The organism is Bradyrhizobium sp. 23 (assembly GCF_023073295.1).
Classification (GTDB): Bacteria; Pseudomonadota; Alphaproteobacteria; order Rhizobiales; family Xanthobacteraceae; genus Bradyrhizobium; species Bradyrhizobium canariense_D.
The window spans coordinates 42,450-83,521 of the sequence record NZ_JADPJF010000096.1 but is presented as its reverse complement, the minus strand read 5'-3'; the positions used below and the strand labels follow the sequence as shown (position 1 = coordinate 83,521).

The window sequence follows — 41,072 nt, the reverse complement described above, 5'->3', positions numbered from 1 at the left end:
CCAGCCCGGCACGAGCGTCGCCGCGTCGCCGATGAAGACACGACCGCCGAGCGCTTCGAAGTGGCGGGCGTAGGCTTGCACGAGTGCCTCGGGGTCGCTGACCGAGGCTGCTGACGTGTAGCGTAGCCCCCCGACCAGGGTTGCGTTCAGCCCGGGCTCAAGTGCGTATAGGCGCTCGGCATCGAGCGACTCGTACTCGACGCCGAATTCGCGAGAGCATCGTTCGGCGTCACGCAGTTCATGGTCCTGCTTGACACGGGTATGAAACACCTGGATCCAGCCGTTTTGTCGCAATAGGCCGGACACACCCGCGGCTGCAGCAAGAACGCGGTGCTCAGCCACGCAATGCTGGATTAGCGTCGCGTTGGCGCGCGCGATCTGGGCATGCCGGGCGGGCTCCGAATGCCACCAGTAACTCAACAGAAACGGTGAGATCCTTGGCATCGCGCTAGGGTGGTAGCGCGCATCGGGCGCGCGGTTGAGGGCGTAGATCAGCAATTCATTGATGGATCGCGGGAACGCGTATGGATAGACACCCTCGCGCTGGATAAGTCCTGCGTTGCCAAGAGAAGTCTCGCTTCCTGGGACTTTGCGATCCACGAGCGCGACCGCGCGGCCCCGCTGCTGCAGATGGACCGCGACTGAAACACCAACAATGCCGCCGCCAAGCACGACCGCGTCAAATTTCATCATCGTTTCTCGTCTTCATTTCGTGTCACAGAAGCGTACCCACGGCTGGTCGGAGTGGTCGCGACGACCGAGGTTGTCTTTCATCACTCATGATCCCGCACAGGGCCGTCAAACACGCGTCTTGACTGAAGATAGAGACCTAGCAGTCTAGCCGGGCCCGCGCGAGCAACTGGTAGGGCGAAGGCGCAGACCGCTTTTGATCTCACACAAGAGCGAGGGCTCTATCGAGAGATTGCAAGTTTAGCCGATCCTGCTCGAACGCTCGGCCGGCGGTGGCTCCAAGCCCTGGCTTGCTCTAGATCACGGGCAAGGCGGACCAACGTGGCCTCATTTCCAAATCGACCAACGAATTGAAGGCCGATTGGCAGCCCGTCTTCACTCTGCGAGAGTGGCAACGATACAGATGGATGCCCGGTTACGTTAAATACTCCAAGATAGGCGTATAGCGCTTCATTCGCTTCCATGAACTCCGTTGCGGAGAGCGTTGGGTTGGTCGTGGAATAGACGCCGCCATGCGGCATCGGCAAAGTCGGCATCGTGGGAGTAAGCAGGACGTCATACGGGTCGATCGCCTGACCGACTTGGTATCGCAGGCTCCGCAATGCCTCCATGACGTCGCCTAAGGAAGGCGGCCGTGTCGCTTGGCAATATTCATAAAGCTTGAGATTGATCGGCTCCAGGGTGTCCGCGTTAATTTCCTTCCCCGTGGCACGGGCATCATCTTGGAGAGAGCTTACCTCGACTTGGAATCTGCTGTGCAAGATTGTCATTCGCAGCCGCTTACGCTCGGCGGGATCACACGGCGGCTTAATTTCCGTCACAACATGTCCCATTTGCTCAAGCAGCGCCGCCGTCGAATCGACAGCACTTAGAACCTGCGGCTCGATATCAACATCGCCCCACCTGGTCCTGGCAACGCCCACCCTCAGGGCTCCGGTGCGCTCTGAAAGCTCCTCGACGTAGGGACGACTCGGCTGGACAATTATGAAGGGATCGCCTGGGTGAGGGCCGGAAAAGACGTCGAGCGCGGTAGCCATGTCGCGCACCGTCCGACATACAACAGATATATAGCCGAGGCCAAAGAATGGATCTTGGTTGTTCGGCCCACCGGAAATGCGTCCGCGGGACGGCTTCATCCCAACAAGACCGCACCAAGACGCCGGGTGGCGAGTCGATCCACCACCATCACTTGCGTGCGCGATCGGAGTAATGCCGGCTGCGACGGCCGCCGCGGCCCCACCGGAGGACCCTCCCGCAGACCGCTCCAAGTTCCATGGATTGCGCGTGACTCCGTTGAGAATGGATTCAGTGAACCCGGCCGTGCCAAGCTCGGGCGTGGTGGTCCTGCCTATAGTCCGAAGGCCAGCCTCACGAGCGCGACGAAAATAGAAGCTATCCGAGCTCGGACGATAACCCTTGTATAGACGACATCCACTCTCTTGGAGGCGCCCGGCTTCGGCGACCCCAACATCCTTCCGGAGAAAGGGCACACCTTGAAAGAGCCCGTCGTCCGCGCCCGCGACAGTCTCAGCATCTTCATAGAATTCGATGACGGCATTGATGTGAGGGTTGACCTCTTCGAAAGCCTGACGAGCTAGCTGAGTCAACTCCAGGGGAGTTACCTCGCCGGCCTTCACAAGGGAGGCCAAACCGGTGGCGTCTTGATCGACGTACTCGCGTAGTTTCATCAGTGCCCCCAAGTAGACAGATGAACATCTTAGGGATGTTTGTGCTGTTGTACCGTGCAAGTTTTTGAGCGATCACGCAGCATTCCCGCGCTATTTCGGAACAGGCGCGGGAAAGCGGCTGCAGTTCGCGATGACGAGCAATGAGCTTTCGCGGTGTCTTCCGAAAGGCGCACTTTCCAAGGGGAAATATTTTCAGCGACTGGCGATCGAAGTTGATTTAGGCAAGCGCGAACGCTCGGCGTCGAGAGACGTGCCGTTAACTGGCTGCGGGTTGCTCACTCGCGCGCAGCTGACGGGCCCTCTACGTTCCGAGTTCAACCGATGCCAGAATGCACGACCTCTGTCCCCACTTGGCCATTGAACGCCCTCGAAGGGCCCGCTCCGTGGTCCGAATGCGAACCACGGAACACCTGTTTGCAGCGAGTATTCGGTCAGACCGGACTGAGCCGCCCGACAGCTAATTCAGCCCGCGGGCCCCTCGGATCGAGACAGAACGGCCAGGTGGTTTATCGGGCCCGCCAAGCTAGCCAACGTTCCTGGATGTATTCGCTATTGGTTTTGCCATCCGGGCGCTTCGCCTCAAGCCAGGCAGAGTCAGTCATGACGCACTTTGGTGCGTTCTCGGGACTTATGTTAATGAGTGGCAGCATCTCAGGGGGCAGGTACTTCACCTGATTCGCATTCGGCCCGGGATACCCGGTGCCCTGTGTCCATCCCGCGGCAATCGGCGCTCGATTCAGGAAGGCGATAAGCTTTTGCGCGTTCTGTGTATTTGGTCCGCCCTTGAGTATTGCCGCGTTTACATAGCCTAACGCTGCCCCATCCCAGGCGAGCTTGATCGGCGCGCCCTGGCGGATCGCAGACAAGACGCGGCCGTCGTACACGGAGCTGATAGCGTATTCCCGGTTGGTCAAGAGTTGAGGCGCCTCGCCCCCGGCGGTCCACCACTTCGTTATGTGCGGCTTGATCTCACTCAGCTTTGCCAGCCCGCGATCAATCTTGTCATCGGTGAGCGGCCAAATATCTTTGTTCGCGACACCATCCGCGAGGAGCGCGAAAACAATGTTACGAGGAGCATTAGGCGCAAAGAGCCCACGCGGTCCGGGAAAGTTTTTCACGTCCCAAAAGTCTGCCCAGTTCTGCGGTCCGCCCTTGGGAAAAGCTCGATGATCGTAGGCCAGCAGCATCGCGACCCCGAATATCGCGACGGCATCATTAAGACGGGCCTGCATGGGCGTTCCCTCCAGCGATTCCTGCTCCCAAAGGCTGTAGTCGATTGGCACGAACATCCCGGCATCATGCAGTTGCTGATAGTTGTCGATATATGCGATGTCCCAATCGATTCGGCCGGCCTGATTCATCGCCTTGACCTGGGATTCGGCGAAATCGCCGACGACATCTATCACCTTGATACCGGTAGCCTTTGTGAACGGCTCATAAACATGCTTTCGAACGCCTTCGGTAAAGGTGCCGCCGTAGCTGAAAACTACGACCTCGCCACTACCGGCGAGCTTATCCTGTGCAAGCGCGCTTGTCGAAATGAATGGCGCGGTGAGTAAAGTTGCTGCTGTCGACTGGAGCAACGAGCGCCGGCTCAGGCGAGAGCGTGAATAGTTGCTGGAATCCCATTTCATCATTGCGTTTTCCCCCTTATGTTGTGCAGCTTGAATTCGTTCTGCGCATGAATGCACAAGATCGTAGTGCTTGCCTGAGCCAGAAAGCCGCAAAAACGAACGCAAGACTGGAGAAATTCTGCAAAATCAGCGACTATTCGCGCTGTTTGGACGCCAATAGATTGCGTACTTTTGTATGGTTCACCGCATCATCAACTCGGAGGCTAACATGCGGCAGTATGCAAGAGCCTCTGCGGCTGTCGGCAGCGTTCGTGTTGGCGCTGCGCGGCGCCCAATCACCCAGACTGATCGCACGGATCGCCACACGGGAGATGAGGAGGATCTTCGCCCCAGTCGGCTTATTTCGGAGCGTCGGAATCCAAACAGGCTCCCGATGGGCATACCGGGAGCCTTCTTTGGAGGTTTGAGTTAGATCGTCAAGAGCAGTCAGTATCTCCTTCCGTCAGTTTATCGAATAGTTAGAAATTGCGCTGAGCGCGCAGTAGCAGCACGAGGCTATTCTGGTCCTTCAGCTCATAAACAGCCGGCGGCTTGGCGATACCCGCCTGCAGCGGGAGGGTGACCGTACTCCCCCCCGCGTACTTCTGGTCGAGCATCATGTACGCGAGCTCGCCCGTAAAGGTCAGGCCCTTGACAGGCGTCCAGGAGGTCGACGTACCAACGACCGCGTAGTTGAAGTTAGGATTGCAGCCCGCCGCCCCGCTCGAGAGCGTGAGGGTCGCAACAAAGGCTCCGCAGATGTAATCCTTGGCTGTGTTGTTGTACCGGACGGCAGCCCACGCGCCGAAAATGGTCGAATTCCAGTAAGGATCCCAGTTGTGGGTATAGCCACCGTTGAAGCCATACGTCGTGGTTAGCTCTTGACCAGCACCGGCCACGAACACGGAGTCCGAAACACCAGCAAGCCCGAGACTTTGGTAGGACCCAGCCACGCTTGCACCACCGTACATCGCGAAAGAGTAGCCGAGATAGTCATGGAAGTTGTAGCTGCTCGCACCGTTAGTATACACACCCGTCAAGTTGATCGTGTCACCCGCGCCGGTCGGGAGGTTCTTGATCGACAGCGCCAACTGTCCAGCCCAGCCCCACTTGTCGCCCGGATGGCCAGTTACTTCGGACGCGCCATAGTAAGCCGCGTGGTTGTCGTGAGCCGCGAACGACGCCTGGAACAGGCCCCAAGCCTGGTCAACACGAACTCTTGCGACGAGGTCTGGAGCTCGGGAGCCCCCGATATTGTTGGCACCGTAAAAGCCCGCTGCAAGACCGGTTGCCGTCGCGCCACTCACGTTCCAGACGTTGGTCGTGTAATTTTGAACCTGGTCCTGAGCGGAGAACGAAGCCGAAATACCTTGGCCAAGATCGGCAGTATACGAGATTTGGTTCACAGGATCCCATCCTGCAGAGCCTGGCAACTCGATGACGTTTGCCGGATATTCGGCCCACGGGGTCCTGAACTGCGACTCCGCCTTACCGAACGTGAAGCCGGCGAACTGGATGAATGCATAATAGACGCCGAGCGAACCACCAGCGATTTGAGAGCCGGCAGAACTCGTATAGGATGTGGCGCCATTCACGCCAGTTGAGCCAGCGCCGCTATACGTACCGGTAGTCCAAGTGAACACCAGCTCGGCGAAGGTCCGCACGACACCGTACTCCGTGGCAGTACGCGTATCAATTCTCAGATCTTGCCGGGTCCGCGTCGTGTAGTAGTTGCTGAGGCGGTTCTGCGCGCCAGCGACACTGCGGTTGGCCGCATCGAGATCATAACTACTCGCGAATATCGCATCGGCACGCAGGTACCCTCCAAGCTTGATGCACGTGTCGGTCCCCGGGATGTAATAGAACCCCGCTCCGTAGAGCGAGCAGACCTTCACGTACTCGATAGCCTTGGCCTTCACCGGAAGATCGGCGGCTTGCGCGCCGCCCCCGACGAGCATCGCCGCAGAACCGAGAATAAGACTCTTCATCACTTTCATGGATGAACCTCCAAGTTGGAAAACGTCGTTTCCGCCCTTCAAAGATCCGCCTCTCTTAGCCCCACCGACCTGCGGCGCTTGACGGAACGACTTCGAGGCGCCCCCTCGCTGTCCATAGCCGTATAATTGGACAAATCCATTGTTGCAATCCATTGTTTACTACTGGCGATGTCTGGGGTGCCACTGTTGTATTTTGACAACTACTTTGGGGAAAGCGTTTCAAAACAATCTCATAGTTTAGCCCATGAGCCAAAAAGCGCCGCGAAGGGCATGCCGCGGCAGCTCAATCTTGGAGGTTGATACGAACTTTGGTAAGAATTCTGTAACTAAACAGTGTATATAAACCCGCAACAATTGAAATAGTCAATTGTTTTTACCTGCTATGCGAGTCGATAGCCTGTTTATGAGCACCAGAGACGGTTAGTTACAGTTGCACGCGTAAGGCGATCGGGCTGCATCCTACCGGCGGCACGGAAACATCTGGCGGAAGAACCACCATGGCTGAAAACGAACATCTGAATAGGGCTGCTACTGACTTCATCTGGAACATCGTTGAGATCCACTCCCAGCTTGAGGGGATTCACAAGAGCTGGGCGCTGAGGCTCGGAATTAGCGAACCACAATGGCTGATCCTAATGGCGATCGACGAGCTGGATAAAGGTCGCGGGATCTCGGGAGTTGAGGTTGCGAATAAGCTGCGGATCGATCCCGCCTTTGTAACGAATCAGACAAAGAAGCTTGAACAGATGGAGTTCTTGACACGCACCACGTCGCCCGACGACGCAAGATATCTGCAAATCTCGCTGACCCAAAGGGCGCGCGCGGAAATTACCACTCTTTCGGCGACGCGAGACGCGCTCAACTCGACGATGTTTGGCGGGCTGGACCAGGAGTCCCTGGACTACCTCAACAAGCGGCTATCCTCGATAGCTAAGAACAGCCGCCTAGCATCCCAAAAATTGAGCATAGGCTTATTGTAGGCGTGAGCTGACCCTGCCGAGCCCTCGCTGTGTCTAAGGCTAACGCGACGCCTTCATTGTGCGCGGGCTTGGCTTTCAGGGTTGTGAGCAAGCTTCTGCTTCAACCATCCAAAAATGCAATCGTCGGAGATCACGAAGTTCTCAATGTCCCCGAGTGAAGTTTGTGTTACCCGAGGCATGGCGACATCCAAATCAATTTGGGTCGCTACGCAGTCCGCTTTCAATTGGAACGCTTCCGTCACGCTGACCATGCCGCGTCCACCAGCGACGACGAGAACCGGGCGTCGCAGTTGCCCCGCGAATCGTGAACGATGCGTTGATATCATGTTCTCGTCCGTTGGAGCTGCACTCCTCGTGATCCAGCCGATCGCGGCCTCGTTACGAGCCCAATTCCAGAGGCCACCATCACAGACGGCCGCAGCGACTCGATCATCAGATGCAGCAAAATCGCTAGCTAAGACGGCCGATAATCCTTCTCCGTAAACGCCAATCCGACCCTGATCGACATCAGGACGAAGCGACAGGTGATCCAGGCAGCACGACAACAATAGTTCTGCTTGGCCACGCCACTGGCTCGATATGTCGTCGTGAGAAAGGACCATGACTGATAGGCCGCGCCCGACCACCACGGGCAAGAGCCTTCCGAGCAGCACAGCCCCCGGTTCTTCTTCCATGCTCAAGCAAATCACTGCTGGCGCTCGCACATCGCCATTGCCCGCTCGAAGGTAGCAGGCGGTAATGCGGTGATCGCAACATGAAATTTGTACCTTTTCGACGCTCTGCTCGTAAGCCGACGCAAATCGTTCAACAACATCCGAGATCTTTACGGAGATGTGGCCTATTGTACCGTCTTGCTCCAGCAGTCGGCGAGCAACTTCGAAGGAGGTCAAAGCGCATAGCCAAGCCTCGATCGCTTCAGCAGAAGCACCTTTTTTGAGGTTCTGGTCGCCTAGTAGGTATTGTGCATGCCCGATGCTTGTCCACCTTGCGCCCCAGTCCTGTCGGCTCGTCGTCCCGTGGATGCTATCGAGATTGTCTAAAAACACCGCAGCACCCTGCCGCGTGGAACAAAGATCACTCCTCATGTGCGGCCAAGCCGTGTACTCCATCCGTGTCCCCTCGCGTATGGTGATCTCCCTTAGAACGGCCAGACAATCCATCCGCTCCCAGGACGGAAATCACCTACTAGCCGGCTCACCAGGTGCCTCTTTTTTGAGCCTGATGGTACGCGGGTTCCAAATAGAAAATCGTCTATTTTGGACCGGTTACTTCGGGAATTCTGCGTCGGATCGTCCGACTGCGCAGCTTTTTACCAACCGGTTTAGCTTGGAGAACCGGCATTTGGACTGTCGCGTTACACGATGAGTGGGCAAACAGAGTACATAGCAGGATTGCCCTGCCATCGCGGCAGAACCGAGCGCGGGAGTGGTACCAACCTGGAGAACGCATTCCTGTGTTATTGAACCGCCCCGGGTTTGCCGGAGGCCATTTGATTTAAGTATGCCGCCATGGCGGGTTGTTCCAGCATGGCGTAGTAGCGTTGCTCGGCTTCGGCCGGCGGTATGTTGCCGATGGGCTCCAGGAGCCTTCGGTTGTTTAACAAGTCGACCCATTCCAGCGTCGCGAACTCGACGGCCTCGAAGCCGCGCCATGGTCCGCGCCGATGGATCACCTCGGCCTTGTAGAGACCGTTGATGGTTTCGGCGAGAGCATTGTCATAGGAATCTCTGACGCTGCCGACAGAGGGCTCCACGCCGGCTTCGGCCAGGCGCTCGGTGCATTTAATGGATACGTATTGGGCGGCCCCTGTCGCTGTGGTGCACGAGTCCGCCGCGATGGACCGGTCGTCGATCATGCAGTGCCTGCTCCAGCGCATCGAGCACGAAGCCTGCATGCGCCGTGCGCGAGGCTCGCCAGCCCACGATCCTGCGGGCATAGGCGTCGATCACAAAGGCGACGTAGACAAAGCCGGTCCAGGTCGCGACATAGGTGAAGTCGGAGAGCCAGAGAACATTCGGCCTTGGCGCCTGAACTGGCGGTTGACGTGATCCAGCGGGCATGGCGCAGCCTTGTCGCTGATCGTGCTCTTGACGGGTTTGCCGCCATGACCCCTTGCAAACCCATGTCCCTCATCAGTCGCGACACCGTGCAACGGGCAACATCGAAGCCTTCGCGCTTGAGCTGGCGCCAGACCTTGCGCACGCCGCAGACGCGGAAGTTCTGATCGAAGACGCGCCGGACCTCGATCTTCAGCGCAGCATCCTGCCTGGCGCGCGCCGACAACCTGGCGGGATCCCGCCGCTTGGCGACATGGGCGTGATAGGTCGAGGGGGTGATCGGCAACACCTTGCAGATCGGCTCGACCCCATGCGCCCCACGATGATCGTCGATGAAGGCGATCATGGCTTGGATCGGCGGTCGAGCTCCGCCATCGCACAATAGGCGCGTGCCTTGCGCAGGATCTCGTTGGCCTGCCGAAGCTCACGGTTCTCCCGTTCCAGGGCCTTCAGCTTCTTGGCCGTCTCAGTCGGAACGCCGGTCCGCTGTCCGCTGTCGATCTCGGCCTTCTTGACCCAGTCATGAAGCGTTTGCGGTGTGCAGCCGATCTTGGCAGCAATCGATGTCACCGCCGCCCAGCGGGACGGATGCTCGCTGGCGTGATCCAGAACCATCCGAACCGCTCGGGTCCGGACCTCGGGTGAAAACTTGTTCGTCGTCTTGCTTGTCATGGCTCCATCCTCTCAGGAGTTGGAGCCTCCGGCCAACCCGGGGCGGTTCATATTCAAAGAACAGTCGTGTGACATCGCAGTGGCTGCGACCGTCTCGCGCCCAAGATAGCGCGGCGGCGCAACAAACGTGAAGGGGCAATTTCGGACGAGGTTTGCTCGAACATGCATTGTCTGACTTGCCCTCATCAAGTACCGATGGTCTTCTTGAACAGATCAGTGGCGGGATTGGCTCATCGGTGCGCCCTGATGCTGATTCCGTCTCTAATGCGCCCGGAAAAGGCGTGCAAAGTTGATGCGAAGTCATCAGACGTCCGATGGATATTGGAAAATTCCTCGTCTTAGATGCGATCTTAGGTGGCGAGCCTTCGGGCAAATGTAGGGGATGCCGACAGATTGGCCTCCCATCGGACATGGAATAGAAGTCGACGGCTTTCTTGAATTGGCCATATAGCAACCTTTCTGGATCCCGGTTGATATCCACGACCCATCCAATGTGTGTCGCCTCTATCTCGTTCACGTCCAATCCAGGTAAAAAATCGTAGAGGTGTGGAGATGCCAGTCGGTGTCCCTGAGCCATGCTCGATGAATGACCACGGAACGTCGTTGCCGCTGCGCTGCAAGCTGGCAATGATAGAAATCGAGCGCCCTTAGTGAACGGTGTCCGACACAGATTCTCATCGAATCCCCTCGCGTCGGCGATCTTATCGGTCATGAGTACGGCGCGTTCTGGAGGCTCGAGCAAACATCACCATCCGCCCCGCTATCTGGGCGAACGACGCCCCTCGCGCATCTCCCGTCACTTTCACAGGGCAAGTGTGGCTGGCGAGGCTTAGCTTGTGAGACAGCCGGCTTTCGCAGGGTCTCTAAGCTCGGGCCTTCGAACACGGTCGGAAAGCCGTACTATGTCGACCGGCCATCAATAGAGATGCATTCGTGACGGCATCATAGACCGCAAGGCCGGACTTCTCGCGCACGTGTTGAGCCACGGCGGGAAATCCTGCGCATTCGAATAGAAGGACGTTGATATCTTCGTTGCGCTTCCGCAAGTCTTCGACTGCAGCGAGCACGTCCCTCGTCAAGCCTTGATCAACGCCATTTTTGTTAGACGCTTCCGATCCCGTGCACTGGCCATCTGAGTCCGACATAATCGCGGCCCAAGTCTCGGAGTTCTCGATTCCAGCAACTGCTACACGGTCTTGGGACTCTAGGCCGGCTAGCTTCAATAGATCGGACGTTAGCGGCCTGGAATCGAAACTCACGATGCCAACGCGTCCATCGATCATGGTAAGGAGAGACGGAAGCAGAAGCAGGGAAGACATGGATACGGGAACTGGTAGGGCCCGTATCATTGCCTTTTGATACTTGATTGAAAACCCGCAATTGCTTGTGATGGCGGACGCACCATCGCGCACCAAGTCTTTCGCCGCGCTTATGAACGCAGCTTCCATCTTCTCGTCCTCGCCTCCGAAAACAACATTTTTGACCCACGCGCCTGGAACACGACGACAGATCGTTGGAAATGGAAAAGTCGCTGGATGGAAGAGTGATCCGCTTCGCGCCTGTGCGGGATCCTCTAGCATCAATATGCCGAGCGCACGGCGACCCTGTGTCATGTTATCTCTGCCAGTTTCATCTCAGAACTACCAAGCCTTGATCTCGATCTTTACCGACTGAGCGATCTCGCATGATTTGCGCCAACAGAATTAGCCGTGGGCCTCGACCTAGCTGCGGCCGGAGAGCCGAAAGACTTCTTGGATTACCGACGGAGCCTGGAAACGCTTCCGCACGCCGAATCAGAAGTACTCGGGTTCCGTTTGGCCATTACCAGCTGTGCCTTGAACTGCCCCAGCAGACTAGGCAAACATCTCTACTTGACGAATAGCTTGCGCGGGGTCGACGTTAGCGGCTCGTGCCCGTTCTCGGTAACGGCGAACGACTGGGTGATGGTGATCCCCACGGTGTCGAGCCACAGGCCAGGCATCATATGGAAGGTCATGCCAGGCTGCAGGACAGTTTCATCTCCCTTGCGCAGGCTGGCGGTGCGCTCGCCGACCGCGGGCGGGAATCCCACTCCGATCGAATAGCCGAGCCTTGCTTCCTTCTCAAAACCATGGCGGGCAAGCGCCTTTCGAAAGACCTCCTCTAGCTCGGAGCACGTCCGTCCGGGGCGGACACTCTCGAGGCTCGCATTCAAGGCCTCGACAACGACTTCCGACAGCAGCTGGTATTTTGGGGAAGGATTTCCGACCACGATCGAACGACTGAGATTGACTTGGTAGCGATGCCGGTTTCCAAAAAGTTCGAGATTGATCGACGTCGATGCGGGCAGTGCTTCGTCGGTCCAGGCGGCGTGTGGCGCAATCGCGCGCTCGCCGATGCAAAGATAGGGAGGCGAGCAGGCATAAGATCCCCCACAATCCGGCGTGCCCGCCATCATCTGGTAGTAGACCGCAGCCGCGATGTCGCATTCACGCACACCGGGCTTAATGATATCAATGGCCCGCTGCATCATCGCGTCGGCAATCCTGCCGGCTTGGCGCATGATTGCGATCTCGGCCGGGCTCTTTACGATGCGGATCCAGTTGACGAGCACGTCCGCATCCACAAACCGGGCGAGCGGTAGTGCGCGAATCAGGTCGGCATGTGCACGCGCAGAATAGTAGTACCCCCCCATCTCCACGCCAATCGTCGCCCGCTCGCCGCCCATCTCTTTTGCAACGTCAGCCATGAAGTCGTACGGCGACAAGTTCGATTGCACATAGCGATCGGGGTAGGCCCTGATGCTCTCGTCGGAGAGATACGTGGTCATAACCGCCGAAATACGATCCATGAACCGCCCAATCCAGATCGGCTCGTCATGATTGAGCGCAACGATCACCGTTTGCGGCGTATAGAAAGAGTATGCATTATAGCCGGTCAGATAATTCTGGTTGGCCGGTTCCGAGAGGATCAGGATATCGATTCCCCTGCTAGCCATCGCCTGCTTGACGGCCGTAACTCGCGCTGCGAATTCGGCGCGATCGAAATGCAGTTGCTTCTTCATCAACACTTATCCCGGGTAGGTCGACCAATTGTGGTCAGTAGCTGCGGCTTCTTCCAATTTGTTGCAGTTGAGCGAGGCGGCGAGCTCAGGCCATTGATGCCATAGTCATCTGGCAGAGGCAGGCAATATCGTAAACAGGCAACTTCGAAGTACGACGAATCGCGGGCGCCACGACCGGGAATGCCGCGCATTCAAACAGTATAACCTCGATCTCCGGATGCGATGTGCGGAGACGATCGATGCAGCCAGCAACATCCATCTCGATGGCGGCGACATCGGTCGGGGGGGCCGGTTTCTTCAGCTCATCATGCCAAAACTTGCCACCCTCGATACCGCCGATCACGACCCGCTTCCTGTGGTCCGGGTCATCTATCCCCAGCAGGTCTTGACCACAATGTTTTGAGTCATAGGTAAGGACGGCAATCTTGCCTCGCGGTGAGAGTTGGCGGAGCAATGCCGGTAACAAAAGCAAGCTGGACATGACCACCGGCACGTTCACCGAGGCGGCCACCGCTTGCTGATGACGGACAGAGAAGCCGCAGGTCGAACTGATTGCGACAGCCCCCCTGGCAATCAGCCGCTGCGCGGCCGCAATAAAGGCGGCCTCGAGCGCCGGGTCGCCGCGGACGACGTTCTCAACCCAAGCGCCTGCGACCGTTTCCAAGATCGTCGGGAAGTCAAACGTGGCCGAATTCAGCATCGAGCCGGGAGGCGGCACGGCAGGCTTGGCGCCCGGCGGCAGCCCTCGTTCGAGGTGAAGGATTCCGAGAGAGCGAGGAGCTTGGGATGTCATGCACAAAAGCATAGCCCGCTTTGCGGTCGAATTCCGCTGATATGCGATCCGTTCTGTCGAAATTCTGCGCTGTGCGGCTAGGGGCACGAGTTTTGCCGCGGACAGCCGCCGTTTTTCGCAACTTCACGGAGGATCGCGATAGCCGATCGCCAGCGGGACCTTGAGCAACGCGGCCCGGCAAATTGCAAGCCGCGACTTCCTCATTCTTCGCGTTTTCCCGCTACGTGGTCGGATCCTGGAGCTGGCGGAGGGAAGCTCATGTCGTTTCACGGTGTGTCAAGAAGTCGAAATCGCAACCGTCCGGTGCCTGGAGCACGCTCTTCCGATACAGCGACTTGTAACCCCGGTCGGGCCCAGCCAGCGGCCGATGCTCGGCCAAGCGTCGCTTGATCTCGGACTGTTCAACAAGAAGATCAATGCTCTTGTTAGCTATCGAAAGCCGGATGCGATCGCCATCGCGAACGGCCGCAAGGGGACCTCCAACGACCGCCTCGGGCGAGATGTGCAAAACGATCGAGCCAAAGGCCGTCCCTGACATGCGAGCATCAGAAATGCGTATCATGTCCTTTACGCCTGCTTGGGCAAGTTTCTTCGGGATTGGCAAGTAGCCAGCTTCCGGCATGCCGGCAGCAACAGGGCCGGCGTTCTGCAACACCAGAACGTCGTCGGGCCTAACGTCCAGGTCCGGATCATCGATCCGCCTGCCCAAGTCATCCAACCCGGTAAATACAACGGCCCGTCCTTCTGACTCGAACAACGAAGGTGTCGCCGCAGCCCTCTTGAAGAGAGCGCCGTCCGGCGCCAAGTTGCCGGTCAGCGCGACCAATCCTCCCGTCCTGGAAATCGGTTCGTCGAACGAGCGAATAACGGCGCGATCTACCCAATCAATGGCCTCGGCCAGGCGGTCCTCCAGGCGGCGGCCCCCAAGATCGATTGTGTCCAGGTGAAGAAGTGGGCGCAATTCTCGTAACAGCGCTCCCATGCCACCCGCTGCATGGAAATCTTCCATGTAGCCTTGGCCAACCGGCTTTAGATCCACCAGCACCGGCGTCTCGTCCGAAAGCTCGTTGAACCGTGACAACGGAATCTTGATCCCCAGGCGGCCCGCGATCGCAGCCAAGTGTACAACAGCGTTGGTCGAGCCTCCCACTGCCAGCAAGACTCGCAAAGCGTTCTCGATAGATTTGCGCGTGATGATGTCTCGAGGGGTGAGCCTGCTGGTGATCAGCCCGACCGCAGCCTTACCGGTTTCTTCAGCCGCCACCAGGCGATCGGCATGAACGGCGGGAATGGCTGCAGTGCCGGGCAGCGACATGCCCAAGGTTTCGGCGATACAAGCCATCGTTGACGCAGTGCCCATAACGGCGCAGGTCCCGGCTGTCACCGACAGGCGTCCCTCCACGGTCCGAATCTCGTCGGCGTCGACAGTACCGGCTCGATAGTTTCCCCAGAACCCGCGACAGTCAGTGCATGCGCCGAGCCGTTGACCTTTGTGCCGTCCCGTCGACATCGGTCCCGTGACGAGCTGTATCGCTGGCAGGTTTGCCGAAGCTGCTCCCATTAACTGCGCCGGCACTGTCTTGTCACATCCTCCAATCAGCACCACGGCGTCCATGGGTTGACCACCGATCATCTCTTCGGTGTCTATGGCCATAAGGTTGCGATACATCATGCTGGTCGGGTTGAGAAAGACTTCGCCAAGCGAGATGGTTGGAAACGGCCGAGGCAACGCCCCTGCCGCGAGGACGCCGCGCGAGACCGCCTCGACCAATTCCGGCATGTAGCGATGGCAGTTATTGAATCCTGATGGTGTCATCGCAATGCCGACGATTGGCTTTTCGAGCATCTCACGCGAGACCCCCATCGACCGGGCAAATGATCGGCGCAGAAAGCGGGCGAACTCCTTGTCGCCATAGTTGGTTAGTCCGTGATCTAGGCCGAGGAGCTTTTCAGTCATCGTTGCGCTCCGCGCCCGCCGGAAGATCGATAGTCGCTAGGCCGATGGTTTTCTAGGTCTAAAGCAGCAACCATGCGCACACCTTCCTGTCTTTAGCGATGCCACCTGCAAGTGAGCGTTCGATATGGACGCACGCAGCAGCGCTTTAGCCCGACCGCTCACGGGCGTTGCTCGACACCGAGAGGTCACCCTCGGCGAAGCATTCAATTTAGCGGTCACGAGCCGCAACAGCCTGCAAGATACAATCCACGGCTGTAACGGCCCCGGACTTGAGCCCGCACGTTGGCCCGAACCGATCGGGGCCCCCGGCCTGCTAGACAGCCAGCGCTCGGGTTCAATAGCCGCGCTTGAGGTCCACGACGTTTTTGAGCGGCTGGCCTTTCAGAAATCGATCAATGTTATCTCCGACGACGGAGAATGCTCGCTCTGTATAGTTGTTCGGGCTTCCCGCCACGTGCGGTGTCACAATCACGTTCGAGAGGTCCCATAGAGGGTTGTCCTGCGGCAGCGGCTCTTGTTCAAACACGTCGAGCATTGCACCGGCGATCGTGCCTCCTTGGAGTGCCTCGACCAGCTCGGCTTCAACGACGGCGTTCCCGCGCGCGATGTTGATTAGAAAGGCATCGCGTCGCATGCACGCGATCTCGGCTGCGCCGATGAGCCCCACTGTCTCCGCCGTTGCAGGCACAGCCAGCACCACGAAATCGCAGAGCGGCAGCAGGTCCCGAAGCGCGGTGGATGTAAATAGCCTGTCAACGCCGTCGACAGGAGCTGATATATCTCGCTTCGAGCCGACGACGGTCATTCCAGCGCTCTTGGCGCGCCGTGCGATGGTTGCCCCGATCGAGCCCAGCCCGACCACGCCGAGCGTCTTTTCGGCTAACGGCGTTACGTAGCTCGGATTCCACTTTCGGTCCGCCTGCTCGCGCAAGAGCCTGCGGAAATTCCAGTGTAGCATGGTAGCGCCGGCCATGACGTAATCGGCGATAATGTCGCCGTGGATACCGCGGGCATTGGTTACCGTGATGTGGCCTGCCCTATCGCGGATTGAGGTCATGGAATCGACACCTGCACCGGTGCACTGGAACCAGCGCAGCTTCTTTGCCTTATCAAACACCTCAACAGGGAACCGAAACGCGAGTAGCGCGTCTGCCTCCCCAATGTGCTGTTCGAGCCGAGCAGGATCCGGCGCTATGATCGTACGAACTCGCGGGAAGCGGTCCCCTATGAGACTAGCATAAGATTCCGCAGCAGGGTGGTTGAGGAGAATTGTAACGTCAGGGCTCTTGGTCATGTTTGTCTCTATTTCTTTACGTTTAGCGGCGCTGCGCATCAGAGGACGACAGCCGTAACACCGATTGTTGGCCAAGCTGCCAACCTATTCTGTGAGGATCGTTGCATCGCAAGCGGCCCACGAGGCGGTACAGTTGTCGCCGACGCCCGGCATTGTGTCAGCCGACATGTTCAACACCTTGGAGGTTAGCTGCAAGCCGGACTTGCTCCGGAATTCGAGGATCGTCGCGTCGCCCACAAACGTCATGCCAATGACCTGCCCGTGAATACCAGGTCCTGCTGCCTCACCCGTGCTGAAGCGCATATGTTCGGGACGCACACATAGTGTTGCATCCCTGTCCCCATCCGACCACGCTGGTGCAGCCAACGTCTCGTCTTCAGGACCATGAGTGACGCCCGACTTGAGCCTTGCGGGTATGAGGTTGACCTCACCCACGAAGCTCGCCACGAACAAATCTTTCGGCTTGCGATAGAGGTCCTGCGGTGTGGAGACCTGCCGAATGCGCCCCTCGTGCATCACCGCAACCCGATCTGACATGGCGAGCGCTTCTTCCTGATCGTGCGTGACGTAGATCATCGTCTTGCCGACGTTCCTGTGCAGCGTCTTGATCTCGTTCCGCAGGTGCTGGCGGAGCTTCTTGTCTAGGGCGCCCAGTGGCTCATCGAGGAGAAGAACGGGGGGATCGAATACCAAAGCGCGTGCGATTGCGACTCTCTGCTGCTGACCGCCGGACAATTGGTGCGGGCGACGCGACGCGAAAGCACCCAGATGTACCTGGTCGAGTACTCGATTGACGCGAGCTTCGAGCTCTGTCTTCGGGACACGCCGCATTCGAAGAGGATACCCCACATTCTCCGCAACCGTCATATGTGGGAAAAGAGCATAGTTCTGGAAAATCACGCCGAGTTCGCGACGGTGCGGCGGCAGGCGCGTGATGTCCTTGTCGTCTAGCAGTACTCGACCGCTGTCCGGCATCTCGAAGCCAGCGATCATCATCAAGGTTGTGGTTTTCCCCGATCCGCTGGGACCGAGCAAGGAGATGAATTCTCCTGGCGAGACGGAAAAGCTGACCTGGTCAACCGCCGTTGCTCCACCATAACGCTTTTTTAGGTCCTGCAGCGCTATGCCACCGGTTTTCAAATCAGTGCTGCTAGGCATGGCCCTCATCAACATTTTAGCTCCCTAGAATAATGACGTTTGTTTCTTGCACGAACCGCGCGCTAGCTTCGAGTATTTCGGCGCCCCAGCAGCGTATTGATGACGATCACGATCGTGGCGAGTACCATCTGCAGAGTGGCCACGGCCGCAATGGTCGGATTTATGTCTTGGGTGATCCCTTCCCACATGCGCATCGGAAGGGTGGTGATCCTTCCAATCCCCAGGAACAGCACATACACGACGTCATCGAACGAGATGAGGAATGCAAAGAAGGCAGCAACGATGAGGGCCGGCATAACCAGTGGTGCGATGATCGTGCGGAACGTAGCTACAGGCCCAGCGCCAAGGCTGCGCGCCGCTCGTTCGTAGGTTGGATTGAGGTCCCGTAGATTGGCGACTACTATCACCACAACATATGGGATGGCGTGCACAGCATGACCAAGTGCCAAGCCAAACTCTGTACCCTGCAGCCCCACCCGAGCCAGCACGAAATAGGTCGCGACCGCGACCACGACACTTGGCATGATAATTGGCGAGAGCACGAGTGCGATCATTGCTCCACGGCCGCGGATACGACCGCGCGACAGACCAAAGGCGAGCATGGCGCCAAGCATGGTTGCCATGGCCGTGGCCATCAGCGCAATACGGACACTAGTCACGGTAGCGCGCAGCCACAAAGGGTCGGAAAAATAGCGTTCGTAATTTTGCAGCGAGTAGCCTGGTACGGGGAAAACAAAATAGGACGAAGCACCGAACGAAAGGTAGGCAACGATCAATACCGGGAGAAGGAGAAGTACCGCCAAGAAGCTCGCAAAGATGGGGACACCCCGACCGCCCATGGAAGGGAGCCACCGATCGAGCGTGTTCGCGGCGGAACCGACTCGCATAAGCCAGCGCGTTCCCATTTGACGCCGGGCAGCGGTATTCGAGCCGACTTTATCATCGGAGAACCCCAATAATTGTTCAATCGGGAAGAACCGAGACCCTAGCCACAGCACGGACATAACAGCTACCAATAGGACGGTAGACAGGGCCGAGCCAAAGTTCCAATTGAGCTGGCCCACGACTTGCGCGCTGATTTCCATGGTGATGGTGACGTCCGATACGCCACCGAGCAAGGCCGGAGTGATGTAGAAGCCAAGACAATTTATGAAGACGAGCAAAATGCCTGCGATTAGGCCAGGGAGGCTGAGCGGCAGAAACACAGTAAGAAAGGCTGCGAGTGGGCTCGCTCCGTTAGCTCTCGCGGCACGCAGCAGCCTCTGGTCGATTCCGGACATTACCGTGAACATCGGCAGGATCATCAGGGGCATGACGACGTGAGTCATGCCGACGATCACGCCGGTTCGGTTGTAGAGCATGGCGACCGGTTGGGACACCCAGCCAAGCTGGAGCAGGATCTCGTTGATGACGCCATTTCGTCCGAGAAGAACTACCCAGGCGAAGGTCCGCGCCAGAACGCTCGTAAAAAAGGGCAGCACGACCGCGATGAGTAGGAAAGTGCGCAGCTTTGGTCCACCTGTCGTAAGCGCGTAGGCGATTGGGTAGGATAGGACGAACGTGAGCGCAGTCACCACGCAACTAATCTGCAACGTCGTGCGCATCACGCCGATATACGCGGGATTCTGCGCGATACGCACGAAATGCGCGACCGTCCAGTCAGGGATCCCGAAGGACAGCAACAAGAGCCACCCGAGCGGCGCAACGAAGAGTACCGCGAGGAAGATAATTCCGGGCAGCATCAGCCAGGCCCATGGGGTGGGCCGGGCCGACTGTAAGGCCCGCGTGGTTTCCCCGATTTTAAGAGAGCTCATCGTGCGCGCCATGCCAGCCAACGTTCCTGGAGATAATCTACATTCGTCGTACCGTCCGGCCGCTTTGCCGCGAGCCACGCGGTATCCTCGATGACGCACTTCGCCATGTTTTCGGGGTTGATGTTGAGCAACGGGATCAGCTCCGTCGAAAGGTAATCGAGTTGATTGGTGTTCGGTCCGGGATAGCCGGTACCCTGTGTCCAGCCAGCTGCTATCTGAGCGCGATTTAAGAACGCGATTAGCCTTTGCGCATTCGTTGTATTGGGACCCCCCTTTAGAATGGTCGCGTAGTTGTATCTCAAGTAGCCCCCGTTCCAGGTGAGCTTGATCGGCGCGCCTTGGCGGATTGCGGCCAGCGCGCGGCCGTCGTACACGTTGCTCATCGCGTATTCACGGCTGATTAGGAGCTGGATAGGCTCGCCGCCAGCGGCCCACCATTTCGTAATGTGTGGCTTAATCACGTCAAGCTTGGCAAATGCCCGATCCAGCTTGTCATCGCTGAGCGGCCAAATGTCCTTCGTCGAGGCTCCGCCTGCAAGCAGCGCAGAGACGATATTGCGCGTAGCTTCGGAAGCGAACAGGCCCCGCGGTCCCGGGAAGCCCTTGACGTCCCAAAAGTCTGGCCAGCTTTGCGGGCCGCCCTGCGGAAAGGCGCGCTGATCGTAAGCAAGCACCATGCCCACTGCGTATATGGCAACCGCATCACCTAGGCGCGTCTGCGATTGGGTTCCTGCAAGCGACTCTTCGTCCCACAGACTGTAGTCGATCGGCACAAACATTCCGGCCTCGTGCATGGCCGGATAGTTCTGCGCCACGACATAAGCGATATCCCAGTCGATCCGCCCTGCCTGGAACATCGCCTTGACCTGGGGCTCGGCGAGGTCGGCGACGACATCGATTACTTTAATTCCCGTGGCCTTCGTAAACGGTTCATACACGCGTCGCCGAACTCCCTCGGTGAAAGATCCGCCATAGCTGTACACCACGACCTCGCCGCTGCCAGCGAGCTTTTCCTGCGCAAAGGCCGCCGTCGACCCCGCAACTACAGGAACGGTCATTGCGGCGGCAGCGGCTCGCAGGAACCTTCGGCGGCTACAGCCGGATTGTTGAAGCCTGGCGTCAATTGAATGTTTCATGGCGACCCTCGTGAGTTCGCAATCGATCCCGTGATAGAGAGTAACCCCGCTTCGGACTGATATCACCCGATCCGGGCGGACCAGTTACTCGATTAGACGATCTGCTTTGATCAGACTGCTGCTGCTGGACGTTGTCCTTGGGCAGTCGTGCGATGCATCAGGCGAACGGACTCGGGATCGAACTGATCGCGACGATGAAGAAGGCAGCGATTATCCCAGATGATCATATCACCCGGCATCCACTTTTGGTACCAGAGGTGTTCGGGACTGGTGGCATGTTGCCACAGTTGCTCCAGCAGCTCGCGCGCCTCATCCTGCTTCATGCCGACGATCGCGCTCCGCTCCCGACTAGCACCGAGGTACAGGCAGAGCCGGCGAGAAGCCGGGTGGCGCACAACTATGGGGTGATCGACGCCCGGCCAGGTCGCGAAGTCTGGAGAGGAGGGAAGTTCTTTACCTCGACGTGTAGCACCCGAAATGTCGAGCACGTCCTGATGATGAATGTACAGCCCGGACAATCGCTTCTTCATCGGTTGCGGGAGCGTCGCATATGCACTGTACATATTGGCCCAGTAGGTGTTGCCGCCCGTTGCAGGCACTTCCAAGGCACGAAGTAGAGCAGCGGAAGGCGGCTCGTCGATCCACCAGTGGTCGGTGTGCCATTGCACCTCGCCATCGCCCAGATCGCCCGCAGGGCTTCCATCCGGATTCTTCTTATTCGCAATCACAAAGATCTCCGGAGAGTACTCCCGCTTGCCATGTTGAACATTAGTGGTCAGAAAGACCGGTCCCAAGATCTTGGTAATGGCGATCTGCTCAGCATCACCAATCGGGACATTGCGGAAGCGAAGCACTGGATATTCCGTCCACGCCTTGCGCAATTCCTCGCCCACCTGCTCATCGATAGCATGAACCGGGAACTCGCTAATTTCCCCAACGAAGTCTGGAACGATTTCCTTAACCGCCAAGCGCTTCATCCCTGATCTCCTCATTATCTATCTGAATTCTGAGCGCTGCCTGGAGGGCAGCGCCCGTTTTCCTAACCGTAGACTCGCTTTTAGGGCGATAAACCGCAATATTCCGGAACTTCCCGCATAAATCCAACGCTCGGTACAGGATTTGTGCTGAATTCGTTCGCGAGGCCACGGCGCCCCTACCGCGTTAGGCGCCTCGAACATGATGGAATGTCCCTCCGCCTGTCGCGGGCATGGATAGCCGTCCGAGGAAACCCGCCCATCTGTCCTCGAAGCCGCTCCAAGCGCATGGCGGCGGTCGGCCGAACTGGTTGAATCGTCGGCTTGCTTGATACTTCGATACTTCGGAGGCGCGACCCTGAGATAGTCGAGTGGCTAAGCCGCGCAACGTCCAGCGCTCGCGTTGCCGACTAGGTGTGGTCTCTGAGGAGCTTGTCCATCTGGTCTGAACGGAGGAGCTAAGGTTGCGAAGCTTCAGTCTTCAAAGGAGAGACCAGATCGAACGTCCAAAACAATGAGCCTTTCACGCCCAAAGATTGAGAGGCGATGGTCCGAAGCGTGGTGGAAGGTGGGCTGAGCCAGCGCCGAGGGTGGCCTAGCATTTCAAAGCGGCGCCGAAGACGGTCGCCAAATGGGATTTGGAGGGATTGCCTGATCGCTCCTCCAGGCCCCATTCATCGCTGAGCCCGCGGAGGCAAGGTGCACAAAACGCGCTTCAGAAAAGAAGAAGCACGAGTGCAAGGGCCAAGCTCCAGCGTGGCGCCGGATGCCATGCAGCCGTCCGGGTGCCGAACGACATCTCCGACCAGCGCCCATGGGTGCGAGCGGTACTCCACGGCTTCAGGCCGTTGCTGATTCATTTGCCAATTCGTCCATCACCTGTTTTGTCGCTCGATACGCGAGATCGACAATCTCATCAATCTCGGCTTCGGAGACGACCAAGGGCGGTGCAAAGCCCAGGATATCGCCGTGCGGCATTGCTCGAGCAATGAGTCCTCGGTCACGCGCTGCCTTCGAAATACGCGCGCCGACCTTCAACTGCGGATCGAACCGCCGCTTTGCATGGCGATCCGCAACGAACTCGACCGCGCCAAGCAACCCAACGCCGCGTACTTCTCCTACAATCTCCAACTGCGCAAAGCGCTCCTTGAGCCGCTTCTGGAAATGCAAGCCGACAATCCTGGCGCGGTCGGCTAGTCGCTCTTTTTCTACAATATCGAGGACGGCATTGGCTGCAGCGGCAGCGATTGGATGTCCGGAATAAGTATAGCCATGCGAGAAAGCCCCGACGCGCTCGGCTGCCTCCTCCATGACGGCATATACCTTGTCCCCTACGATTGCTGCCGAAAGTGGGACATAGCCAGAGGTCAGGCCCTTGGCGACCGTCACTAAGTCTGGCTCGATCCCATAGAGGGTACTGCCGAAGTCAGCGCCGGTCCTGCCGAATCCACAAATCACCTCGTCGGCGATCAAGAGAACGTCGTAGCGGCGGAGCACAGCCTGGATCTCTCGCCAATAGCCGACGGGCGGGGGCGTGATACCGCCTGTCCCTAGTACCGGTTCAGCAATGAGAGCACCGACTGTTTCCGGTCCTTCCCGCAAGATTAACTGCTCAAGTTCTGCCGCGCGCCGCTTAGAGAAAGCCTCTTCCGTCTCACCCGGCTCGGCACCCCAATAGTAGTGCGGTGCGCCCGTGTGCAAAATACCTGGGAAAGGAAGGTCCATGTGATCGTGGTAGAATGACATTCCAGTCATCGAGCCCGAGATGACCGAGCAGCCATGGTAACCGCGTTCGCGCGATATGATCTTCTTCTTCTTGGGCTGTCCGCGAAGATTGTTGTAATACCAAACGAGCTTAGCCTGCGTCTCGTTGGCGTCCGACCCGGAGAGCCCGTAGAAAACTTTGCTTGGCTTGCCAGGCGCCATTCGCACGAGTCGATCAGACAAGATCGCGAGCTCTTCCGTCGTGTGCGCAGCATACGTGTGATAATAGGCTAGCTTATAGGCTTGCCGCGCGATTGCCTCGGCTACCTCCGTTCGACCGTACCCAATGTTGACGCAGTATAAGCCAGCAAAGCCATCAATATAGCTATGCCCCTGCGCGTCCTCGATGCGAATGCCTTTGCCCCCGACCACGATCGTCGGATCACCGATTTTGCCGGTCGCGAATTCTTTGAGCTGGGTAAAAGGGTGCAGGACGCTTGAGCGATCCATTTCAGCTATGGTCTTGATTGTGTTCATATTCTTTTCTCCCTAAGCTGCTAGGTCGCCAAAACAGACGTATTTCAGTTCCATGTATTCCGCTAATCCGTGGCGCGATCCTTCCCGGCCAAGCCCAGATTGCTTCCATCCGCCAAAGGGGATAGGTGGCCCTGTGAATGACGCGGTATTGATGCCAAGCATTCCGCACTCGATTTGCTCGGAAAGGCGGAGCGCTCGACGAAGGTCGTCGGTATAGACGTAGCCAGCTAGCCCCATTTCGTTTGAATTTGCTCGCGCGACAACTTCTTCCTCAGTGGCGAATGGCAGCACTGCGGCCACCGGGCCAAAGGTTTCTTCCTGGGCTACGAGCATCTGCTCGGTAACGTCGCTCAGCAGCGTCGGAGCAACAAAGTTCGCGCCCAGGTCTCCGTAGGGTTTCGTGGAGATGATCTTCGCGCCTTTTGCGACCGCATCGTCGATTTGGATCCTGCACTTATTGGCGACAGACAGTTTAGTCATGGGACCAATGTCCGTTGCGGGATCGAGGCCGTGACCAACCTTGAGACGGGCCATTGCTGCGGCGAAGGCCTCGACAAAGGCGTCGTAAATTCCCCTTTGGACGTAGATTCGGTTTGCGGCCAAGCAATCCTGGCCCGATGTCGCAAATTTCGCGGCCATCGCCCCCTTGATGACCCTGTCAAGATCAACGTCGTCAAAGACGACAAAGGGAGCATGCCCACCGAGCTCGAGCGACACCTTCTTCACCGTGTCCGCCGCCCCCTGCAAAAGCAGACGACCAACTTGCGTTGAGCCCGTAAACGAAAGAGCGCGCACTCTCGGATCGCGCAGCAACGATGCCGAAAGCTCGACTGGATCGCCAACAAGCATCTGAAACACCCCGCGTGGGACACCAGCCTGCTCAGCCAACCGCGCGACCGCCAGAGCGGAAAGTGGGGTTTCTACAGCAGGCTTCACGATCATCGGGCAACCGGCTGCTAGGGCGGCGCCCGCCTTCCGCGTAATCATGGCGACAGGAAAATTCCAAGGTGTAATCGCCGCGGTGACGCCGATCGGCTGCATTCGCACCTGGAGCAAGCTCCCGACCTTGTGGCTCGGTATTGTCTCGCCGTAGGCGCGCTCCCCTTCTGCAGCGAACCATTCGAGAAATCCTGCACCGTAGGCGATTTCGTGGCGCGCCTCCTCGAGCGGCTTGCCCTGCTCGCTCGTTACCAGGATGGAGAGCTCGTCGGAATGCTCGAGCAACAAGGAAGCCCAAGATCTAAGAATTGCGCCGCGCCTTGCCGGCAACAACGCTCGCCATTTAGGAAAGGCTTGTTCGGCCGCAGCAATCGCGCGGCTCATATCAGCAGCGTTACAACGAGCAACATCGGCGATCTCGTCGCCAGTGGCCGGATCGACTACGACGTCTGTATGCTGGCTAGAGACCCAGCAACCATCGATCAAGGCAGCGCCGGCAAGGAAATCGCGCCTGCGCAGATTCCGCAGGTATTGCTTAGCGAGCCCCTCCGGCTGCTCAGATCGAACACTATGAAAACTCATTGGAGAAGTCCCAAGGTAGCCGCTTGGCTGAACGCCGCAGCCTTCATCCTATCGCGATCGCAAACATATTCGCGTCGCGTTTCCGTGCCGCCCAGATGATTTCCTGCAACACACAGGAGTTTCCGGAGAATTCCACCGCAGACCGTTTGCGGCCGTCACCGTGCCCACGCACCTCTTTCGAGACCGTACAAGCGAGAAGGTCAGCTCCGGGCGGGGCTGGATCGGGCCGGCTCCCTCTCTCTGCAGAATGGCCGGGAGCTTTGCTAGGCGCGTCTAGGCGTTCAGGCGCCGCGTACGCTCGCCTGAATTACCGGATCTGGTGTCGCGCGGAAGCCTATGGTAGCCACCGATGCCGAGCGACCACGCCAGTCTTTATATCGAATTGCGAATGCCTTGCGCCGAACACAACTGCGCCATGCGAGTTTCGCCGTCACCACGTGTAAGTGGGCCAGAACCAGCCTCGAGCCAGTAACCTTTATCTGTTTCATTGGAGAGCAGTTGCCTGCGCTCTAGAGGACAGAATGGTCCATATCGCTCAGCGCTTGCAACATTTACGGCGTATGAAGCCCACAAGATCACCCCGCGTGAAATTAGAGTTCACCTGTTGCGAGCCACTAACTATCGTGGGCTTGGAGCTGGCGGTATTGTCCCTTGAAGTAGATCAATGGATTTCTGTGCCTATCCCAATCGATAGGGCTCATCTCGTTGACCTTCCCAATGACCATGAAGTGGTCGCCAAATTCGTGTTCCGAATGCAGCGAGCAATCCAGCCACATCAAAGTCTCTGCGAGTATTGCCTTGCCGCTCGCGGATGGAACCCAGTGGACATGCTTCCACTTGTCTCCGCCAGACTTTGCAAAGACATCTGATACGGCCTGTTGCTCCTCAGAAAGAACGTTCACAGTGAAGTTCCGGGACGAGCGGATGCTGGGCCAACTTTTAGATGTTTTCATCACGCAGAAGGATATAAGCGGTGGGTTCAGAGAGACGCTGTAGAACGATTGGCACGTAAAACCAGTTGGCGCGTGATCCGCTATTCCCGTGATCACAGTGATTCCCGAGGCAAAGCGGCTCAGCGCATACCGAAGCGACCGTGAATCAATTGACGAAAGGGAAGACTGCTCCATTGCGGTTGTACCTTGTTCAGCTAATCTGGTGAGTACGCCGGTTCGATCGGACCGGCGCGCGGATTCGGCTCATGTTTCGGAACAAATTCAGAATGGAAGGGTGCTCACGAGATATCGCGCGCAACGCCGAGGTGCTCACGTAATGTGAGCCCGGAATAGTCAGCTCGGAACAAGCCACGGTCCTGCAGGATCGGCACGACCTGATCCAAGAAATCGAAGAGTCCGCCGGGCATATGCGACGGTGAAACGTTGAACCCGTCGCATGCCCCACTGTCAAACCAGTCAGCAAGGTCCGCCGCGATTTCTTCGGGAGTGCCTGCTAGAATCCGTTGCTGGCCGATCGCCATCTCCTGACATAGGCGTCTCATGGTCCACTTGGACGCGACCGCCTTCTCGGCAAGGGGTCTTGCCGAACTTGTGACGCAGGATTCGACGAAGGTTGCTGGAAGGATATCGTCAAGTTCGTACTTCGAGATATCCTTGAACTGGATGATCAATCTGCCCATCTCCTTGATCGGATCAGCAATCGAGCGCAGCAACTCCAGTTTGTCTTCAACTTCTTTCCTTGTTGGGGCAACGATCGGCTGAATGCCGGGAATGACTTTCACCGAATCTTCGCTGCGCCCGTGCTTGGCCGCTGTTCGCCGAATGAGCTGTCTCTGCTGGATTGAGACTGCCTTCTGCAATGGCACGGTGTAGACCGCGTCTGCGAACTTCGCGGCAAGCTCAACGCCGGGCCCCGATTCGCCCGCCTGAAAGATCGCGGGCCTGCCTTGAGGCGATCGAGTGGCCGTGAGCGGTCCTTCCACTTGAAAGTATTTGCCGCGGTGTTGAAGCGCGTGAACTTTGGCCGGATCGAAGAAGACGCCCGACTTCTTGTCGTAGACGAATGCGTCGCGATCCCAGCTAGTCCAAAGTCCTTGAACGACGGTAATAAATTCCTGGGCCCGTTCATAGCGTTCGCTGTGCGACAGAGGTTCCGAAAGGCCGAAATTGGCTCCTTCGCTCTGCCGATATGATGGAACGACATTCCACGCTGCCCGGCCCCCGCTTATATGGTCAAGGGAGGCATATTGACGGGCAACATGGTATGGCTGCTGGTAACTGGTTGAGCACGTGGCGACCAATCCGATCCTGCTGGTCAGGACAGAGATAGCCGCCATTGCTGTGAGCGGCTCGAGCGTAATATTGTCATGAGCACGTCCAAGCGCACCTTTCGGCCGATCGTCCATCGACGTCGCAGCAAGATTATCCGCCAGAAATATAAAATCGAGTTTTGCGGCTTCGGATCTTTTTGCTGCGTCGGCATAGAACGAGATCGACTCCTGGACGGTCGGATCGACGTCAGGATGTCGCCAAGCGGATGCGTTGTAGCCGAGTCCGCGGATTGAAGCGCCGATACTCATCATTCGTTTTGACATCAAAAATCTCCCTTGGGTGCCACCGACCAATCGGCCTTGCCGAACGCGGCATAGGAAGCCAACGCGTCATTACCGGAACCACGCGGCAACTCGAATTCGCCTTCCACTATTCGCTGCAATCCCGACAAACCCTCACGCAGCACCTGCCGGGCACGAAACAGCACCGCCTCTTTCCAGCACGGATCGTCGGGACAGAAATGTGCCCGCATGCGGGCTCGGACCTCGCGGCCGAAGGCCCCTTTCCGGTCGCCACCGCCATGCACGTGAAGCCATTGATCGGCCAGCAGTACCCGCTGGGCGGCCTCTGTGTCGAAGGTTCCGTACTCGAGGCAAAGATAAAGGTACCGGCCATCGCCAAGAAGATGCTCCCAGTAGAGTTGGAGCGAGCCGTGAATGGGGATCGAAGCCGATGTCCCAAGATCGGCTGACGTGACACTCGGCCCAAACATGCGGTCCGCAATGGCTTGCGATTGACTCGCGGCAATATGCTCACTTTGAAGTTCGCCGTAGCCGTATGGTCCAAGCCCGGTATGCACGTCGATGACCGCGACGAATTTGCGGCCGACCAGCGCGTACTCACGAGCGATCAGATCCAGCGTGCGCGCCGACCACGCGCGCTCAAATCCGCCGAAGAACATTCCGTTGGGATCTGTGTATTGACCGGCCTTTCGGGCAATTTGAAAAGCGCGCTCCCCGTTCGCGCTCTTGAACTGCCGGATGGCCTCACGCGCAGTCTCAAATGACGCACCTTCGAGAGTCGGAGGCACTAAATGAGCCCGCAGCTGATCATAGCCGGGATTGCCGGGAGCACCAGCGGCGAAATCGACGAAGTTGCGGTTGAGATCGCAGCCCTCCTGTGTGACTCGGCGGTCCCAAGCGAAGCCGTAGGGATTAAGACCGTGAATGAAGAGCAAGGCAACGTTCGGAGGAAGGCAACTGTCCTTTAGGAGCGTGAGCCAATCCATCTGAATGCCGGACCCACAGAAACCCTCCGGACCATGCGTACCAGAGATTACGACCAGGACGCACTCGGCTTGCGAATCCCCGACCCACCCGACATCGACTGACAGATCCTCCTTCTCCGGCCCCAGAAAGCCGGGGAGCACGAAGGAGCGCGCGTGGGGCAGCACCGCAAGAAACGTTGCCCTCGCATCCTTGTAGCTAGAAGCGAATGATGCCCTGGCCGAAACGAATGTCTCACCTTCGCTTAACCGATCGATCAAGCGAGCTTCCTTGCCCTCGGCATTGCGTTCAGCACTCAAACCCAAGCTCCACTCTCCTCGATTCAGCGTTCTCCGGCACGTGTGCTACCGGCAGCCCTCGCAGTCAACGCACAGACGCCACATCCCCCGGTGAATGCCGTCACACTCGCACACCGAAGACGAGCCGATGCACTGCGCCAAAGCACCGACCGGTACGACTGCTCACTTCCGCGAAGCTCTCCTGACGGCTTTATTCCGCTACTTCTGGTGGTATCATCGCCACTAAACAAGCGCTCGTCCTGACGGCAGTGAACTTGTTGATATTTTCACGACATTCAGGATACTCATCCCTGAAACAGATTTGCGTCGCTTTTGGCGGGATGCTGGAAAGTTTTTCTGCTTAAAATGGCGGGATAGCGATGAAATTCACCGGAGGCCCTATCGTGCAATATGACCGAACCGACGCCCGCATTCTCGAGATTGTACAAAAGAACAACCGCCTGACTTCAGAGGTGATTGGCGAGCTGGCGGGACTTTCTGCTACTGCGTGTCAACGGCGGTTGAAGAGGCTCCGCTCGGACGGAATCATTGAGGCCGATGTATCGATCGTTTCGGCGAAGATGGTAGGAAGACCGATTCAGATGCTTGTCCTCGTAAGCCTAGAGCGGGAACGTGCTGACATCATCGATAGATTTAAGAAGGCAATCAAAGGCTCGCTTGAAGTGGTAAACGGATTTTACGTTACCGGCGACGCTGACTTCGTCTTGTACATCACCGCACGTACTATGGAGGACTACGAGCAATTCACCCGTCGATTCTTCTACGAGAACCCGGACATCAAAGGATTCAAGACGATGGTCGTGATGGACCGCGTAAAGACAGGCTTTGCGATTCCCGTAGAAATTCCAGACGAGGATTGACGAGAGTTGACAGCGATGTCTCTCATCGAATGCCGCTCTTTTTACGCACGTTTTCATCGGCTATTCGACTAGAACGCGACAAACCCGCAGAGACGTGCCTGTACTCTCAGTGAGCGTTAGCCGAGGAGAGGTCTTTGGAAGAGGGTTGCGCCGGGCTCATCAGGTTCGATGCCACTCACCAGCTGACGCAAGCATTCCTCTTCGCCTGAGCGAAAGTATTGCAACCGCGCGCACCACGCCGTAACTGCTGCGCGAATGGGGAGCAAGAATGAATAACACCCGCCGCGAGAATGATAGTCTAGGAGAAGTGGAAGGCCCGGGCGAAGGTTACTATGGCTCCAGGCTGTGCGGGTGATCAATCCGCAGGCAAGCAGGGCTGTCACGACGGCACCGATGCCGCTGATCGGGCATGAACGCGTGTCCGATGTCGCCAAGTCAACGCTGAGGAACGGTTAAAACATTTGGGACCTCCTTCACTCTCAGCTGCATCTCCCATCTGATTTGCTCGCTCAACTGCGTGAGCCATTCAGTCCGATGCACCTTGGAAAGTGCAGGAAGATATGTCGAAACGCCCATCCGAGTTTGGCTTCCATGTGCATCTCCCAGGCTGGTCCAGAAAGCGCCAACAAGCCACATGAGCCGGCATGACTGACCTCTCGAAGGGCGAAACGCTCAACATCGACGGTATTACCGCTCCGCTCCGCCACGCCACGTTTCGACGCGTCTGGTTGGCGAGCCTGTTTTCCAACTTGGGGATTCTGGTGCAGGGCGTCGGCGCGGCCTGGGCGATGGCTGAGATGACGACATCGGCTGACAAGGTCGCGTTGGTGCAAACAGCGCTTATGTTCCCGGTTATGCTGATCGCTATGCCCGCCGGGGCCGTTGCCGATACGTACGACCGCCGGATCGTTACCCTGATTTCGATCGGAATTGCATTTGCTGGCGCAACTCTCCTGACGATCCTGTCCTGGCTAGGATTGCTTACACCAAGAATCTTATTGGCACTCTGCTTCGCCGTCGGAACGGGCATGGCCTTGATGGGACCGGCTTGGCAGTCATCGGTCAGTGAGCAGGTACCATCGGAAACATTGGCTTCGGCGGTAGCACTAAACGGAATCAGCTATAATATCGCCCGCAGCGTCGGCCCGGCGATTGGCGGGATCGTTGTGGCGGCTTCGGGAGCGATGGCTGCGTTTGCTCTGAATGCCCTGCTCTATCTTCCTCTGATGCTCGCGCTGTTCCTCTGGAAACGCACCTCAGCCCCCGCGCGCTTGCCGCGCGAACGGCTCAGCCGCGCCATCATTTCAGGAGCACGCTACATCGCCAATTCGCCACCGATCAAGATCGTTGTGATCCGCTCTATGGTGTTGGGGCTAACGGGCGGCGCGATTGTAGCCCTGATGCCATTGGTCGCGCGCGGCCTCTTGAATGCCGGCGCGCAGACCTACGGCACCATGCTGAGCGCCTTTGGTTTAGGCGCGGTACTTGGTGCCTTCGCGATCACCGAGGTGCGCAAACGGATGAGTGGCGAGGCTGCGATACGCGCCTGCTCGATATCGATGGGGGGTGCAGTTGCCGCAGTTGCCCTCAGCCGTCAGCCGATTTTGACGGGGGCGGCGCTGGTCCTTGCCGGAACCGTGTGGATGATGGCGTGGATGATTTTCAGTATAGGCGTGCAGCTGTCGGCTCCGAGATGGGTTGCCGGGCGCGCCTTGGCGGCTTACCAGACAGCGAGCTCAGGTGGGATCGCGGTGGGAAGCTGGGCGTGGGGACATGTCACGGACGCAGCCGGGGTCGACAACGCGCTTCTGGCCTCCGCCGCCCTGATGATCGCTTCACCGTTCTTAGGAGTTTGGCTGCACATGCCGCGCATCATCGCACGAGATGATGACGCCGAGATGCTGGCCCATCCCGAGGTGCGGCTTCCGCTCACGGCGCGGAGCGGGCCGCTTGTGGTTGAAATCGAGTATCGCATCGCACACGAAAACGCGCGGCCATTCCACAACCTTATGCAGGACGTACAGTTATTCCGGCAGCGTAACGGCGCTTACGGCTGGTCGATCGCGCGCGACATCGCTGATCCAGAGCTGTGGACCGAGCGCTATCACTGCCCGACCTGGCTGGACTATCTACACCAGCGCAACCGCGCGACCTTGTCAGAGCGTGCGCTCGAGAAGGAGGCGAGCGCGTTTCACATCGGGCCGGGTCCCGTGCGCGTCCATCGCATGCTGGAGCGTCCCTTCGGCTCTGTTCGATGGAAGGAAGACGTGCCTGACCGCGCTGCGGACGAAGTACAGCTCGGCTGATTTGCGAGCACGGCAGACGGAACGACGAGGCCCTGGCGCTCCGCCGGTTTGGAAGAAGTCTCAACGTAGTTTCTTGCAACCGCCGTTTTCGCCACGCTCATTGAAGCGGCCGCTCGGCCAATCACGCAACCAACTCACCTTCTAGAGCGATGTAGGCGCAACAAACCATTCGCGCTCAAAAAATAGCTACCCTTAAGAAAGCGGGCCACTCCCAAGAAGAGAGTGGCCCAAGTCTGCGAGAAACGTCCGCAGGGGCCCCTCTGGGATCAGGCCGCAGCCTGTTCGATCGGCGAGAAGGGAAGCCCAAGACTCTCGGCGACAGCCTTATAGGTTAGCCGGCCCCGATAGACATTTAGGCCGGCGCGCAGATGCGGATCTTCGAGCACAGCTGCAAATCCTTTACTTGCGAGAGCCAAACCAAAAGGCATCGTAGCGTTGTTGAGTGCCTGACTTGAGGTGAGCGGCACAGCTCCCGGCATGTTTGCAACGCAATAATGGATAACGCCATCCACCTCATAGGTTGGATCGGCATGTGTCGTCGCCCGTGATGTCTCGAAACACCCGCCCTGATCGATGGCTACGTCCACGATCACGGAGCCTTTGCGCATGGAGCTCAACATGCCTCGGCTGACCAGTTTGGGCGCGCTCGCGCCAGGAACGAGAACGGCGCCAATGACAACATCTGCCGCAAATACCTCTTCTTCAACGGCGTCGATCGTCGAGAATCTGGTCCGTACTCGCCCTTCGAAGTGCTCATCCAGTTCGCGAAGCCGGGGAATCGAACGGTCGAGGATTGTGACCTCAGCGCCCAAGCCTGCCGCCATCCGCGCAGCGTGAGTACCGACAACGCCCCCGCCGATCACCACGATGCGAGCGGGCGGCACCCCCGGTACCCCGCCAATCAGCAGTCCCCGTCCGCCGGCGTACCTCTTCAGCGCGGCACCCGCGGCTTCGATCGCAAGTCGTCCCGCAACCTCGCTCATAGGGGCAAGCAGTGGAAGGCCGCCATGCGCGTCAGTCACAGTTTCGTAGGCAATGGCGGTGCAGCCAGACTTGATGAGGCCCTTCGCCTGCTCCGGATCCGGAGCCAAATGGAGATAAGTGAAGAGGATCTGGTTTTGTCGCAGCTGCGTCCATTCGGAGGGCTGAGGCTCCTTGACTTTCACGATCATTTCGCTCGACGCGAATACCTCGCGAGCAGAGGTCGCAATCGTCGCGCCAGCTTTGCGGTAGTTATCATCCGTCGCGCCAATCCCGGCGCCGGCGTTGCTCTCGACCAATACGCTGTGGCCAGCTGCAACGTATTCGCGGACGGCCCCAGGCGTCAGGCCGACCCGGTATTCGTGCGTCTTGATTTCCTTGGGAACACCGACCTTCATTTGCAATCTCCTTGGTGAGCAGCTCGTTGTAATCGGAAGAGCGGTACAAACCGCGGGTCGTGAAGCCAAATAGCGCAGTAATCCGGCGATCTTCCCCGCCTGCTTGCAGGATTTCGAAGAGACGACCGAAGACCGCCGATTTGGCAGGGATGCTACCACAGGGTGGCGAGACCTGATGCGGCTCCGGCAGCCAAACCCAACACTCGTGGTCAGGATTGATCTACGCCGGATTGGATCGACTTCTTCGTTGTTTTGCCTCGTTCGCAACGGTGCTCGATTCGCTAGCACGAGTAGCGCTTGCGATGGAGGCCCGTGGGTTCATCAAAGATGGATCGGGTTTTTCAAAGGTCTGCTGAACGATTGAACGAAAGCACGCATCGGGACGCAGCTCAGCAGAGCATGGCTGGGGTCGCCGCTGCGCTCAAACTATCGTGCTTCGCATATCTCGCTCTTCGCCGTGAGCCAGGCAGTGCTCCCAACCTGATCTCGACATATCCCGCTCCTGGACCGCCGTCTATCTGCAGCGCGGCTACGAATCCGTCGATTCGGTGGTACGTCGGGCAATACGCCAGCCTGAGCCCTTCCGAGGGGGGCCTGGAATTGAAGTGCGAAATCGCCCGAAGCCTGAAACGCGCTCTGTTCAAAGAAGCCGAGAAATTTGGCATCCGCGGCGGGTTTACATTCCCTATCCACGACGACAAGGGCGGTAATCGTCGCGGTGAGCTTTGCAACTGGCGAGCTTCGAACTGGTTTCGAGCGCGCGCTTGTCGAGCACGCCTAGAGTCTGCGATTAATCGCAACGTTCCTCCATGAGCATGCAAAACGGTTCTGGACGATTGATCGCATGGTCGGCGGCGTGGTGCTGTCTCCTCGCAGTACCAGTGTCTTGAATGGTCCGCGCGCGGTAAATCGGCTGGGGAGATCGGGATCATTCTCGGTATCGCAGAGCGAACCGCGGGATTTCACCTGGACAACGCCCATGCGAAGCTCGGTGTCAGCTCGCTTGGTCAACCCGTCGTGCTGTTGACCGAATCAAAATCTCGAAAATAATACACCGGCCTTCCATAAACAGCTGTGGAACTGCACAGGATGCGCTTGCCTAGGCCTCTCTGCTCAGTTGCCGAGACGAGGCAGGGAGGCAAAAATGATGCAACTCACCACCCCGGAGTACTAAGGGGAATTCGTCCACGATCTCGCCGAGATGCACCGGCTGCGCTACCGCGTTTTCAAGCAGCGTCTGGATTGGACCGTCGAAGTCAGCGGCGACATGGAAGTGGACGAATTTGACGTCCTTCGACCGGTGCATCTACTGAACCGCTCGGGAGCCGGACAAATTCAAGGTTGCGTGCGGCTTTTGCCTTCCACCGGGGCAACCATGCTGAGGGACACTTTTCCGATCCTGCTGGACGGGCAGCCGGCACCACGAAGCGACTGGATCTGGAGAGCAGCCGATTCGCGCTCGATGTGCCGGCGGATGTGCGTGTTCCAGCCGATCGTGATCACCGATTCCAGGCCATCGTGATCACCCATTCCAGAGCATCGTGATCATCGTTTCCAGCCGATCGTGATCGCTATTTCGAGCGATCATGATCGGGGGCAACGGGGAGGCGCGCACCGCTGACAGTCTGCAACCCGGCTACCTTGGTCTTTTGCCCAACCGCAGAGGATCGAGATGCCGACAGAGAGACTGTCCATGCGCCACATTCGTGAAGTTCTACGCCTACACGACAGCGTCGGCATGTCGCAACGCGCCGTTGCCCGCAGCCTCGGCTTGGCCCAAGGCACGGTCAGCAAGTACCTCAACCGCGCCCGCCGCGCCGGCCTGACCTGGCCGTTGCGGCCAGAGCTGGATGACGATGGCCGGCTCGAGAACCGCCTGTATCCGCCACCCTCTGATCGGCCCAGCGAGGAACGTCCGCAGCCGGATTGGGCGCTCGTGCATCGCGAGCTGCGGCGCCCGAACGTCACGCTGATGCTGTTGTGGGAGGAGTATTGCGACGCAAGCTCCGACAGCTTCAGCTACTCATGGTTCTGCGAACGCTACAAGGAATGGGCCGGCCGCCTCAAGCCGACCCTGCGCCAGGTCCATGTCGCCGGCGAGAAGCTGTTCGTCGACTATTCCGGCCACACGATGGAGGTGGTTGACGGGCTCACGGGTGAGGTACGCAGCACGCAGATCTTCGTCGCCGTGCTCGGCGCCTCGAACTACACCTACGCCGAGGCCAGCCTCAGCCAGAGCCTGCCGGACTGGATCGCCTCGCACGTTCGGGCCTTTGCCTTTTTCGGCGGCGTGGCCCGCCAGACGGTGAGCGACAATCTCAAGGCCGGTATCACCCGAGCTTGCTTCCACGAGCCGATGGTCAACCGGACCTATGCCGATCTCGCCCGCCATTACCGCACCGCCATCGTTCCAGCGCGGCCGTATCGGCCGCGCGACAAAGCCAAGGTCGAAGTCGGGGTCCAAATCGTCGGGCGATGGATTCTGGCGCGCTTGCGCAACCGCCGCTTCTTCTCACTCGCCTCCCTTAATGAGGCGATCCACGCGCTCCTTGTCGAACTGAACGATCGACCGTTGCGCAGCTGGGGACGAAGTCGCCGCGACCTGTTCGAGGAGCTCGATCGTCCGGCGCTGACCCCTTTGCCGGATGAGCCGTACGAGTACGCCGAGTGGAAGCGCTGCCGGGTCAACCTCGATTATCACATCGAGATCGCCAAGCATTACTACAGCGTCCCTCACAATCTCGTTCATCAGGAGGTTGAGGCCCGCATCACCCAAAAGACCGTCGAGATATTTCTCCGCGGCAAGCGGGTGGCCTCGCATCTGCGCAGCACCTTGCCACATCGCCCGACCACGATTCCCGAGCATATGCCGAGCTCACATCGCCGCCATCGCGACTGGACCCTTGAGCGCATTCGTTCGGAAGCCGCCAAAGTCGGTCCCGATGCCCAGACGCTGATCGACGTCATCCTGCGATCGCGGCCACATCCGGAACAGGGCTTCCGCTCGGCCATCGGCATTCTCGGGCTGGTCAAGCGCTCCGGCCAGGAACGCTTCGATGCCGCTTGTGCCCGAGCGCTGCTGCTCAACGCCCGGTCGTACAAATCGGTCGCTGCCATCCTCAAGAACGGCACCGACAGAACCGCGCCTCCCGCCGAGGAGGCGCCCATCCTCTTCCACACCAACATCCGTGGCCGCAGCTATTACAATTGATCAGGAGAGATCAGCATGCTCATTCACCCCACCGTCGATCGCTTGCGCGCACTCGGCCTCGCCGCCATGGCCGATGGCCTCACTGAACTGCAGAACAATCCCGAGGCGGCCGAGATGCCGCACGCCGATTGGCTCGGCCTCCTCGTCGATCGCGAGGTCACCGCCCGCGACAACCGCCGCCTCACGCGCCGCTTGACCAGTGCCAAGCTCGGTCAAGCCGCCACCATCGAGAACGTCGATTATCGCACCGCCCGTGGTCTCGATCGTTCGCTCTTCCAGAACCTCGTCACCTGTCAATGGATCCGTGACAGCAACCACCTGGTCATTGTCGGCCCAACCGGCACCGGCAAGTCCTGGCTTGCCTGCGCGCTCGGCAACAAGGCCTGCCGCGACGGCTTTTCCGTCCTCTACAAGCGAACATCCCGCCTGTTCGCCGATCTCGCCCAGGCGCGCGGCGAAGGCCGTCTGGCGCGCCTGATCGCTGCCCTGGAGCGCGTCAATCTCCTCATCCTCGACGACTGGGGACCCGAACCGCTCACCGCCGACCAGCGCCGTGATCTGCTCGAGATCGTCGATGATCGTTACGACAAGGGATCGTTGTTGATCACTAGTCAGGTGCCCGTGTCGCAATGGCATGATGTCATTGCCGACCCCACCCTCGGCGATGCGATATTGGATCGCATCATTCACAATGCTCATCGCATCGAGCTCAAGGGCGACAGTCTGCGGCGTCAGGCTGGCGAAAAGAAAAAACCGTGAGCACCTCGCGCACGATCGCCCCGCCGGCCCACAGGCCCCTCCCGCGCGCGTCGCTACGTCGCTCGTGGGGGCACTCCGCGCCGCGCACGGGGCCCGCCCATGGACCGCCGGGACGATCTCCAAACCAACCCGCCAATCTTGACGAGGAGACTATTTCGAGCCCAGATGCAATCGTCAGCCGTGTTCGCCTCCGCACCTGATCGCGATCACTGGAATCCGTGATCACCATCGCCTGGAACACCTGATCACCATCCCTGGAATGCGCAGGCGGATGCGCGGAACGCGAGCGGCGGACTTGCAGCTGCCACTTACGATTGTTTGTGGGCACGATTGAATTCGGCCTTTCCATTCAACTGATCCAGATCGTCACCGCGACCGACGCCCGCATGGAGCGCATTCTTCGCCGGGCCGGATGGCCCCTTCGCAGAGCGGGAAAAAGTTAGGCCTCCCGGAAAACACCAGGGCGGTTGCGCGGTACCTGGAGGTCTCGCCCAATGCGTTGGACCGCATCCGCAAGGCGGGGCACATCTCGGGACCGGCGCTCTGGGCTCCGGCTCATTCAAGCGGCTGCCTTGCTCCACGAACGCTCCCGCAATGGCCGCAGCCACGGCCGATCTCAGGTGTTTCACTTCGAGCGTTTACTGGCTTGAAGTAACGGTCGTGTTTCGACGTGGCTTGTGCATCGCAAGTCTTGAGAGAGAAGAGCGGCCTTCACCAATTTGCAGCGATACTGCGATTGAGTTTGCTTCCAGAACCGGCCGAGTTGCTGAGCTCCCCCAACAATCGAGCCTCCGCCGAACAATCGGCGAGTTTGAGCACCACTTGGGCCTTCCAACTTTTTGAGCACTTCAGCGGAGGTGTGCGCCCAACGCGGCCCGGCTGCGACGTCCTTCGATTGGCCAGGACCATCCTGAAGGAATTCGACGCACTGATCTCGTGATCGTCACGGGGAGCTTGGCGTTTTTGGACACTAAGCCATGTCTCTGTGGAGCGAGCGTGTTCTCGTTGCCTTGCCTCATGACCATCCTCTCAGTTCGCGCGAGACTGTCTACTGGACCGACCTGCGCGGCGAGACGGTGCTGCCAGCCACTACGCCCCCGGAAAGGAGCTCGAATATCTTCTGGTTTCCGAACTCGTCTGGCCTGAGGTCCGCCCAAAAATCTGGCGCCACGACGTCAGTCGCGGCATCATCAAAAGCCTGATCAGCATGAACACAGGAATAAGCCTCGTGTTCGAGGCCGACATAGGCGCAAATTTTGCCGGCCTTGTTTACCGGGAGCTGCGCGATGGCGCGGGTGCGAGCCGATTCGAGCTTTCTGCCTATTGGCGCGCCGACAATGAAACCCGGCGCTGCACGAGTTCCTGAAGTTGGTCTCTGAGCGCTACCCATCGCCTTCGAGTGGTCGCTGACGCGCGTGGCGCGCTTTCCGGAAGCTCCTGTCGGCTGCCATGAACCGGGCCAGCATGGGCGCGATAAGCTTAGCTGGATCGCCGATCGGCTGAGCGGTCTCCTGCGCAAGGATCTCGGCATATGCCACGAGATCCCTGTGCACGCTCGCGGGCAGTTCATGCGTAATCTTGATCGGCTTGTCGTCGTGGATTGCGCCGAGCTTTAACTTGGGCATCGTTCTCACCCCCTATACGGTTCAAGCACCAGGTCACGGTTGACGATCACCCGCACCGGAAATCCCGGACGGATCGTCAAAGTTGGCTGAATGTTGAGATTGCGGCGGACTATCTGCTGGCCCGCTTGATTGATCGATTCCCCAGCTCCACGGCGGAGCGCGGCAATGAGATCGCTGTTGGTATTGCCGCTATCCGCCCCGGAATTCACCTCCGTGCTGACGGAAAGCAGCGTCGAAAGAGCGGCGGCCCCCAACAATTCCTTCCAATGATTGTCGACTTCGTCCTCAAGACCAGAGTAACCTGCCGCATCTGCGCCGGGCTGCCGTTCCAAAACAATCGAATTCCCATTCGGCATGATAAGGCGCGTCCACACCAGGAGCACGCGCGACTGTCCAAATGCGACCTGGCTATCGTAGCTCCCGATCAGCCTTGCTCCCTGGGGGATAAGGCGAGCTCGCCCGGTAGGAGAATCGTACACCGCTTCTGTGACTTGGGCTGTGATCTGGCCAGGCAGGTCGGAGCGGATTCCTGTGATCAGCGCGGCCGGAATGACCGTTCCGGCCTGAACGACAAAAGGCGAAGCGGGCCTCACAAGGCGATCGGAGCTTGTCGTCCGACGATCGACCGTTGCAGTGACGAACCCAAGCTTTCGGTCTTGGCCATTTTGAGCAAATGCTTCGTCGGATGATGGCGCGGCGGATGAACGAGCTTCGCTCGATGAGGTGGCAGGGACCTGTGGCCGGACATTGGTGCTGGCAAATACCTTGCTGATCCGTGCCGCCTCGCTCTCCTGGCTGAGACGCTGCTGTTCGGCATCGATGCCGAGGGAGCTGGATGTCGAAGACCCCTGTGCTGCGACGATCGGCCGGCCGAGATCGCCCGGCAAGGGCGGCCCTAGACGCGGCACGTCCTTCGGGATCTCGGTGTAATCCTTTGGTAAGGTCGCGAGCTGATCGGCGATATTGTGGTGGTCGGTGGCGTAAAGCTCCTCAGGCGCTGAAGTATGAGACCGTTTCTCCTGCAGCGCCCAGAGCACCGCGCCGATGACCAGCACGAGCACAGAAGCGCTGACGCCTATCAGGACCTTCCGCGAGAGGCGCGCAACTTGCGGAGGATCCGGCCGAAGCCGCAGCGCTTCGGCGATCTCTTCCGGTGGCCTGGCCCGAGGTGGTTCGTTTGGTTCATCGATCGCCTGGTCACTATCGTTCAAAGCGACCTCCCGTCGGTTCGCACTATCCTGACCTTCTGCTGGTGCTCCTCGCCGAGCCTCAGCTCGGCGGCCGCGAACAGCCGGTCAACAATCAGCACATTTCCGTAAGCGCGGTAGTTGACGATCTCGGCTTTACCGTCGGGCCCTATCACGAAGAGCGGCGGCATCTCGCCCTGACTGACGCCGGAGGAGAATTCGACATAGGTTTTGCGGCCGTCATCATAAGCGTTGACGGGACGCCACGGCGGGCTGTCGCCCTCGATCGCGTAACGGTACCGGCGCG

29 protein-coding genes, 3 pseudogenes and 1 other annotated feature are annotated in these 41,072 nt (G+C 58.6%); of the genes and pseudogenes, 9 read left to right on the top strand and 23 right to left on the bottom strand.

What is annotated here, in order from left to right:
* The 4 genes from IVB32_RS23190 to IVB32_RS23175 form a co-directional block, all read right to left on the bottom strand.
* Nucleotides 1-693, bottom strand: a 693-nt coding sequence (locus IVB32_RS23190) for an FAD-dependent oxidoreductase (RefSeq protein WP_247411597.1), incomplete at its 3' end; no start/stop codon positions are given.
* A gap of 218 nt (nt 694-911) precedes the next feature.
* Nucleotides 912-2,378, bottom strand: a complete 1,467-nt coding sequence (locus IVB32_RS23185) for an amidase (protein ID WP_247411595.1) — start codon at nt 2,376-2,378, stop codon at nt 912-914.
* 506 nt (nt 2,379-2,884) lie between these two features.
* Nucleotides 2,885-4,015 carry an ABC transporter substrate-binding protein gene (locus IVB32_RS23180; protein ID WP_247411593.1) on the bottom strand — a complete coding sequence of 377 codons (1,131 nt, stop codon included), beginning with the start codon at nt 4,013-4,015 and terminating at the stop codon, nt 2,885-2,887.
* A 455-nt stretch (nt 4,016-4,470) separates the two neighbouring features.
* On the bottom strand, nt 4,471-5,988 hold the full coding sequence (locus IVB32_RS23175) for a porin (protein ID WP_247411591.1): 1,518 nt from the start codon (nt 5,986-5,988) through the stop codon (nt 4,471-4,473).
* Between the two features lie 497 nt (nt 5,989-6,485).
* On the opposite strand from IVB32_RS23175, the gene IVB32_RS23170 reads away from it, so the two are divergent.
* On the top strand, nt 6,486-6,968 hold the full coding sequence (locus IVB32_RS23170) for a MarR family transcriptional regulator (RefSeq protein ID WP_247411588.1): 483 nt from the start codon (nt 6,486-6,488) through the stop codon (nt 6,966-6,968).
* A gap of 53 nt (nt 6,969-7,021) precedes the next feature.
* Here IVB32_RS23170 and IVB32_RS23165 read toward each other — a convergent pair whose 3' ends face one another.
* The 15 genes and pseudogenes from IVB32_RS23165 to IVB32_RS23095 form a co-directional block, all read right to left on the bottom strand.
* The gene (locus IVB32_RS23165) at nt 7,022-8,014 is read right to left on the bottom strand and encodes a hypothetical protein (protein ID WP_247411585.1); all 993 of its coding nucleotides are present in this window, start codon (nt 8,012-8,014) and stop codon (nt 7,022-7,024) included.
* Between the two features lie 410 nt (nt 8,015-8,424).
* Nucleotides 8,425-9,697 (bottom strand): annotated as a pseudogene (locus tag IVB32_RS23160) (IS3 family transposase).
* Nucleotides 9,297-9,413 (bottom strand) — a sequence feature (AL1L pseudoknot). Its footprint overlaps the pseudogene before it by 117 nt.
* A gap of 1,867 nt (nt 9,698-11,564) precedes the next feature.
* On the bottom strand, nt 11,565-12,740 hold the full coding sequence (locus IVB32_RS23155) for a Xaa-Pro peptidase family protein (RefSeq protein ID WP_247411582.1): 1,176 nt from the start codon (nt 12,738-12,740) through the stop codon (nt 11,565-11,567).
* 85 nt (nt 12,741-12,825) lie between these two features.
* Nucleotides 12,826-13,533: a hypothetical protein gene (locus IVB32_RS23150; RefSeq protein WP_247411581.1), complete on the bottom strand. Its 708-nt coding sequence runs from the start codon at nt 13,531-13,533 to the stop codon at nt 12,826-12,828.
* A gap of 256 nt (nt 13,534-13,789) precedes the next feature.
* Nucleotides 13,790-15,490 (bottom strand): dihydroxy-acid dehydratase, encoded by a 1,701-nt coding sequence (locus IVB32_RS23145; protein WP_247411579.1) that lies wholly within the window; start codon nt 15,488-15,490, stop codon nt 13,790-13,792.
* 334 nt (nt 15,491-15,824) lie between these two features.
* Nucleotides 15,825-16,784, bottom strand: a complete 960-nt coding sequence (locus IVB32_RS23140) for a D-2-hydroxyacid dehydrogenase (RefSeq protein ID WP_247411576.1) — start codon at nt 16,782-16,784, stop codon at nt 15,825-15,827.
* A gap of 84 nt (nt 16,785-16,868) precedes the next feature.
* The gene (locus tag IVB32_RS23135) at nt 16,869-17,942 is read right to left on the bottom strand and encodes an ABC transporter ATP-binding protein (protein WP_247411575.1); all 1,074 of its coding nucleotides are present in this window, start codon (nt 17,940-17,942) and stop codon (nt 16,869-16,871) included.
* Between the two features lie 62 nt (nt 17,943-18,004).
* The gene (locus IVB32_RS23130; protein ID WP_247411574.1) at nt 18,005-19,768 is read right to left on the bottom strand and encodes an ABC transporter permease subunit; all 1,764 of its coding nucleotides are present in this window, start codon (nt 19,766-19,768) and stop codon (nt 18,005-18,007) included.
* The gene (locus IVB32_RS23125) at nt 19,753-20,892 is read right to left on the bottom strand and encodes an ABC transporter substrate-binding protein (RefSeq protein WP_247411573.1); all 1,140 of its coding nucleotides are present in this window, start codon (nt 20,890-20,892) and stop codon (nt 19,753-19,755) included. The genes IVB32_RS23130 and IVB32_RS23125 overlap by 16 nt, the downstream gene beginning before the upstream one ends.
* A 110-nt stretch (nt 20,893-21,002) precedes the next feature.
* Nucleotides 21,003-21,869: a TauD/TfdA family dioxygenase gene (locus tag IVB32_RS23120; protein WP_247411572.1), complete on the bottom strand. Its 867-nt coding sequence runs from the start codon at nt 21,867-21,869 to the stop codon at nt 21,003-21,005.
* An 837-nt stretch (nt 21,870-22,706) separates the two neighbouring features.
* Nucleotides 22,707-24,107 (bottom strand): aminotransferase, encoded by a 1,401-nt coding sequence (locus IVB32_RS23115; RefSeq protein WP_247411571.1) that lies wholly within the window; start codon nt 24,105-24,107, stop codon nt 22,707-22,709.
* Nucleotides 24,108-24,119: 12 nt separating this feature from the next.
* Complete coding sequence (locus IVB32_RS23110) at nt 24,120-25,628, bottom strand: NAD-dependent succinate-semialdehyde dehydrogenase (RefSeq protein ID WP_247411570.1); 1,509 nt, start codon at nt 25,626-25,628, stop codon at nt 24,120-24,122.
* A 614-nt stretch (nt 25,629-26,242) separates the two neighbouring features.
* The gene (locus tag IVB32_RS23105; RefSeq protein WP_247411568.1) at nt 26,243-26,755 is read right to left on the bottom strand and encodes a flavin reductase family protein; all 513 of its coding nucleotides are present in this window, start codon (nt 26,753-26,755) and stop codon (nt 26,243-26,245) included.
* 104 nt (nt 26,756-26,859) lie between these two features.
* On the bottom strand, nt 26,860-28,176 hold the full coding sequence (locus IVB32_RS23100; RefSeq protein ID WP_247411565.1) for an LLM class flavin-dependent oxidoreductase: 1,317 nt from the start codon (nt 28,174-28,176) through the stop codon (nt 26,860-26,862).
* Nucleotides 28,176-29,438, bottom strand: coding sequence for a DUF2817 domain-containing protein (locus IVB32_RS23095; RefSeq protein WP_247411562.1), 1,263 nt, complete (start codon nt 29,436-29,438; stop codon nt 28,176-28,178). The genes IVB32_RS23100 and IVB32_RS23095 overlap by 1 nt, the downstream gene beginning before the upstream one ends.
* Nucleotides 29,439-29,821: 383 nt before the next feature.
* Between IVB32_RS23095 and IVB32_RS23090 the strand changes: the two genes are divergently transcribed.
* Both IVB32_RS23090 and IVB32_RS23085 read left to right on the top strand, forming a co-directional pair.
* A complete protein-coding gene (locus IVB32_RS23090) occupies nt 29,822-30,298 on the top strand; it encodes an Lrp/AsnC family transcriptional regulator (protein ID WP_247411621.1) in 477 nt (158 codons plus the stop codon).
* A 644-nt stretch (nt 30,299-30,942) separates the two neighbouring features.
* Nucleotides 30,943-32,604, top strand: coding sequence for an MFS transporter (locus IVB32_RS23085; RefSeq protein ID WP_247411559.1), 1,662 nt, complete (start codon nt 30,943-30,945; stop codon nt 32,602-32,604).
* 266 nt (nt 32,605-32,870) lie between these two features.
* Here the strand turns inward: IVB32_RS23085 and ald are convergent, their stop codons facing one another.
* Entirely contained in the window at nt 32,871-33,983 is a 1,113-nt protein-coding gene (gene ald / locus IVB32_RS23080) for an alanine dehydrogenase (RefSeq protein ID WP_247411556.1), read from the bottom strand.
* 888 nt (nt 33,984-34,871) lie between these two features.
* Here ald and IVB32_RS23075 point away from each other — a divergent pair.
* From IVB32_RS23075 to IVB32_RS23050, 6 genes and pseudogenes are all read left to right on the top strand, one after another.
* Nucleotides 34,872-35,033 (top strand): annotated as a pseudogene (locus IVB32_RS23075) (LuxR C-terminal-related transcriptional regulator); the annotation flags it as partial.
* Nucleotides 35,034-35,184: 151 nt separating this feature from the next.
* Complete coding sequence (locus IVB32_RS23070; protein WP_247411552.1) at nt 35,185-35,505, top strand: acyl-homoserine-lactone synthase; 321 nt, start codon at nt 35,185-35,187, stop codon at nt 35,503-35,505.
* Nucleotides 35,506-35,676: 171 nt separating this feature from the next.
* Entirely contained in the window at nt 35,677-37,194 is a 1,518-nt protein-coding gene (gene istA / locus IVB32_RS23065) for an IS21 family transposase (protein WP_247411550.1), read from the top strand.
* A 15-nt stretch (nt 37,195-37,209) separates the two neighbouring features.
* Nucleotides 37,210-37,953, top strand: coding sequence for an IS21-like element helper ATPase IstB (istB, locus tag IVB32_RS23060; protein ID WP_247411545.1), 744 nt, complete (start codon nt 37,210-37,212; stop codon nt 37,951-37,953).
* Nucleotides 37,954-38,235: 282 nt separating this feature from the next.
* Nucleotides 38,236-38,506: pseudogene (locus tag IVB32_RS23055) on the top strand (acyl-homoserine-lactone synthase); the annotation flags it as partial.
* A gap of 675 nt (nt 38,507-39,181) precedes the next feature.
* Entirely contained in the window at nt 39,182-39,319 is a 138-nt protein-coding gene (locus IVB32_RS23050; protein WP_247411542.1) for a hypothetical protein, read from the top strand.
* Between the two features lie 16 nt (nt 39,320-39,335).
* Here IVB32_RS23050 and IVB32_RS23045 read toward each other — a convergent pair whose 3' ends face one another.
* From IVB32_RS23045 to IVB32_RS23035, 3 genes are all read right to left on the bottom strand, one after another.
* Nucleotides 39,336-39,578 carry a DUF2274 domain-containing protein gene (locus tag IVB32_RS23045; protein WP_247289307.1) on the bottom strand — a complete coding sequence of 81 codons (243 nt, stop codon included), beginning with the start codon at nt 39,576-39,578 and terminating at the stop codon, nt 39,336-39,338.
* Between the two features lie 5 nt (nt 39,579-39,583).
* A complete protein-coding gene (locus tag IVB32_RS23040; RefSeq protein WP_247411539.1) occupies nt 39,584-40,789 on the bottom strand; it encodes a TrbI/VirB10 family protein in 1,206 nt (401 codons plus the stop codon).
* On the bottom strand, nt 40,786-41,072 hold a 287-nt coding region (locus tag IVB32_RS23035), incomplete at its 5' end, for a TrbG/VirB9 family P-type conjugative transfer protein (protein WP_247411536.1). The genes IVB32_RS23035 and IVB32_RS23040, both read right to left, overlap by 4 nt.

Coding starts and splice junctions, on each gene's coding strand:
- IVB32_RS23185 (WP_247411595.1), bottom strand. CDS start 2,378: ATGAAACTACGCGAGTACGTCGATCAAGACGCCACCGGTTTGGCCTCC.
- IVB32_RS23180 (WP_247411593.1), bottom strand. CDS start 4,015: ATGATGAAATGGGATTCCAGCAACTATTCACGCTCTCGCCTGAGCCGG.
- IVB32_RS23175 (WP_247411591.1), bottom strand. CDS start 5,988: ATGAAAGTGATGAAGAGTCTTATTCTCGGTTCTGCGGCGATGCTCGTC.
- IVB32_RS23170 (WP_247411588.1), top strand. CDS start 6,486: ATGGCTGAAAACGAACATCTGAATAGGGCTGCTACTGACTTCATCTGG.
- IVB32_RS23155 (WP_247411582.1), bottom strand. CDS start 12,740: ATGAAGAAGCAACTGCATTTCGATCGCGCCGAATTCGCAGCGCGAGTT.
- IVB32_RS23150 (WP_247411581.1), bottom strand. CDS start 13,533: ATGACATCCCAAGCTCCTCGCTCTCTCGGAATCCTTCACCTCGAACGA.
- IVB32_RS23145 (WP_247411579.1), bottom strand. CDS start 15,490: ATGACTGAAAAGCTCCTCGGCCTAGATCACGGACTAACCAACTATGGC.
- IVB32_RS23140 (WP_247411576.1), bottom strand. CDS start 16,784: ATGACCAAGAGCCCTGACGTTACAATTCTCCTCAACCACCCTGCTGCG.
- IVB32_RS23135 (WP_247411575.1), bottom strand. CDS start 17,942: ATGCCTAGCAGCACTGATTTGAAAACCGGTGGCATAGCGCTGCAGGAC.
- IVB32_RS23130 (WP_247411574.1), bottom strand. CDS start 19,768: ATGGCGCGCACGATGAGCTCTCTTAAAATCGGGGAAACCACGCGGGCC.
- IVB32_RS23125 (WP_247411573.1), bottom strand. CDS start 20,892: ATGAAACATTCAATTGACGCCAGGCTTCAACAATCCGGCTGTAGCCGC.
- IVB32_RS23120 (WP_247411572.1), bottom strand. CDS start 21,869: ATGAAGCGCTTGGCGGTTAAGGAAATCGTTCCAGACTTCGTTGGGGAA.
- IVB32_RS23115 (WP_247411571.1), bottom strand. CDS start 24,107: ATGAACACAATCAAGACCATAGCTGAAATGGATCGCTCAAGCGTCCTG.
- IVB32_RS23110 (WP_247411570.1), bottom strand. CDS start 25,628: ATGAGTTTTCATAGTGTTCGATCTGAGCAGCCGGAGGGGCTCGCTAAG.
- IVB32_RS23105 (WP_247411568.1), bottom strand. CDS start 26,755: ATGGAGCAGTCTTCCCTTTCGTCAATTGATTCACGGTCGCTTCGGTAT.
- IVB32_RS23100 (WP_247411565.1), bottom strand. CDS start 28,176: ATGTCAAAACGAATGATGAGTATCGGCGCTTCAATCCGCGGACTCGGC.
- IVB32_RS23085 (WP_247411559.1), top strand. CDS start 30,943: ATGACTGACCTCTCGAAGGGCGAAACGCTCAACATCGACGGTATTACC.
- ald (WP_247411556.1), bottom strand. CDS start 33,983: ATGAAGGTCGGTGTTCCCAAGGAAATCAAGACGCACGAATACCGGGTC.
- IVB32_RS23070 (WP_247411552.1), top strand. CDS start 35,185: ATGCACCGGCTGCGCTACCGCGTTTTCAAGCAGCGTCTGGATTGGACC.
- istA (WP_247411550.1), top strand. CDS start 35,677: ATGCGCCACATTCGTGAAGTTCTACGCCTACACGACAGCGTCGGCATG.
- istB (WP_247411545.1), top strand. CDS start 37,210: ATGCTCATTCACCCCACCGTCGATCGCTTGCGCGCACTCGGCCTCGCC.
- IVB32_RS23045 (WP_247289307.1), bottom strand. CDS start 39,578: ATGCCCAAGTTAAAGCTCGGCGCAATCCACGACGACAAGCCGATCAAG.